We start from the raw sequence: 56,425 nt of genomic DNA, 5'->3' as shown, positions 1-56,425 counted from the left end.
CTCCGGACGGCGGGCCCGGTCATCGCGTGGCCGGAGCCCAACAGCCGCCGCAGCCGGGCGTGTTCGGCGGCGAAGAGGCTCTCGGGGGCCTCGGCGGCTACCGCGTCCGCGTCGGCCGGCTCGTCCACGTCCCGCAGTTGCGGCAGGTCGCATACGCGCAGCCCGGCGTCGAGGAGCCGGGCACGCTGCACCGCGCCGGTGGTGGCGGTGGACATGGGGACTCCGCGCAGCAGTGCGGGATCGGGTGCGGCCAGGCCCAGCGCCCAGAAGCCGCCGTCGGCGGCGGGGCCGAAGCAGGCGTCGTGGTGCTGCCAGGCGTCCGGCCGGGTCGCGGGCGCGAGTAACGCGGGAGTGAGTTGCGGGGTGTCCATGCCGACGAGCAGCGCGGGCCCTTCGCACAGTGCGAACGCCGCGGCCAGCCGCTCGTCCAGACCGCCGTCCGCCTGCGGCACGATCTCGAAGCGGTCGCCGCCCTCTTCGGGAGCGGGGAGCCAGGGCCCGGGGCTGCCGTCCAGCACCAGGATGCGGCGGCGCGCGGGCGTTGCCAGCACGGCGCGCAGGGTGTCGGTGAGCGCGGCAGCGGCGAGCGCGGCGGCCCCGTGCGGGGTGAAGGCGGGCGCGAGGCGGGTCTTGGCGCGGCCCGCGCGGGGCTCCTTGGCTATGACGAGCAGCGTGGTGGGCTCCGGCACCGGCATCACGCGTCCTCGGTCGTGGGGTGGGGGGCGGTCACGGTGAAGTGGTGGGCTGTCACGTCAGAAGCTCTCGGGCAGCCAGGGCGTGGGGCCCGCGGCGAGCGCGTCCAGCAGGGCGAGATCGCGTCCGTCGCCCTCTGCCATGCCCAGCCGCGCTGCCTGGCGCAGCGGCAGACCGCCCGCGTACCAGGCGGCCAGCGTCGCGGAGGGCAGCCGCACGGTGCGGGCCGAGGGGTGGCTGCCGCGCTGGGCGTGCATCAGGCCCTCCTCGAAGGTGAGCGCGTACGGGGCGCTCTTGCCCTCCGGGGAGACGACTTCGAGCCCGACGCCTCCGCGCGGCTGCGGGTCCCAGCCGCGGGCCTCCAGGGCGCGGCGTACGTCGAGCAGCCGCAGCACCCATGGGTACCAGCCGTCCTCGCGCACCGCGTACTGGTCCAGCGCCCACTGGAGGGCGCTGGGCCGGGGCAGTACGGAGCGGCGGAAACGGATCTCCCGCACCTGGGGCGAGCGGGCGCTGACGGCCGCCAGCAGCGCGGGCAGCGCGTCCAGCCCGTCGTGCCAGAAGTCGTGGACGACGGCGGCCACGCCCCAGGGCTGGTGCGGCTCGACGGTGACGGTCGCATATCCGGCCAGGTCTCCCCGGTCTGCCCCGTCCGGGGCCCCGTCGCGGCGGACGCCGAGGGTCAAAGCGCCCTGCGTTACCCGCTGTTTCCAGCCGTGCCACCAGGCGGGTCTGCGCAAGGGCCCGTTCCAGCCGGGAGCGAGCCGCCGCCGCAGCTGGGTGCAGGCCGCCTCGTCCGGCAGGACCGTCTCGAAGTCGGGGGCGGCGGGCGCGGGGAGTTCGGCGGGAGTGAGGGCATAACTGGAGGCGACCGCTGCGGCCTCCCAGCCCCATCGCCGGTACATTCCGGGCGCCGGGGTCCAGGCGCAGGCCACCGCCGCACCGTGCTCGTGACGCAGCCGGTCGGTGCCCTCCTCGGTGAGGCGGCGGGCGAGTCCGGCGCCGCGTTCCCAGGGTGCGACGGCGAGCCAGGCCACGCCGCCGGAGGGCACCGCGCGCCCGCCGAAGTGCTGGGCGAACGGCAGGAAGAGTCCGCCGCCCAGCACTTCGGCTCCGCGGACGGCCACCGCCGTGACGCCGTGGGCGCGCAGGGTGGCGTGGTCGTAGGGCACCTTGCCGAAGGCGTGCCGGGTCTGGGCGAGGTAGCCCTCGAACTCGGCGTCGTCGGCGGCCGTGCGGACGCGGGTCTCCATCAGCCGGCCGTCCCTCTCGTCCGGGGTCCCGCTGTCTGACTCATCTGCTGCCGCCCTCAGCTCGCCCGACCGGCGAAGTAGCCGGTGACCGCGTCGCACACATGGCTGATCTCCTGGGCTTCGAGGTCGGGCCGGATGGGCAGGCAGAGGGTCTGCCGGGACAGCTCCTCCGCGACCGGGCAGGCGTGGCGCTGTGCGGCGGGTCCGGCGAGCGCCGGCTGGTGCGGCAGCGGCACGGGATAGCGGACGACGGCGTCGATGCCGGAGGCGATCAGATGCTCCAGCAGCCCGTCGCGGGCCTGTTCGGTCTCGGTGCGGACCTGGAAGAGGTGGTAGACGTGCTCGCCGTCCTCGCCGGGCTGCTGGAAGCGCAGCGGGAGCCCGGCCAGCCGCTCGCGGTAGGTGGCGGCCACCTCGGCGCGGCGGGCGTTCCAGGAGTCGAGCCGGTCGAGCTTGTGCAGCAGGACGAGGGCCTGGAGTGTGTCGAGGCGGGAGTTGTAGCCGAGGATCTCGTGCCGGTTCTGCTGCAGTTGCCCGAAGTGCCGCAGCAGCCGCAGCCGTTCGGCCAGCTCGTCGTCCTGGACGCTGATCGCTCCGGCGTCCCCGGCAGCGGCCAGGTTCTTCGACGGCGCGAAGCTCCAGCAGCCGGCGGCGGAGGCGGTTCCGACGCGTACGCCGTGGCTGCGCGCGCCGATCGCCTGGGCGCAGTCCTCGATGAGGGGGACTCCGGCGTCGGCTGCGAGGCGCCGGGCGCGGGGCACGTCCGCCGCCTTGCCGAACATATGGACGAGGATGACGGCGCGGGTGCGCTCGGTGAACGCGGCCGGAAGCTGGTCGAGGTCCATCAGGAAGTCGTCGTCGCGGCAGTCCACGTACACCGGGGTGGCGCCGCGCCGGGCGACGGCCTGCGCGGTGGCGTGGAAGGAGTTGGCGACGGTGACGACCTCGTCGCCCGGGCCGATCCCGAGCGCGTCGAGGGCGAGGATCAGCGCGTCCGTACCGGAGTTGACGCCGACGGTGTGCGCGGCGCCCAGGTAGCCGGCCAGCCGCTCCTCGAACTCGGCGACCTCCTGGCCCAGCACATAGCCGCCGCGCAGCAGCAGCCCCTCGATCCGGGCCAGCAGTTCCCGCTCGCCGCCCTCGAACTGGGCGGGGTAGCGGTACTTGGGAACGGTGAAGCCGCCCATCAGCGCTCGCCGCGGTCGTCGTGCTCGTCGTGCTCGTCGGCGATTCGGCCGTCACCGCGCCCGTAGTCGTCCTCCAGCCGGACGTTGTCCGAGCCGTCGTCGTAGGTGGAGACCTCGACCAGCACGATGTCGGTGACGCCCTCCACCCGGTGCACGGCACCGGGGTCCACATGCGCCAGCGTCCCGGCGGGCATCGGCAGCTGCAGCGTCTCCCCGTCGCGGGTCTCGCGGTAGTGCATCACCGCCTCGCCCTCCAGGATGAAGTAGCTCTCCCGCTTGTGCTCGTGGTACTGGAGGGAGGTGCGGTGGCCCGCCTTGATGCGGATGAACTTGAAGCCGTACGGGCCGTCCGGCTCCTCCTCGTGCAGCCAGCGCTCCTGGCCCCACAGTTTGACGACCTTCTTGGTGTCGGCGAACTCGATGACCCGTACGCCGGGGGCCACTTCGCGCGCCGCGCGTGCCTCGTGGGCGCCGGTGTCGCCCTCGGGCTCGCTGATGGCGGTGAAGCCGGCTTCGGTCGCGGGGCTGCCCATGTGCGGTCCTTCCATGAGGGTGGTGGTACGTCGGGGTGGCAGGAGGGGGTTCGGGGCTAGCGCGCCGAGATGTGCACGGGCGCCTGGACGCCGCGGTCGCGGACGACGGGGAAGAACACCTCGGGCGGCCAGGTGAGCAGGTGCCAGACGCTGCCGGCGACCGAGCGGTTGTACGGCCAGTCGGCGGGGTCTGTCATGCCCCAGCGCGAGAACGCGGTCAGCAGTACCGGGTCGGCCGGCACCCAGTCGCCGTCCAGCTCGAACTCCACCCAGTGGTGCAGCGTGGTGAACGGCGGAGCGACCAGCAGCCCGGCCCCGTGCCGGGCGCGGATGCCGCGCCGCTCGGCCTCCCGCAGCAGCAGCCGCGTGGGGATGAGGCAGTTGGCCAGCCGGGTCTCACGGGAGAAGCCCTCGTCCTCGATGACCCCGTCGGGCAGTACGTACAGCTCCCAGTCTGCGACGAGGGACAGCAGATCGGAGCGGTCCTCGTCGAACACCAGGCTGTTGGACGGCAGCTGGGCCCGTACGGTGAACACCCCTGGCGTGGTCTCCCGCAGGCTGCCGGGCTCGCTGTAGCGGCTCAGCCCGGGGATGGTGGTGAACGCGCACTCCCCGGTGTGGCCCGGCTCGGCGCAGTCGGCACGCAGCTCCAGCTCGTGGATGTGCTGCTCGCCCTTACGGGCCACCTCGTCCATGGACTGGGCCTTGCGGGTGAGGGCCTTGAAGTAGGGCGAGGGCAGGTTCAGGTAGGTGCTGATGTTGTGCAGGTCGGTGCGCTCGAAGCGCCGCCGGTCCCCGTCGCCCCGGTGCGGCAATCCGTGGTCGAGGAGGGCTTCGAGCAGCGCCGGACCGATGGCCCAGGTCTGCTCGGCGAAGGCGGAGTCCTTGGCGAACGTGCGGTGCTCGTCGGGGACCCGCAGGATGCGGTCGACGGCTTCCTGGAGCGTGCCGGGTGCGTAGACGTCGGGCACGGGGGCGCTCACCGTACCGCCTCGTCGGTCCGCCCGGCGGCCCGCGCGTCGGCCGGCTCCGCTGCCTGACCCGCAGCCTGCGTCACGGCCCGCAGCGCGGACTCGATACGTTCGGCCACGGCGTCCCGCAGCACCGCGTCAAGCGGTGGCCTGCCGCGTGCGGAGAGGGCGAGCGCGGCCTCCTCGCGGATGCGCAGTCCCTCGTCGCTGCGGAAGACATAGTGGCCGGCGATGACGGCGCGCTCGACGTCGGTCGCGGTGGTCGGGTCCAGCATCCATTTGCGCCACTTGCCGCTGTCGTAGGCGAGCCGCAGGAAGTCCTCCTTGGCGCGGGTCAGCGCCATCTCGTCCAGGACGCGCAGCAGGGCGCGGGTCTCGGCGACGCCGTACTCCGGTGCGACGTTGAACGCGTCCACGCCGGCCCGCAGCAGCAGTGCCGTCTCCTCGGTGGTGAGGTAGTCGCAGTTGTGCGCCTTGAGCTGTACGCCTTCCTGGTGACAGGTGGCGGCCAGGGTGGAGACCTGGCGCAGCGTCTCGTCACGGGCCTGCGGCTCGTGGAAGCGGCCGACGTTGCGCAGTTCGGCGACCTTGGTGCCGGTCTGTGCGACGACGTAGCGCGGCCGCGGCGCGCCGGCCGCCTCGATGCCTTCGAGTACGAGCCGGAGGGCGGCCTTGAACTCGTCGGGGTCGTTGGTGGAGACGTCCTGCGGTTCGAAGCCGATCTCGTACGCGACCTCGGCGCCGCGCGCGGTGGCCTCCGCGTGGCAGCGCGCGTACAGCTCCACCAGCCGTGCCGCGGCGGTCTGCGCGGGGACGGGCCCGGTGCCGGGACGGCCTTCGGAGGTGTCGATGTGCAGAAGTCCGAACCCGGCGTCGAGGTCGGCGGTGAAGGAGCGGACGCACGAGTCCATCGCGTCGGTGGGCTCGGTGATGTCGGCCTCCGCGGTGTGCATCCAGGGGCCGCCGTGGTCCCGGCACAGGAGCAGCAGCCCGTCCGGGTCGCGCTCCTTGACGTAGTCGGCAAACTCCTGGGTGGTCCAGCCCAGATAGCCGCCGCCGAACTCGGCGGCGTCCACCTGGCGGCGGCTGGGGATGAGCATGAGCGGGGTGCGGGTGCGCCGCGCGACGACGAGGGCCGCGTCGACGGTACAGCGTGAGACCGGGCCGATGCCGACCACAGGTTCCATGGGTGTCTTCCCCTGTTTCTCGAGGGTTTGCGCGCTCAACGCGGCTGCTGGGGCTGCTGGGAACGGCTCTGCGTGAACTTGGTCAGGTCGCCGATCTCGGAGTCCGGCGGCCAGGTGCACCAGGGGAACGTCTCGTAGGCTCCGGCCCCCGCGCCCTCGGCGTCGTACCAGTCGGTGGCGCGTGCATGGTGCAGGTGGACCATGCGGTCGCGGTACCGGTCGAGGCCGCCGTGCAGATCGGCCCGCCAGGTGAAGTCGTTGTCGGCACCGCCCCAGCCCGCGGTGAACCGCTCGTCGTAGCCGCCGATCCGGGTGAAGAGGTTCTCGCGCAGCCAGACGCAGGCCCCGGGGGTACGGCGCAGGAAGACCCCACGCAGCGCGTCCCTGTCCAGGGCCGAGCGCCCTTCCAGGCAGCGTTCGGTGACGGCCTGGTGGCTGGAGGCGGCGTCGAGATACAGCATGTCCTCGAACGGCCAGTGCGCCTGGGTGCCCGGCACCCGGAACCGCTCGACGGCGCGCTCCACGAAGCCGCGGTCGACGAGGATGTCGGCTTCCAGTACGCAGATCAGCTCGGCGGGACGGGCGCCGTGCACCACGCCCGCGTTGATGGTCCACGAGTAGTTGAACGGGCCGTCGTTCTCGGCGAACAGGTAGGTGTCGCACCAGGGCGCGTACATGCTCTCCCAGCGCGGCCGGGAGTCGGCCTCCACCACGACGACGCGGTAGCGGTCCCGTGGATGGCTCTGGTCGTTGAGCGCCTGCAGCACTGCGGCCAGATTGCGGGTGCGGTCCCCTTCCTCACCACGCTCCCGGAACGGGATCACCAGTGCCGCGTCAACCGGCCCGGTCGGCTTTGCCGGAGGCTGCGAGGTACGCAGGATCTCCCCCGCGTCCGGCGTGCCGAGCCCGGCCGGCCGCTGGGTGCCGGTCTGCATCCGCAGCCGGGAGCGGGTCTCCGCGTCCCAGGCGAGGGCCGCGAGGCGCTCGGTCTCCGGCTCGTCGGCAGCGTGTGTGAGCCGGTCGTCCAGCAGCGCCGTCAGCCGACGGCAGGCCGTGATGTCGGCGGGGTCCTTGCCTACGGTCTCGGCCAGGGTACGGATGCCTGCGTCGGGCAGGGCGAGCACCGCGTCGGTGACGGCCCGATGGGCTTCGCGGGACCAGACCCAGAAGCCGGGAGCCGCCGACTGCGCGAACGGGTCGGCGACGAGGGCCACGCTGCTGACGGCGGCATCCGCGAGGGTTGCGGGGTCCTGGTGCCTCCAGCTCATCTGGGCGGTCCTCTCAGCAGGTGCGGAAGCCGTGTCCGGCGACCGGGCCGAACGTTTCGTTGCGGCGCACTTCCCTCCGCCGCAACAACGACGAGCCCGGCGGCGGGAGTTCGGCGGGCCTTCGACGGCCGTCGCCAAGACGCTGCGCTGATCCTGCTCTCCGCTTCATACCGCCGACAGCCCCGTACGACCGCCCACACTGAGCTGGACGAACGGGGCTGACCGATCGGGTAGCCCTGGTGGTCAGGGCATCGCATACCGACTGGTCGGCCAGGGCCGACCGATGCCCTGCCCGACCAGGGCATTCCGGTTCCGCTCCGCTGCCACCGCCCGTGGCGGGCGGTTCAGTCGATGAGGCCCAGCTTGATCGCGGTGACCACGGCCGCGGTGCGGTTGGCAGCACCCAGCTTCAGCAGCACGCTGCTCACCAGCCGTTTGACGCCGTGCTCGGAGATCCGCAGATGGCGGGCGATCTGCTTGTTGCTGAGCCCGGCCACCAGATGGGCGAGCACTTCGTGCTCGCGCGCCGTCAGCCGCACCGTGCGGGCCGGCAGCAGATGCGCGGACTCGCCTGCCTGGCTGAGGAGTTGGCGGCCCAGGCGCAGCGGCATCGGCATCTCGTCCGCGGCGAGCTGCCGCAGCGCCCGGTCCAGGGCCGCCGCGGTCAGCTCCTCCCGCAGCAGATAGCCGTCGGCCGGCAGCCGGGCGAGTGCCGAGTCGGACTCCGCGTCGGCGGGATCGAGGAGGACGAGGGTTCGGAGCCCCGGCTGGGTGTGGCGCAACCGGTTGACGGAACCGGGGGCGCTGTTGGAGCTGGAGAGGATGAGCACGTGGAACCTGTTGTCGGCCAACGCCCGCTCGAGTACCGCGGGGTGTGAGAACTGTTCGGCGCGCTCGACGGTCGCCAGGCCGGGCAGCATTGCCTGGAGCCCGAGGCGGAGGAGTTCGGCCTCGACGTAGACGGCGACGGCCAGCCGGGCCTCGGTGCGATCGCTGGTATCCGGCTTTTCCTGGATCTCGGTCATGCGGTTCACCCAATCCCCGTGTAAGGCCACTTCGCGCACGCACTGTAGTGGTCTAGTCCTGACTGCCGCGAGCGATGATCCCGCAGAGTCAGGCCCCATGGAAGCGAGTTGACCGAGTGACCGCAGGTGTTCGGCTCCGCCATTGTGACTCCTGTGGCCCACCCGCGCCACGCCGACCCCCGCCCCGGCCCTCTTCCGGACTCGCTCTTTCCCGGCCGAGCCGCACGGTCGGCGTCCTGCCCCAACGCCTCGCCACACGTGCTCCGTTGACGTAGACCGGGCGTAGATGGCGCGTAGTTCACCGTCCCGCCTCTGGCCTGCCGCCCGCTGCCGCGCTGTGCTGGAGGGACACCGTACTCACCGGACACAGCCGCAACCGGAGTGCGAAGCCAGACCGGCAGCCCCGGCAGCGGCAGATCGGGGCGTGACATGACGGCACCGGAACCCCCCTCCGCACCCGAACCCCCCTCCGCACCGACCCCCGGCGCAGCACCGCGGCCCGCCACCGGCCGGGCCGGTCCGGGGGCGCCCTACACCGACCCCACCCTGGGCATCCCCGTCGCCACCTCCTGGCGCGGCGAGCCCCGCAACCGGCTGGTGACCATCGGCGACTCCCTCACCCAGGGCTTCCAGAGCTGCGCGGCCTTCCAGACCCAGCTGTCGTATCCGGCGATCATCGCGCACGAGCTGGGCTGGGCCGAGCACTTCCGGTACCCCTCCTTCGACGGCTGCGGCGGGCTCCCGCTCAACCTGGAGATGCTGCTGCGCGACATCGAGGACCACTGCGGTCCGACGCTCGACTGGTGGGACACCCCCTCGGCGCTCTTCCGGGCCCGCCGCTTCATGGACAAGGTGGAGGACTACTGGGAGCGCGGCGGCGGCTGCACCCCGGTGACCAACACGGCCATCAACCACAACCTGGCCGTATTCGGCTGGGACCTGCGGGACGCGCTGGACAAGTCGGCGGACGTGTGCGGCAAGATGATCGACAGCCCGAGCGACAACCTGGTGCGGCAAGTGGTGGACAGCCCGGGTGAGCGCGCCGCGCTGCGCACCCTCCCCACCCGGCCCCCGGCCTCCGGCGCGCTGAGCCAGGTAGGTGCGGCAGCGGCACTGGGCGAGCAGACCGGCGGCGCCCGGCACGGCGAGGCCACCGAGGACGGCGAGCAGGAGGCGGACCCGGACCACGGCATCGAGACGCTGATCGTCTTCCTGGGCGCCAACAACGCACTGTCCTCCGTCATCGAACTCAAGGTCGTTTGGAGCGAGGAGGGCTACGACGATCTGCACGAGAAGGCGCGGTTCACGGTGTGGCGGCCCGAGCACTTCGCGGCCGAACTGCGGCAACTGGCCCACGCGGTCGGGCAGATCAGGGCCCGGCACGTGATCTGGTGCACCGTCCCGCACGTCACCATCGCCCCGATCGCCCGGGGAGTGCGCGGCAAGCAGGAACCCGGGTCGCGCTACTTCCCGTACTACACCCGCCCCTGGATCGGCGACAGCGCCTTCGACGTGGAGCGCGATCCGCATCTGACCGGCGAGCAGGCGCGCGCGATAGACGCGGCAATCGACCAGTACAACGACGCCATGGCCGAGGCCGTGCGCACGGCGCGGCGCGCCGGGCGGGACTGGTATCTGCTGGACACCGCCGGGCTGCTGGACCGGCTGGCCTGCCGCCGCTACTTCGAGGACGAGCGAGCGCGGCCCGACTGGTGGACGCCGTATCCGCTCCCCCGTGAGCTGGCCGCGCTCGACCCGGTGCCCAACTCGCGGTTCCTGCTGAGCGACGGCGACCGGCGCAGCGACGGCGGACTCTTCTCGCTGGACGGCGTCCATCCCACGACGGTCGCCTACGGCATCCTCGCCCAGGAGCTGATCGACGTGATGCGGCGGGCCGGGGTGGAGTTCCGTACGCCGTACGGGGGCCGGCCGCGCAGCGAGGCGGTGCGGGTCGACTTCACCCGGCTGGTGCGCCGCGACACCCTCATCAACCGCCCGCCGAACAACGTCACCTCGGGCCTGCACTCCATCGGCTGGGCCGACGAGGCACTGGACGTACTGGCCCGGGCGCTACGGTTCGGCCGCCGCCGGGGAAAGTAGGACGGCAGGGAGGTCCGCCGGTACACGACAAGGACATAGGAAGGTACAGCGGTACGGCCGACGGGAGATGTGCCCGAGTGGGCATCGCCCGGGCTCAGCTCCCGTTCCCGTACCGCACCAGCGCCCAGGCCAGACACCCGAATGCGGCCGTGTTGCAGACGGTGCGGAGCAGGTTCCACCGGTTCCACGCGCCCTCGAAACGCTCGCGCAGCTCGGCCAGCCGCTCCGCGCTGTCCGGCAGGCCACCGGCGTCGAGCGCGTCGTTGAGCGGGACGTTGAACCCCATGGTGATCACGAGGACGGCGACGTACAGCACGGCCGCCGCCACGATCCACGGCACCGCACCCCTGCTGCCACCGCCCCACAGATGCAGCGAACCAGCGACGGCGATCAGCAGCAGCGAGCCGGCGAACAGCAGCAGGAACCAGCCGTTCAGGATGGCCGTGTTGATGCGCTGCATGCCCTCCACGAACGTCCTGTCCCCGGAGCGCCGCAGTCCTGGCATCACCGCGGAGGCGAAGCCGTAGTAGAGGCCCGCGCTCAACCCGGTCAGCAGTACGGCGCCCATCAGCGACACCCCTTGCAGCACTCGCACACCCGTCCCCTCTCTGCCGTGCCCGCTCCACTCGGACGGCGGGCCGTACGTCCAGTCAACCGGGGACGGGCGCGGCGCCCCATGGTCGAGGCGCTCATCGGGATGTGCCGGCGTCGCACCCGCCACGCGTGGGATCAGTCGGTGAAAACCAGAAGATAACCGGCGCGCCGCTCAGGTTCGACAGTCGGATTTTGTCAAGGTCACTCTGCTTCATCTCGGGAGGCGGAGTCGTCCATGCCTGAATTGCCGGCACAGCGCACTGCACGATGCGGAAGCGAGCCTCAGGGGCTGATGACCGTCCTGCACCTCGCCCAGCCCGTCGAGGGCGGTGTGGCGCGCGTTGTCGCCGATCTCGCGAAGTCCCAGGTCGACGCGGGGCTGCACGTCGTCGTGGCGTGCCCCGGGGGCGGCCGGCTGACACAAGCCGCGACGGCAGCGGGTGCCCGCACCGTGCGCTGGTCCGCCGTCCGCGAGCCGGGGGCGTATCTCGCGGCCGAGGTGTACGGCGTACAGCGCCTGCTCCGTGCCGTACGCCCCGACCTGGTGCACGCGCACAGCGCCAAGGCCGGGCTCGCCGCACGGCTGGCGCTGCGCGGCAGGCTGCCCACCGTCCACCAGCCGCACGCCTGGTCCTTCGAGGCCGCCACGGGAGGCACCGCGCGGCTGGCCCGCGCCTGGGAGCGGTACGCGGCCCGGTGGGCGGACCGGGTGCTGTGTGTGAGCGAGGCCGAGCGGGAGACCGGCGCGGCGGCCGGGGTGCGCGCCCGGTGGGCCGTGGTGCACAACGGTGTCGACACGGCGCGCTTCACCGCTCCCGACACGCGGCAGGCGGACGGCCCCACGGCGCGGCACGCGGCGCTGCGGGAGCTGCTTCCCTCGGCACTGGCCGAGCTGCCGCCGTCGGCGGTGCTGGTGGTGTGCGTCGGGCGGCTGTGCGAACAGAAGGGACAGCGCACTCTGTTGGCCGCCTGGCCGCGGGTGGCGGCCAGGGTCCCGGACGCGCGGCTGGTGCTGGTCGGCGACGGCCCCGACCGGGAGGAGTTGCGCCGCGCTGCCCCGCCCGGGGTGGTCTTCGCGGGCGCGGCCGACGCGGTGTGCGACTGGTACGCCGCCGCTGACCTGGTGGTGCTGCCGTCGCGGTGGGAGGGCATGGCGCTGACCCCGCTGGAGGCGATGGCCTGCGGTCGCCCCGTGGTCGTCAGCGACGTGGCCGGGTCCCGTGAGCTGCTGCCCCCCGGGCAGGAGACCAGCTGTCTGGTGCCGCCCGCCGACCCGGACGCGCTCGCGGACGCCGTGGTACGGCTCGCGCTCGACCCCGGGCTGCGAGCCGAGTTGGCGCAGCGGGCCGGCGAGCACGTACGGGCCCGGTTCGACGTGCGCACCACGGCAGCCGCCGTGCTGGAGCTGTACCGGGAGGTGCTACGGCAACGGGGCGCGACGGCGGCTGTCCCGGTCGCGGAGTGGGCGGGTACGCGATGACCGCGGAAAGCACCGACAGCGGCCAGGGCCCGCGGGGCGCGGCGACCGGCCCGGGGGACGATGCTGCCGGGCGGCCGGCCCGCAGCGCGCCCGTCCTGCCCCGCCCGGTCTCCGGCGCGGATAGCGAAGTATGTGAGCCGGCCGCGTACGGCAGGCGGTCGCCGACCCCTTCGGTACCGTCGGCGCGCGGACCTGTTGCGGCGCCGCCGCGCCGCGCCGCCACCCCACGCCGCCGCGGTGCGGCCCTGCCGCTGGCCGCCGCCGACGTGGCGGCGACCGCCTTCGCCGTGCTGAGCTGCGCGGGCCCGGACGTGGCAGCGCAGCTGCTGGCCCCCACCTGTGCGAGCCTGGCCGCGCTGTGCGCGCGAGCGGGCCTCTACCGGCCGGGGCTCGATCCGCAGGCGCTTGCCGAACTCCCCGCGCTCAGCAGGCGCGTCGTTATCGCCTGGTGCGTCGGAGTCACGGTGCTGGCGGCGTGCGGAGGCACCGGGGCACTGAGCCTCACCACCCTGCTGGCGGGTATCGCCGCGAACGCGGTACTGGTGTGCGCGGCCCGCGCCCTGGTGCACGGGGTGTGCCGCCACCGGAACCGCCGCAGACCGCGCGCCGCGCTGGTCGTGGGACGGGGAGAGACGGCACGAGCGGTGACTGCCGCGCTCGCCGAACGGCCTCGGTACGGGCTGCGGCCCGTGGCGCTGGTGGACCCGCGCGGGTCCGGTACGGAAAGCGAAGGGGCAACGGGCGACACCGTCGGCCGGCCCCCGCTGCCCGTCGTCGCCACCCCGGAGGAGGTGGCGCGGGAGGTCGCTCGCGGCGCCGTGCGGGACGCCGTCTTCGTACGGTTGCCCTGGGACGACCCGCACACCGCGGCGCTGGCGGGGCTGCTGGGCGAGCGCGGAGTGACCGGCTGGCTGGTACGGCCCGGCTGCGCCCTGGAGGCACACGGCGGGCACGCCCTGCCGGGCAGCAGGCGGCCCGCCGAGCACCATCTGTGGGGGTTCTCCTGCCACCAGCTGGCCCTGGGCTGCCCCCGGCCGCGCACGGGCCTGCGCAAACGACTGCTTGACCTCGCACTGAGCGTCCCGGCGCTGCTGCTGGCGGCGCCGGTGATGGCCGGCTGCGCTCTGGCGGTACGCGTACTCGATGGCCCGGACGTGCTCTTCCGGCAGGAGCGCATCGGTCGGGACGGGCGCCCGTTCACCCTGCTGAAGTTCCGTACCGTACGGCCCGCCGACGAGCACGAGGCGGCGACCAGGTGGACCGTCGTGGGCGACGTGAGCACCAGCCGCGTCGGCCGGCTGCTGCGCCGTACCTCGCTGGACGAGCTGCCGCAGCTGTGGAACGTCCTCCGGGGCGATATGAGCCTGGTGGGGCCACGGCCGGAACGCCCCTATTTCGTCCAGCAGTTCAGCCGGCTCCACCCCGGCTACGCGCAGCGGCACCGCATCCCGGTCGGCCTCACCGGACTGGCGCAGATCCACGGGCTGCGCGGCGACACCTCCATCGCGGACCGGGCACGGTTCGACAACCACTACATCGAGACCTGGTCGCTGTGGCAGGACATCCGCATCATCTGCCACACGGCGACCTCCTTCTTCCGCCTGGAGGGCCGGTGAGCGCGGCGGCCGGCAGTGCGGCACTGCCGTCGCGGACCGGCGGGGGGACGCCGGTCGGCCGGTTGGCGCGGATCGGGCCGAGCGGACCGGCGGTGCCGGTCGTGGTGACGGTGCTGCTGCTGTGCGCCCCGGCGGACCGTACGAGTCCGGGCGGGCACAGCGGTATGACCCTCGCGGACGTCTGCTCGGGCGTGCTGGTGGTCTGGTGCGCGCTGGGGCTGCTGCGGGAGCGGGCCGCCCGGCGTACGGCAGGCCGCCCTTCGCCCCGCGCGCTGACGCCGCTCGCCGCGCTGGTGCTGGGCGCGCCCGCCGCGGCGTTCGCCGTGACGACCATCGCCTCGGCCGACCCCGCGGCGAGCCTGCCGGGCTTCGTGCGCTACCTCCAGCTCTTCGTCCTGGTGCCGGGCGCGGTGCTGCTGTCGCTGCGGAATGCGCGGGACGCCCGGCTGGTGTGCGCGGCGGTGGTGCTGCTGGCGCTGATCGAGGGCGCGGTCGGCGTGGTGCAGGCCCTCACCGGTACCGGTGCCTCCTACCAGGGCGAGAACGTCCGCGCGGTGGGCACCTTCGGCGCGCTGGACGTGATGGGCATGGCCACGGCCGTCTCGTACGGACTTGTGACGGCGCTGGCGTGCGGCCTCCACCCGCCGGCGGGCGCCCCCCGGTGGCTGCGCCCTTGCGCGCTGGGCTGCGCCGCCGTGCTCGTCGTCCCGCTCGCCCTCTCCTACAGCCGGGGCGCGTGGATCGCCACGATTCTTGCGGCCCTGCTGCTGCTCGTGCTGCGCGGGGCTCGTACGACGGTGTGTGTGCTGGCCGTGGTGGTGGCCGCTGGTGTGGTGCTGGTGGGCGGCTTCGGGGTCGCCACCCAGGAGTTGACCCAACGAGCCCGGAGCATCACCGAGGTGTCCGACTCGCCGGACCGCTCGGTGACGGACCGGTACACCCTGTGGGGAGCTGCCGTGGACATCTGGCGGCAGGCACCCGCCACCGGAGTCGGCCCCAAGGGCTTTCCCGAACACCGCGACGCACACGCCGCGTTGGAGCTCTCCTCCGGCGGTGACGCAGCAGGTGCCGGAACGCCCTTCCAGCGCGAGCCGCTGCTGTCACCGCACAACATGTATCTGCTGGTGCTCAGCGAACAGGGCCTGGTGGGCACGGTGGCGCTCCTGGGCTCCTGGGGCGCACTGCTGGTGTGCTCCCTGCGGCGGCTGCGCAGCACCCGGCGCGGCCCTCGGGCCTCCCCCGCTGCCGACTGCGGCGCGGTTGCGGCCGGACTGCTGGTCTGGCAGGGCGCGGAATTCCTGTACGGGGACATCGGCGGCCCCTCCACCGTGCTCACCGCCCTGGTACTGGGGCTGGCCACCTGGTGGGCGCTGTCGCCGGTGGTGGAGCCGGACACGGACGAGAGCCCGTCGCCAGCGGTGGAGCCGGACCCGGACGGGAGCCCGTCGCCGGTAGTGAAGCCGGCCCCAGACGGGAGCCCATCGCCGGTAGTGAAGCCGGACACGGACGAGAGCCCGTCGCCGGTAGTGAAGCCGGCCCCAGACGGGAGCCCATCGCCGGTAGTGAAGCTGGCCCCAGACGGGAGCCCATCGCCGGTGGTGGAGCCCGACACGGACGGGAGCCCCGCACGATGACCGGCCCCCACCCTGCTCCCCCCACGGAGGCCCGCTCTCCGGTCGCCGGGCCCGCGGCAGCCGGCGGCGAGGAGTCGCCGCGGCTCGGGCGGTTCCTGGCCCGGGCAGCGGCCGTGACCGCGGGACTCACCGCAGCCGGGTCGCTGTGCGGGCTGCTGCGGGACCAAGCCATCGCCCAGCTCTTCGGCGCGGATGCCGGCACCGACGCGTTCCTCGTCGCCTGGACCGTGCCCGAACTGGCCGCCACCCTGCTGATCGAGGACGCCATGGCGCTCGTTCTCGTGCCCGCCTTCAGCCTCGCCCTCTCCCGCAGGGCGGCCCGGGAGGCGGAGGCGCGGGGCAGCACGGCGGAGGAGACCGACCCCGTACGGGCGCTGGTGGCAGCCACCCTGACCCGACTCGCGCTGCTGCTGGTCTGCGCCGCCGGGCTGCTGATGCTGGCCGCGCCGTATGCCGTACGGCTGCTCGCGCCGGGCCTGCCCGACACCGGCACTGCGGTGGACTGTCTGCGGCTGACGGCACTGACGGTGCTCACCTTCGGCCTTGCGGGGTACTTCAGCGCGGCGCTGCGGGCGCACCGGCACTTCGCGGCGCCTGCCGCGATCTACCTGGTCTACAACGCGGGCGTCATCGCGGTGATGTTCGCCGGGCACGGCCTGTGGGGCGTGCGGGCCGCGGCGCTGGGTGTCGCCGTCGGCGGAGCGCTGATGGTGCTCGTCCAGCTGCCCGCGTTCCTGAGCCGCCTGCCGGCGCGGGGGACGGACGCCACCCGCGGAAAGGCCACCGCCCGGGCGGGCGCCGCTCGGGACCGGGCCGGGCGAGCGGCGCGCGTGGTGCGGGAGCACTCCCGTACCGGCGCGCTCGTCGGCACCCGTACCGGCGCGCTCGTCGGCATCGGGGTGCTGGCGCCGGTCGTCACGTTCACGGTGAGCCGGCAGGCGCAGGTGCTCTTCGAGCGCTTCATGGCCTCCTCACTGCCCGCGGGCGCCATCTCGCACCTGAACTACGCGCAGAAGGTGGCCCAACTGCCGATGGTGCTCTCGCTGATGGTGTGCACCGTCACCTTCCCCGTCGTGGCGCGTGCCATGGCCGACGGCGACGCGGCCGCGGCCCGACGGCGGGTGGAGCGGGACCTGACACTGGCGGGGATCGTGGTGCTGCTGGGCGCCGCGTATGTGATGGCCTGCGCGCCGCAGATCGTCGGACTGCTCTTCGAGCGCGGTGCCTTCGACGCGAGGGACACCGCAGCGACCGCCGCGGTGATGCGGGTGTACAGCTGCGGGCTGCTGGGGCACAGCATGGTCGGCGCCCTGGTGCGCCCGTTCTTCTCCGGCAACCGTCCGCCCTGGTACCCGGCCGCCGCGATGGCTGCCGGGCTCGCCGTGACAGTGGGCACCGGGGTTGCGGCAGCGGGCAGTTGGGGGGTCCTGGGCATCGCGGCGGCCAACGCGCTGGGCATCACCGTCACCGCGGCGCTGCTGCTGCACGGGCTCGGCGCCCGGGTGGTGGCCGTCGACGTGCCCCGGGTGGCGGCCGGGCTGCTGCGGCTGCTGGTGGCCACCGGCACGGCCGCCACCGCGGGCTGGGCCGCCGCCGCGCTCTTCTCCGCCCCTCTGGCCGCAGCCGCCGTGGGCGGGGCCGTCGTGCTGGCCGCCTTCCTGGCCGTCGGGCTGCTGGTGGGAGCGCCGGAGCTGCCGCATCTGCTCGCCGCCGTCAACCGAACGATCATCGCCGTCGAACGGAGGGTCACGCATGGCCGCTGACACACGTGTCCGAACCCCCTGGCTGCTGATGTACCACTCGGTCGCCGAGTGCGCCGACGACCCGTACCGCATCACCGTCTCGCCTGCGCGGCTGGAGCGGCAGCTGCGCTGGCTGCGGGACCGGGGGCTGAGGGGGGTTGGGGTGGGGCAGTTGCTGCGGGCCCGCGCGGCGGGGCGGGGCGGCGGGCTGGTGGGGCTCACCTTCGACGACGGATACGCCGACTTCCTGACCACTGCCCTGCCGCTGCTGCGCAGGTACGAGTGCACTGCGACCGCGTTCGTGCTGCCGGGGCGGCTCGGTGGCGACAACGCCTGGGACGAACTGGGCCCGCGCAAGCCGCTGCTGGACGCCGACGGCATCCGGGCGGTGGCCGCAGCGGGTATCGAGGTCGGCTCGCACGGGCTGGCCCACACCGACCTGACCACGGCCGACGACACCACCGTCGAGCGCGAGACGGCGCACAGCCGCAGCCTGCTGGTGGAGCTGACCGGGACGGCACCGGCCGGGTTCTGCTATCCGTACGGGACGCTGGACAGCCGCGCCGTCGAGGCGGTGCGCACTGCCGGTTACCACTACGCGTGCGCCATCGATCCCGGCCCGCTCACCGGGATGTACGCGCTGCCGCGTGCCCACATCGACGCCCGGGACACCTCCGTACGGATGTATCTGAAGAAGGTGCTGCACCCGCTGCGCCGCAGGCCGCTGCCCGCCGCACCGGCGCCCGCCGCAACGGTCCCCCGGGACGGTGTACGCCGATGAGGGTGCTGCACATCATCACCGGGCTGGGCGTCGGCGGCGCGGAGGAGCAACTGCGCCTTCTGCTGCGCCACTTGCCCACGCACTCCGTGCACAGCGAGGTCGTCACCCTCACCACGCCGGGCACCGTCGCGGAGGGCATCCGCGCCGACGGCACCCGAGTGACCCACCTGGGGATGACGGGCAACCGCGATCTGTCGGCGCTGCCCCGACTGGTGCGGCTGGTGCGCTCGGGCGGCTACGACCTGGTGCACACCCATCTGTACCGGGCCTGCGTGTACGGCCGGTTCGCGGCGCGGCTGGCCGGGGTGCGCACCGTGGTGGCCACCGAGCACTCGCTGGGCGACAGCATGCTGGAGGGCCGCCCCCTCACCCCCGCGGTCCGCGCCCTCTACCTGGCCACCGAACGGCTCGGCACCACCACCGTCGCCGTCTCCGGCACCGTCGCCGGACGGCTGTGCCGCTGGGGAGTACCCGCGGCACGGCTGTGCACGGTGCCCAACGGCGTCGACGCGGCCCGCTTCCGCTTCGACGCCTCCGTACGCGCTGCCGTGCGGCGGCAACTGGGCCTGCCCCCCGGCGCTTTCGTGGTGGCCGGGGTCGGCCGGCTGGTGCCGGGCAAGCGGTTCGGCGCTCTGGTGGACGCCGTGGCCGAGGTGCCCGGCGCGCGGCTGCTGCTGGCCGGTGACGGCCCGGAACGCCCGACCTTGCGCGCCCGCGCCGAGGCACTGGGCATCGCGGACCGCGTACTGCTGCTGGGCGAGTGCGCGGGAGGACTCGGTGCTCGGCCGGCGCCTGGCGGCCCGGCGCCCGACGTGCCGGGGGTGCTGGCGGCCGCGGACGTGTTCGTGTCGCCGTCCGCGGAGGAGTCCTTCGGGCTGGCGGTGGTCGAAGCGCTCGCCGCCGGGCTGCCCGTGCTGTACGCCGCGTGTCCGGCGGTCGCGGACCTGCCCGACGAACTGGCCCCGGGTGCCCGCGAGTTCCCGGCCTCGCAGGAAGGTCTGGCCGTCGCGCTGCGGGCGGCACGGGCCGCCGGACCGGTGCGGCTGCCGGTGCCCCCGGCGGTCCGCCACTACGACATCGCGCACTGCGCGGAGCGCCTGGTGCGGGTCTACCGCACCGCCCTCGGCACCAGCCCGCGCGGCGAGGCCGTACCCACCAACGGACGGCGCGCTCCCTCCCGGGTGCCGTCGCCCCTCCCCCACCACAGCCCCCTGACAACGAGGTGAGTCCCATGTCCAAGGCCGCACCGGGAAAGGCGGCACCGGCCTTCGAGAGCGAGCCGGAAGAGGCCGTCGTCGGCACAGCGAGAGCTCCTGCGGAAACGCCGACGGCGGAGCGGCGGAGCGGACCACGCCGGGTGCCCGGATGGTGGCCGCTGCCGGCGTGCGTGGCGCTGGGCGCGCTGGGCGGGACGGTGTACGCGGCCGTCGCGGAACCGCGCTACGAGGCCACCAGCTATGTGCTCGTCTCCCCCGGCGCGCACGCGGAGGCGGCGTCGGCCCTTGGCTATGCGCAGGCGTACGGGAAGATCGCCACGGACGCCGTCGTGCTGGGCGCCGCGGAGGCCGACTCCGGGCTGCCACGCGGCACGCTGCGGTCCCATGTGCGTGCCGGGGCCTCGCCGGACGCACCGATGGTGCGGATCACCGGCAGCGCGGCTCGGCCGGGCAGGGCGGCCGACTACGCCGACGCCGTGGCCCGCTCCCTCACCGGCACGGCGCAGAAGTCGGCCGACAGGACCGGTGTCCGGCTGACCGCCGTCTCGCACGCGGCGCCGGCCACGGGGCCGGTCTCCCCGTCGATGCCGATCGCCGTCTCAGTGGGGGCGAGCGCGGGCGGACTGCTCGGCGGACTGGCGCTGCTGGCCCGCCCGCAGCGGCGCGGACCGGCCGCCACCGCCACGGTGCCGGGGCCCGCCGCCGGCGATGTCGCCGCGGGAGCGGACGAGACCGGCGCACCGGCCCGGCCGGCAACGGAGCTGGAGGGCGCCCGATGACGTCCCCGCTACGGCCGCCCACCCGCCGCAGGATGGCCGGTCCCGTGCTCTCGCCGTGGCGCGGCGGGCGGGGGGACGCCTCCGGGCAGCCGCCGGTCCGGCTGACGGCGACGCTGTGCCGGGCCGAGGAGCAGTTCGCCGCGCTGGCCGCCGACTGGGACGGGCTGCGCGCCCGCAACCGGTCGGCGACCCCGTTCCAGAGCCACGCCTGGCTGTGGTCGTGGTGGCGGTCGTACGGGCGCCGCGGCAGGCTGCGCGTCGTCCTGGTCCGGGAGAACGGCCGGCTGGTCGCCGCCGCTCCGCTGATGCTCGTGCACCGGCCGCTGCCGGCACTGGTCACCCTCGGCGGTACCATCTCCGACTACCAGGACGTGCTGCTGGACGACAGCTGTCCGCGAGCGGCCGGGGCGCTCGCGCGCGCCCTCTATGTGGCCACCCGCAGCGCCGTACTCGATCTGCGCGAGGTGCGCCCCGGTGGGGCCGCCGAGCGGCTGTACGCGGCCTGGCCGGGGGTCAGCAGGTGTCTGGCCGACTCGGCCTGTCTGGAGCTGCCCGGCATCCCGATGATGGAGATGCTGCGTCGGCTGCCACCGGCCGGCGCCAAACGCACCCGCCGCAAGCTGCGCCGTATCGAGAAACTCGGGATCGAGGCGCACGCCGTGACGGGAGAGCGGGTGCCCGACGCGGTGCGCACCATGCTGCGGCTGCACGAGCGGCAGTGGCGCGGCAGAGGCGTCACGCCCGAGCATCTGCGGTCCCGTTTCGGGGCGCATCTGGTGCGCTCCCTCGAGGCGTTGGTGGCCGGCGGGGACGCCGCGGTGACCGAGTACCGGATCGGCGGCCTGGTCGCCGCCTGCGATGTCGCCTTCACCTCGCCGGACCTGGTGTGCGGCTATCTGTACGGCGCCGATCCGCGGCTGCGCGAGCAGCGGGTGGACATCGCGACCATGCTGCTGCGGCACGATGCCCAGTACGCGGCCACCACCGGCCGGGGCACGCTGAGCCTGCTGCGCGGCACCGAGCCGTACAAGCTGCGGTGGCGCCCGGTGACCGTGGTCAACCGCCGCTATCTGCTGGCCCGTCGGGAGCTGGCGCCCGCGCTGCAGCTGCTCGCCGCGCAGGTGGCGGCCCGCGAACTGGCGGCCGGTGCGCTGCGGAAGCGGCCGGGCACCGCCGCGGTCCGTGCGCTGCTGGACCGTGTCACCCGCCCCCGGACCCCGCGGTGATCCCATGACCGGCCCGGTGACGACACAGCTAGGGGACCGGGCCGGGCTGCGACTAACCGGCCAGGTCGCCCAGCCAGTCGAGCCGTACGCAGTACTCGCCGAAGCCCCAGCAGCGCTCCCACCACGGCTGCCCCTCGGCGGACAGCGCCATCCGGTACATCGCCGAGGAGACCGGGTTCAGGTGGCAGCCCCATACGCCGTGCGGGCAGTAGTCGCTGATCGTGTGGTAGAGCGGCCGGTACCGGTCCATCCAGGCCAGCATCCGGCGGACGTACTCGGCGTTGTCCCCGTTGCGGAAGAGTCCCCACTCCGGGTACGAGACGGGCTTTCCGTGCCGCGCCGCGAAATCGACGTGCGCCTGGAGTCCGTACGGTTCGCGCACCTGCTCCTCGAAGGGCATGCCCTCGGGCTGGTCGTAGGCGTCCATGCCGAGTACGTCGACCACGTCGTCGCCCGGGTAGCAGCGGGTCCAGGGAATCGCGTCCCGGCCGCGACTGGGGGCGAAGTCGAACCGGAACCGCTGGCCCGGCACGGACCGCATGGTGGCGACGATCCGGCGCCAGTACGCCTTCCAGGCCGCCGGGTCGGGACCGCAGCGGTGCGTGTAGGTGGTGCCGTTCATCTCCCAGCCCAGCACGAGGACGGTGTCCGCGAGCCGCTGCCGTACCAGCCGCTCGGCCAGCGTGCGGTAGTGGGCGTCGAAGCGTCCGGCCGCGCCCTCGCGCAGCAGTGTGCGCACCCGGTCGTCGGACAATCCGGCCTCGTTGTGGTCCGCCATGGGCACGTTCAGCACCAGCAGCCGGCCGGGTTCCTCGTGCCGCCAGCGTGCCCACGGTGCCAGGAGGCGGGGCCGGCCCTCGATCTCGGACCACAGGCGGCCGGGCAGGTAGGTGTGCCCGGCGCGCAGCCGGGTGCCGCCCAGCCAGCGCTCCATGTCCCGGACCCGGCGTACCCCCTCGGGGCCGGAGCCGAGGAACGCGCCCACCAGCGGATCGGCGGAGGACACCGGAGCGGAGGGGGAGCCGGAGGGCTCGGCCCGAGGCGTGGAGGCCGACGACGACGGGGTGCGGGCAGGGCGCTCGCCCGGTACGGAGCCGGATCCCGGCCGGCCGCTCGAAGGCACGGTGCAGGAAGCCAGCAGCCCGGCGATGACGGCTCCACCGCACAGGACCGCCCTGATCCGCTCGCGTCTGTGGGTGCGCATGGCTCCTCCTGGTCGCCCTCGGGCCGTTGTCGGCGCCGGGCCGATGTCCACGCCCCGGGCCGTTGTCCGGTCGTCCGCCGGTCCGCATTCCTGGTGGCCCGTCAGCGGAATTCTCGCCCCGCCCGCCCGTCCCACGCCTGAAGGACATGCCCCATGCCGTCGTTCGCCACGGACGTTCCCGCGCTGCTGCTGCGCCTCGATCCGAACCCGTACCACCACGGCACCCTGGGCGCCGCCCGGTCGCTGGGGCGTGCGGGGCTGGAGGTGCACGCCCTGCTCGGCTCGGCGAGCGGCCCCGTGGGCAGCAGCCGTTTCCTGCACCGGGTGCACACTCTGCCGAGTGCCGCGGCCCGCACGGGCGGCTCGGGGGCGGACGGTGCGCTGTCCGACGCGAAGCTGGAACGCGCGCTGCTCGACGTCTCCGACGCGGTCGGCAGGACCGCCGTACTTCTGCCGCTGGACGACCACGGGGCGATCGCCGCTGCCCGGCTGGCGCCCCGGCTCGGCGGACGCTATCTGCTGCCCGCCGTCGAGCCCGGACTGCCCGCCCGGCTCGCGGACAAGGCCGAGTTGGCCGCCGTCTGCGCGCACGCCGGGATCGCCCACCCCACCACCGTGCTGCCCGGCAGCGCCCACGAGGCGGGCCGCGCGGCGGCAGCGCTCGGCCTGCCGGTGGTGGCCAAGTGGAGCCGCCCCTGGCTGCTGCCGACCGGTCTGCGCAGCACCGCGCTCGTCCGGACTGCGCCGGAAGCGGCGCGGCTGTTCGAACGGTCCGAAGAGGCAGGCAGCACACTGCTGTTGCAGCGCCGGCTGCCGGACGTGCCGGGTGCCGACTGGTTCTTCCACGGTTACGCGGCGGAGGGCGGCCGGTTCCTGGTCGCCGGTGCGGGCCGCAAGGAGCGCTCGTGGCCGCCGTACACGGGCCTGACGGCCGTCGGCAGCCGGCTGCCCAACCCGCCCGTCGAACAGGCGGCGGCCCGGCTGTCCGCAGCGCTGGACTACCGCGGCATCCTCGACCTCGACTTCCGGCTCGATCCAGCGGCCGGCGTCCACCACCTGGTGGACTTCAACCCGCGCCCCGGCGCCCAGTTCCGCCTCTTCACCGACGACGCGGAGCTGGACGTGGTCCGGGCCCAGCATCTGCATCTGACCGGGCGGTCCGTACCGAGGGCAGCTGCCGACCGGAGGCCGGGGGAGCCGCGCGGCCCTGCCCGGGTGTTCGTCGTGGAGAACTACGCGCTGCTCGCCGCGCTGCTGGGCCCGCGCCCGCCCGGCCCGGCAACTGCGCACCTGCCGCGCGGGCCGGTGGAGCGTGCCTGGTTCGCCGCCGACGATCCACTGCCCTTCGCCGCGATGGCCGCGGGCTCGCTGAGGCGCGGCCTCGGCAAAGCCCTGCGCGCCGCGACGGCCGCCCGGAGACGGACGGTGACCGTCCCGCACCCCGCCGCCGCACACACCGCGCACCCCGTGCGTCCCACGCCCCCTTCACCCCTCTCGCACTCCCCATCCAGCCCAGAAAGCCCACCCGAACGACACCTCAAGCCCACACCGCACACAGAGAGAAGGAACCCATGTACGACCTCGTAGTGGTGGGAGCCGGACCCTACGGACTGTCCATCGCCTCGCACGCCGCGGCGGCGGGGCTGCGCCTGCGGGTGCTCGGCAGGCCGATGGCCTCCTGGCGGGACCACATGCCACGCGGCATGCTCCTCAAGTCCGAGCCGAGCGCCTCCGCCCTCTCCGACCCGGAGGGCATCCACACCCTCACCGCCTACTGTGCCGACCGGGGCATCGAGGTGGGGCACGGCCGTCCGCTGCCGCTGGACACCTTCGCCGAGTACGGCACGTGGTTCGGCCGGCACGCGGCGCCGCCCGCCGAGGAGATGACCGTCACGCACCTCGCCCCGCACCCCTCCGGTTTCCGGATCCGTACGGAGGAGGGCGAACAGCTGACGACGCGGGCCGTCGCGCTGGCCATCGGCGTCCTGCCGTTCGCCTACCGGCCCACCGTGCTGCGCGGTCTCCCCGCCGGTCTGGTCACGCACAGCACCCATCACCGCGAGCTGACCCGGTTCCGGGGCAAGGACGTCACGGTGGTCGGGGCGGGGCAGGCGGCGCTGGAGACCGCGGTGCTGCTGGCGGAGGCGGGCGCCGAGCCCCGGGTGGTGGCCCGCGCGTCCCGCATCAAGTGGAACGCGCCGCCACGGCCGCTGGGCGGCCGGCTCCCCGAGCTGTACGACCCGCACAGCGCGCTGGGCACCGGCTGGCCGACCTGGGTGTGGTCGCGGCGGCCCGATGCGGTACGGCGGCTGCCCGCACCCGTACGGCTGCACATCGCCCGGCGCGCCCTCGGACCGGCGGGTGCCTGGTGGTTGCGGGAGCGGTTCGAGCCGACCGTGCCGGTGCTGCTGAAGCACACCGTCACGGCCGCGGACCGTACGACCGGCATCCGCCGCGTGGGCGCCGGGCCGGGCGAGCGGGTCCGGCTATGGCTGAAGGCGGCGGACGGGACGGCACGGACGCTGGAGACCTCGCACGTGGTGGCCGCCACCGGTTTCGTCCCGGACCTGTTCCGGCTGGGACTGCTGGACTCCACGCTGCAGGAGACGCTGCGCCGGGTCGGCAACAGCGGCGCCCCCTGGGTGAGTCAGGACTTCGAGTCCTCGCACCCGGGGCTGTTCTTCGCGGGGCTGCTGACAGCGCCGACGTTCGGCCCGGCGATGCGCTTCGTGCACGGCGCGTCCTTCACGGCACCCCGCCTGGTCGCCGGGGTGTGCCGCCATGTGGGGGCACACCCCGGCGACCAGGTGTCCGATACGGCGACCCGTACCCCGCGGGTGGCGGTGCCGCGGTCCGCTGCGCGGGGCGATGTCGCCGAGCCGCAGGTTGCGGGGCGCGATGTGAAAGCCACGCGGTGATGCCCCCGGGTGGCTCTGGCGAGGGGGTGCCCCTGCCTGGCGTCCGCAGGCTGCGGGTTCGTTGTGGCTGGTCGCGCAGTTCCCCGCGCCCCTTACGGGGCGCAGGGTGGGCAAGCGCAGCCCCCGTGCCGGGCAGGCATCAGGTGAGCAGCGCCGTGAGTGTGGCCGTGCCGTCGGGAGCCGTCAGCAACGTGCCCTCATCGGTGTGCCGGACCGTCACACCGGCTCCCTCCGGGGCTTCCGCGTGGGCGCCGACGAGGAGCAGGTGCCACGGTCCGGGCGCGCCGGTGGCCTCGACGGTGACGCTCCGCCCGCGCCGCCGGGTGCGGAAGACGGCGTCGGCGGAGGCACCAGGGCGTGGCACCCGGGTGGTCACCGTGGCGCCGTCGCCGAGGCGGTAGGCGCGCAGAGTGACCCCGTGCGCCCAGTCGTCGTCGGCGCGCTCGTCCCGCTCGCCGTACGGAAGCACCGCGCCGAGACGTACCAGCAGCGGCAGGCTGTCGAAGCCGTACTGCTCGCGCCGCCAGCCGGGGCCCGGTATCCGCTCGCCGGACAGCAGATGGGTCCACTCGCCGTCCGGTACGTAGTACTCGACGGTGCCGTCCGCGGTGAAGACCGGGGCCACCAGCAGGTCGTCGCCGAGCATATACTGCCGGTCGAGGGTGTGGCAGGCCGGGTCGTCGGGGAACTCCAGCAGCATGGCCCGCATTACCGGTGTGCCGTGTGCGGCGGCCTGCTGGGCTGCGCGGTAGAGGTAGGGCATCAGCCGGTGCTTGAGCCGGGTGAAGTCGCGGGTGACGGTGACGGCTTCCTCGTCGAAGTCCCAGGGCACCCGGTAGGACGCGCTGCCGTGCAGCCTGCTGTGCGAGGAGAGCAGTCCGAACTGGACCCACCGTTTGAACAGCGCCGGACCGGGGTTGCCCTCGAACCCGCCGATGTCGTGGCTCCAGAAGCCGAACCCGGACAGACCGAGGGAGAGCCCGCCGCGCAGCGACTCGGCCATCGCACCGAAGGTGGACTCGCAGTCGCCGCCCCAGTGGACGGGGTACTGCTGGCCACCGGCGGTCGCGGAGCGTGCGAAGAGGACGGCTTCGCCCTGTCCGCGCTCCTCGGTGAGGGTCTCGAAGACGGTGCGGTTGTACAGCTGGGTGTAGTAGTTGTGCATCCCCTCGGGGTCGGAGCCATCGTGCCAGACGACGTCGGTGGGCACCCGCTCGCCGAAGTCGGTCTTGAAGCAGTCGACGCCCTGGCCGAGCAGCCCGCGCAGCTTGTCCGCATACCATGCGCGGGCCTCGGGGTGGGTGAAGTCGACCAGGCCCATGCCCGCCTGCCACAGGTCCCACTGCCATACGCTGCCGTCCGGCCGCCGTACGAGATAGCCGAGCCGGGCCGCCTCGTCGAACAGCGGGGACTTCTGGGCGATGTAAGGGTTGATCCAGACGCAGATCTTCAGGTCGTGTTCCCCGTTGTCCTCCTTGAGCCGCCGCAGCATGCCCTCCGGGTCGGGGAAGACCTCCGGGTCCCAGGTGAAGTCGCACCACTGGTAGGCGCGCATCCAGAAGCAGTCGAAGTGGAAGACGCCCAGCGGGATGTCACGCTCGGCCATGCCACGGACGAAGCGGCGGACGGTCTCCTCGTCGTAGGAAGTGGTGAAGGAGGTGGACAGCCACAGCCCGAACGACCAGGCCGGGGGCAGCGGCGGGCGGCCGGTGAGCGCGGTGTAGCGGTCGAGGATCTGCTTGGGGGTGGGGCCGTGGATGACGTAGTACTCCAGCGACTGGCCCTCGACGCTGAACTGCACCTGGCCGACGGCCTCGGAGCCGACCTCGTAGGACACCTTGCCGGGCTGGTTGACGAAGACGCCGTAGCCGCGGTTGGTGAGGTGGAACGGGACGTTCTTGTACGCCTGTTCGCTGGCGGTGCCGCCGTCCGCCTGCCAGATGTCGACGCTCTGCCCGTTGCGGACGAACGGGGTGAAGCGCTCGCCGAGCCCGTAGACCAGCTCGCCGACGCCGAGCGCGAGCTGGGCGAGGGAGTGGTGGGCACCCGAGGCCGTCGTGGCGTAGCCGGTGCCGCGTGCCTCCACGGAGGTGAGGGTGCGCCCGTCGGCGGTGAACTCCAGCCGGTACGGCGCCGCCGTGTCGACCCGCAACGTCAGCTCGCCGCTGGCCAGTTCGAGCAGCGAGCCGTCGCGGGTGACCTTGCCCGGCGCGGCGTCGTCATCCTGGCCGGGGCGCAGCGTGAAGTGCGGGCCGCGGTCGACCGTACCGGCGTGGTGGGTGGCGCGGACGCCGATCACGCCCTCGGCGGGTGAGAAACACTCGACGGTCAGCAGCGGGCCGTTGAGGGTGTCGCCCCGGTGCCGGACGTGCTGTACGGGGGCGTAGAGGGTGAAGCGGTCGTCGGTGACGCGGGTGTCGGCGATCTCGGTGGCGTACGACGCCTGGACGCCGTCGCGCATCAGCCAGTAGCCGTCGGTGAACTTCATCGGGCGGCCTGCTCTCCGGTGTGCTGTGCGGTGGGTGTTCGTTGCTGGGTGTGGTGCCGGTGGTGGGCGGCGATCAGGTCGCGGTACCAGTGGTAGCTGTCCTTGGGGAGGCGCTGCTGGGTCGGGTAGTCGACGTGGACGAGGCCGAAGCGCTGCCCGTAGCCACGCGCCCATTCGAAGTTGTCCAGCAGCGACCACACGTAGTAGCCGCGTACGTCGACGCCGGCGCGGATCGCGTCGGCCACCGCCGCCAGGTGGTCGCGCAGATAGGCGATACGGTCGGCGTCATGCACCCGCCCGTCGGGGGTGACGGTGTCGGCCTCGGCGGAACCGTTCTCGGTGATCAGCAGCGGCGGCAGCGCCGGGTAGCGCGCCGTCAGGTCCGTCAGCAGGTCGGTGAAGGTGTGCGGGTCGACGGGCCAGCCCATGGTGGTGTGCCGTACGTCGTCGCGGGAGCACTCGGCGACGCGGATGTCGGTGGCCGTACGGGTCGCCGGGTCCGGGTCACGGTAGGGCGCGTCGGCGACGGTGATCGGGCGGTAGTAGTTGATGCCGACGAAGTCCAACGGGGTGCCGATCAGCGCCAGGTCGCCGTCCCGGTGCCAGGAGCCGTCGGCCTGGGGCCCCCAGGTCTCCACCTCACCGCGCGGATAGCGCCCGGCGAACAGCGGGTCGAGCCAGGTCTCGTTGTGCAGCGTCTCGGCTCGCCGCAGGGCAGCGTGGTCGGCCGCCGAGTCGGTGGCGGGCAGCAGCCGGTCGGGGTTGAGGGTGATGCCGGCCTCGGCCACTCCTGCCGCGCGCAGGGCACGCACGGCCAGCCCGTGCCCGACCAGCAGATGGTGCGCGGCGGCGAGTGCCCCGCGCCCCTCCCGCGCGCCCGGCGCGTGCCGACCGGTGGCGTAGCCGAGGAAGGCGCTGCAGAACGGCTCGTTGAGGGTGATCCAGCGGGGTATCCGGTCGCCGAGCCGGGCGACGACCAGCGCCGCGTACTCGGCGAAGCGCTGCGCCGTCTCCCGCACCCGCCAGCCGCCCCGGTCCTCCAGCGGCTGCGGCAGATCCCAGTGGTAGAGGGTGGCGGCCGGGCTGATGCCCGCGGCGAGCAGTTCGTCGGTGAGCCGGTCGTAGAAGTCCAGGCCACGCTGGTTGGCGGGCCCGGTGCCGGTGGGCTGGACACGCGGCCAGGCGACGGAGAAGCGGTAGCTTCCCACGCCCAGCTCCCGCAGCAGCGCGACGTCCTCGCGGTAGCGGTGGTAGTGGTCACAGGCCACGTCACCGCTGGCAGCTCCCTCGATCCGGCCGGGCTCGCGGCAGTAGGTGTCCCAGATGGACGGCCCGCGCCCGTCCTCGTCATGGGCCCCCTCGATCTGGTAAGCGGCGGTGGCGGCCCCGAAGACGAAGTCTTCCGGAAGCCCTGGAACGGGCGGAACGGGCGCAGGGCGCCCCGGGAAAGCGGAACTCATCAGTTTGAACGCCTCACTTGCTCTTGCTCGGGGACCTCTTCCGGCTGCGGGGCGGACCTCATCCCGCCGCAACGGCCGAAACCACGACGGCGTGTGTGGGGGGTACCGCCCGGCCGGAGGCTGGGGAGGCGATCCGACGGCCGCAACCGCGACACCGTCGAACCGTCTCCCCGGCTGAAGCCGACAGCGACTCGCGGCAACAGCCGCGCACCCAGGGAATTACTTGACGGACCCACCCGTGATCCCGGCGGCGATATACCGCTGCGCGACGACCAGCAGCACTGCCGCGGGCACCGCGGACAGCACGGCGGTGGCCATGACGGCGCCCCAGTCGCTGACGTGGGCGCCGACGAACTGGTAGATGCCGAGCGTCACCGGCTTGACGTCGTCGGTGGTGTTGAGGGTCAGCGCGAACATGAAGTCCGACCAGGCGAAGAGGAAGGTGAACAGCCCTGCCGTGATGAGAGCGTTGCGGCTCATCGGCAGGACGACGCGGACGAACGCGGTGAACCGGTTGGCACCGTCCACCAGGGCCGCCTCCACCACTTCGCCGGGTATGGAGACCATGAAGGCGCGCAGCAGCACGATGGAGAACGGCAGCCCGAGTGAGGCGTCGGCCAGGATCAGTCCGAGGTAGGAGTTGACCAGCCGCAGCTCCGCGTAGGCGCTGTAGAGGGCGTTGGCGATGACGATGCCCGGCACCATCTGGGTGATGAGCGTGGTGAAGACGACGGCCTGTCCGCCGCGCAGCGAGAACTGCGCCAGCCCGTAGGCCGCGGGCGCCGCCAGAGCCAGGCACACCGCCACGGCACCCAGCGCGACGCCGAGGCTGGTGAGCAGGGACCGGCCCTGGCTGTCCAGCGCGGCGCGGAAGCTGTCGAGCCCCGGCGAAGTGGGGAACCAGTCCACTTCGATGCCCGAGGACGGCTGCAGCGCGGTGACCAGCATCCAGTAGACGGGGAAGAGCAGCACGGCGAGGATCAGCAGCGCCGCTGCGGTGTTCCAGGCTCCGCGCACCCGGCGGGCGGTACCGGGGCCGGTGGTGCGGGCGGTTCCCGCAACGGTCGTGCGGGCGGTGGTCGGGGGCATGGTGCTCACTTCCCGGAGCCGAAGTCGGCGCGGTTGGCACGCAGATAGAACACAGCGAAGACCGCGCTGATCAGGATGAGGACATTGCCGACGACGGCGCCCTGGCCGAAGTCGAGGCGCAGGAACGACATCTGGTAGGTGACGGTGCCCAGGGTCTGGGTGGCGTCGGCGGGGCCGCCCGAGGTGAGGGCGAGGATCAGGTCGAGGATCTTCACCGTCGACATGAAGCCCAGCACGAGGACGACGGTGATCACGGGCCGGAGCAGCGGCAGTGTGACGGAGCGGAACACCCGCCACGGCCCCGCGCCGTCCAGCGAGGCCGCCTCGTACAGCTCGCGGGGGATCTCCTGGAGTCCGCCGTAGAGGATGACCATGTTGAACGGGATGCCGATCCAGATGTTGACCAGCACGGCCGACAGCAGTGCCACATCGGGGCTGCTCAGCCAGGGCACGCCGCCGTCGGTCAGGCCCAGTGTCTGCAGGGCCGCGTTGAGGACGCCGTGCTCCTGGTCGAGGATGCGCCGCCACACCACGGCGGCCACCACCATCGGCACCAGCCACGGCAGCAGCAGCACCGCCCGTACGAAGCGGGAGAGGCGGAAGCGGCGGGAGAAGAAGACGGCCAGCGCCAGCCCGAGGGTGAACTGTCCCAGCAGCGAACCCGCCGTGAACAGCGCCGTGTGCCACAGCGCGTCGGTGAACAGCGGGTCGGAGAAGACGGCCCGCCAGTTGTCGAGGCCGTTGAACGGTGCCTCGCCGGTGAAGTAGGTGGTGGGCGTGTAGTGCTGGAAGCTCATCAGCACGTTGCGCACCAGCGGGTAGCCGAAGAAGGCGGCCATGTAGAGCAGCGCGGGCGCGATGAAGAGCCAGCGCAGCAGTGTGGTGCGACGGCCGCCGGCCCGGCCGCGGGCGACCGCTGAGGAGTCGCCTGCGGCCGGTGCGGAGACGGACGGGGCTGTGACGGTACTCATGCTGGGCTCCTCACTCCCCCGCCGTCGCCTGCCGCTGGGCACGGCGCAGGGCCGCCTCCGGGCTGCTGCCGCCGGTGAGTACGGACTGGAAGGCGCCGGCCAGCGCGTCGCTCACCGCCGGCCAGCGGGTGCCGACCTTCGCGGTGCGGGAGCGCGCCGTGGTCACCAGGTCGGCGAACGGGGCGAGCTTGGGGTTCTGTCGGGCGTACGTACGCGCGGCGGCGGCGCGGGTGGGGACGTTGTTGACGGCCTCGCCCCAGTCGAGTTGGTTTCCCGGTGTGTTGAGGCAGTTGAGAATCTTGGTGGCGTTCTTCTCGCGCTGGCTGTCGTCGCTCTTGGGGACGGTCATCACGGTGCCGCCGACCGGTGGGACGGCCGTGCCGCCCGCCTCGGGGACGGGGAACCTGGCGACGGCCCAGTCCACCTTGCGCTGTGCTTCCAGCACCGGCACCTGCCAGGGCCCGTTGACCATCATCGCGGTGCGGCCCGCGACGAACTGGTCGTTGACATCCTGCTGGTTCCAGTTGACGACGGCCTTGGAGACGGACTTGTCCGCCACCATGTCCTTCCACAGCCGCAGCGCCGCCTCGCCCTTGCCGCTGTCCAGCCGCGCCTCGTCGCCGCCCGCCGACCAGAAGAACGGCAGGAACTGGTAGACCCCGTCGGCGTTCGGGCTGGCGCTGAAGGCGAGCCCGTAGGTGCCGTTGCCGGACAGCTTCTTCGCCGCCAACCGCAGCTCCTCCCAGGTCCGGGGCACCTCGACGCCTGCCTTCTTCAGCAGGCGCGGGTTGTAGTACAGCGCTAGGGAGTTGACGGAGCGGGCGATGCCGTAGCGGGTCCCCTCGAAGGAACCGAGGGAGACACCGCTGCGGGACAGCCCGGAGGTGCGCACCCCGAGATCCCGCAGGCTGCGCAGCCCACCGGTCTCCGCGAACTGCGGCAGCTCGGACCCGTCGAGTTCGAGAATGTCGGGCAGCGAGTGCGAGGAAGCCATCCGCAGCGCCTTGGAGGACACCTGGTCCGCGGGCACGCTGTTCTGCTCCACACGCAGCCCGAACTTCTTCGCGCAGCGGTCGAAGAACTTCTGGTTCTTGGTGTGCTCGGCCGTGTCCGTGGCCGAGTTGAGCACGGTGACGGTGCCGGGCTCCGGGACGGCAGCACACCCGGTGAGCCCGAGAGCGACCACCGTGCTCGCCGTGAGCACGGAAAGTGCGGGACGGAATTGCATAGAGGACAAATCTCCATTTCGGTACGAGGCGCTCCCCTCAGGGGCGCGAGGAACTGCGCGACCAGCCACAACGCACCTGCGGCCGCCAAACAACAGCTCCACCCGAGCTCTCAACGCAGCGAAAAGGTGCTCAACCGCATCGCATCCGAGAAGACCAGGTACACGTCGTGCCGACCGTGCGCACCCCGCAACCGCGCGGTGACGCTCTCGTACGCGTACCGATCACCGGTACTCGGCACCGAAGCCGTACCGACCACACGCCCGCGTGGCGAGCCGAGCCGCACGGTGAGGCTCCCGCCGCCCCGCCCCTCCCTGGCGACCCGCGCGGTGAACTTCCGCGCACCGGACCCCAGGTCGACATCGCGGAACAGCACCCATGCGCCGTCCTCAGCGGCCCCGACCGCATCGCCCCGCACCTTGCTCTCGTCGACGAGCCGTACACCCCGGTAGTCGTCGAAATCAGCGGCCCGAGTGGTCCGCGACAGATCCCGCGGCGGGATCTCCTCACCGCGCACCCGCAATGTCGTACGCCCCCGGATATCGCCGCAGGAAGCGCCCACCCGCAGCTCGATCTCCCCGCTCTCCACGACCTCGCGACCACGGGTGACGTCCCAGTGGGCGAGGTCGGCGGCGCGCAGCTTGAACCGCACGGTGGTGGAGCGGCCGGCCTTCACCCGGACACGTTCGAAGCCGCGCAGCTGCTGCAACGGCTGCTTGTCGCGGGAGCCGCGTCGGCGGACGTAGAGCTGGACGACCTCGTCGCCGTCACGGCGGCCGGTGTTGGTGACGCGCACCGAGACGGTCACGGTGCCGTCAGGCCCCAGCGTGCGGGAGGAGAGCTGCGGTTCGCCGTACCGGAACGTGGTGTAGGAGAGCCCGTGCCCGAAGGGGTAGAGCACATCGCCGCGGAAGTAGAGGTAGGTGCGGTCGGCCTTGATGACGTCGTATTCGAGGAGGTCCGGCAGGTCGTCCTCGGAGCGGTACCAGGTCTGGGTGAGCCGTCCGGCCGGGTTGTGGTCGCCGAACAGCACGTCGGCGAGGGCGTTCCCGGTCTCCTGGCCCGCGTGGGTGGTCCAGACGAGGGCCGGTATGTGCGCCTGCTCCCAGGTGATCGTCTCGGGGTAGCTGGTCTCCAGCACGACGACCGTACGCGGGTTGGCCCGGTGGACGGCCTTGACCAGCGCGGCCTGCCCCTCGGCGAGCGCCATGTCCGTACGGTCGTGGTCCTCGCGGCCGTTGATGGCGGGCATGGTGCCGACCACGACGACGGCCACGTCCGCATCGCGTGCGGCCTCGACCGCCTCGGCCACGCCGTCGCGTACGGTCTCCACCTCGTACCGGGTGGCGTCTGCCTCGGCGACCAGTGTGACGGTCCCGTCGTCGCCCGCCTTGAGGTACTTCTTGGGGCCGAACCAGTCCGTGAGGGTGTCGTATCCGGCGTAGCGCACAAGCCATGTGCCCTCACCTCGCTTCTCCAGCGCGAACTGCTGCTGGACGTACCAGCCGCCGGGCTGGTCCTGGTCGTTGCGGAAGACCTTGCCGTCGTAGCCGACGTACTTGGCGTTGGCGGCGCTGCGCAGAGTGACGATGTCCTGGCCCCAGTCGAAGACGTCGAACTGCGCGGTGGCGCCCGCACCGGTGCCGCTCTCGGTGAGGACGGCGCCGTCCGCGCCGCTGCCGGCGGTGAGATACGCGCCCGTTGCGGCGTTCTTCACCGCGATCCGGTCGACACCCTCTCCCCCGGTGACCTTTCCGGCCGAGCCGAGCCGCTCCTTGATGCCCTCGCGTGGGGTGACTTCGTACGGCAGGGAGCCCGAATACCAGTCGACGTAGAGCGTGTCGGCGAGCGGGCCGACGACCGCGACCTTCTTCAGTCTCTTGCCGTCCAGCGGAAGCAGCGGGCGGTCGCCCTCCAGCGGGGCGTTCTTCAGCAGCACGACCGCCTCCCGCGCCGTCTCGCGGGCGAGGGCGCGGTGCTCGGGGCTGTCGACGACGGACTTGGAAATCTTTCCGTACGGCCCGCCGTCGGGGTCGAACTCGCCGAGCCGGCAGCGGATGCCGAGGATGTGCCGTACGGCGGTGTCGATGTCGGACTCGCTGATCAGCCCCTTTTCCAGTGCTGTGGTGAGGGCCTTGACGGTCTTGCCGGGCTCCTTGCTGTCGGAGGTGAAGCTGTCGATGCCCGCCTTGAGCGCCGCGGCGTCCGCCTCAGCGAGGGTGGGGTAGTAGTCCTGCCCTCCGGTGAGGTTGTTGGGCGCGTCCGCGTCTGTGACGTTGAGCAGGTCCTTGTCCGCCCACTTCCGTACGACGGCGTCGAGGTCCGGGTTGACGGTGGCCGGGCGCCCGTTGACGAGGTTGTAGGAGGTCATGACGCCGGTGACGGCGTCGGCGGTCAACGCGGGCCTGAACGCGGCCTCGTAGTACTCGTGACGGACCCGCGGGGGCAGCACCGAGTCGGAGGTGGTGCGGTTCCGCTCGGTGTTGTTGGCGAGGTAGTGCTTGATGGTGGGAGCCGTCTTCAGATAGCGCGGATGCTCGCCCTGGAGGCCGGTGCCGTAGGCGACGGAGATGGCACCGGTCAGATACGGGTCCTCGGAGTAGCCCTCCTCGTTGCGCCCCCAGCGCGGGTCACGCAGCAGATTCACCACCGGCGCCCACAGGTTGAGGCCCCAGCCTTCGGGCCGCTCCTGCTGGAAGCCGCGCGCCTCGTCGCCGACGGCCGCCCCCACGCGCTTGATCAGCGCGGGGTTCCAGGTGCTGGCCAGGCCGAGCGCCTGCGGGAAGACGGTGGCCTTGCCGAGCCAGGCAAGCCCGTGCAGGGCCTCGGTGCCGGTGCGGAAGGAGCGGACGCCGAGCCGGGGGACGGCGGGCTGTTGCTGGTGGAGCAGGGAGATCTTCTCGTCCCGGGTCAGCCTGCCCAGCAGGTCCTCCACCCGGTCCTCGAAGGGCAGTTGGGGGTCCTGGAAAGGGTGGCCGGTACGGGCGCCGACGCGGGTGACCCGGCGGGTCCGCGCGGTGGCGGGCGCGGCTGCCACCAGACCCGTACCGGCCGCCGCCAGCGGGGCGGTGAGACCGAGGGCGATGAGGTGGCGTCTGGGGGTGCCCTGTTCCTGCACGGGGCTCTCCTTCGGGTGGGACAAGTCGAAGCGTTTCGACGAATGGCGGGGAAGTGAACGAGTGAGTGGGCGTAACTGATGGTGCGTCAGTTAGGTGGGGGAACGGCGGGAGGGGGCGGGTACGGCAGGGAGGAGCCGACAGACGGTTGACTAAGTGGCCGGAGGGCGAGGGTCAGGATGGCGCTGTACGGGCGAGGGTCATGAGGCGGCCCCGCGCGGTGCGGTGCTGGCACGCCGGGTCAGCCGAGGGGACAGCAGCGTGGCGTCCGGTACGGACCGGCCGTCCAACTTGGCCATCAGCAGTTCCACGGCCCGCTCCCCCACCTCGTCGGCGGGGATGGCGACGGAGGTGACCGGCACCGCTGCGTTCTCCGCCAGCTCGTCCGGGCACACGGCGACCACCGAGAGGTCCTGCGGAATGCGCATCCCCGCCTGCTGGAACGCCTCCAGCAGCAGGGGCAGCACGGGCTCGTTGTGCACGACGACCCCGGTCAGTCCGGGGTGGTCGCGCAGCAGCCGCTCGACGGTCTCCCGTACGGCGGGCCTGGTGGGCTCGCACGGGAGCACGGTCGAGGTGATGCCGAAGCGGTGCGCCGCCGCCGTGAAGCCCGCCGCCGTGCGCTGCGCGAAGCCGGTGCCGCGCACGTACACCTCGGGCGGGGAGCCCAGCAGTGCCACACACCGGTGCCCGAGCTGGGCGAGGTGGCCGACACAACTCTCACCGGTCGCGGTGAAGTCCAGGTCGATACAGGTCAGCCCGTCGGCCTCGGCGGGGAAGCCGATGAGGACCGAGGGGAGCGGGAGCGAGCGGAGCAGCGGGGTACGTGCGTCGCGCAGCTGGACGTCCATCACGATCAGCGCGTCCACGAGGGCGCTGTCCGTCACCCGCCGCAGCCCGTCCTCGCCCTCCTCCTGGGTGAGCAGCAGGACGTCGTGGTCGTGGCTGCGTGCGGTCGTCACCACAGCCCCGGCGAACTGCATCTGTACCGGCACATGGACGCCGCTGCGCAACGGCATCACCAGGGCCAGCACGTTGGAGCGGCTGCTCGCCAGCGCCCGGGCCCCGGCATGCGGGCGATAGCCGAGTTCGCGGATGCTCGCCTCGACGCGGCGCTGGGTCGCGGCCGAGATCGAGCGCTTGCCGCTCAGTACGTAGGAGACGGTGCTGGGCGAGACACCGGCACGCCGGGCCACGTCCGTGATCTTGACCAACGCCCCCTCCTCCTCACCGTTTCCGCGGGATTGTCGAATCGTTTCGACTGCCTACGTCGAAGCGATTCGGCGCGGAACAGTAAGGAGGGGGCCGGAGCCTGTCAACGGTTGTGACGGAAAGATCTCCGGGCCCTGCAACTCCGTCGCGAGGCGTTGGGCAGTCACCAGATCGTGCGGCGCCGCTCGCCGAAGGGGACGCGCCCCGTCAGGGGCGCGGGGAACTGCGCGACCAGCCACAACCCACCCGCAGGCCGTGGCGGCCGGGCAGGGGAACTCCCTCACGCCGCCTGGAGCAGCTCATTGCGCGCCGGCAGTGCCGGCCGTGCCGGTGCTGCCGGAGAAGAGGATCGAGGCGAGCTCGTCGTCCAGGGACTCCCTGATGTGCTCGGTCAGCGCGCCCTGAGTCGCCTCCTCCAGGAGCTCGACCACGGTCCGGGCCTCGTGGACGGCCTTCGGGGGATCGGCTCCGGCACGCTGCGCCACGCGGTCGAAGAATTCCTTGCGGGTCATCCGGACCCCGGTCCGCGGAACGTCCGGCGCGTACTCGACGCGGCGCAGATGTTCGCCCAGCTCGGTCGGCAGCTGCGCGGCCAGGTGGTCGGCCAGCGGGGCCGGGATGCGTTCGGCCAGCGTCTCCAGCGTGGCGCGCGTTCCGCGCTCGGCCGCGCCCCGGCTGGGGAGGTGGGCCCGCGCCTGCATCTGGCCGATGAACTCGTCGTGTTGCATGGTGCTTCTCCTCACTAGAGCAGTGACAACACGGGACCCCTTCCAGCATGCGCGCCGCTCGTGCGGGTCGCACATTCGGGCGAGCCGCGCTTGCCGGTCGAGCCTGCCCGATGGCCCGGCGTACCCCTCAGCTCCCTGTTTACGCACCCGCCTCAGGGGTCACCCGCAGCGCAGTCGCTCAGCGGTACGCAGTCGCTCAGCGGTACGCAGTCGCTCAGCGGTACGCAGTCGCTCAGCGGTACGCAGTCGCTCAGCGGTACAGGGAGGTCCGTGTGTCCACTGGGAGCGGCGCGAGCCGGGTCGCGGTCATCACCGGCTCGGACTCGGGCATCGGACGGTCGGCGGCCGTACGGCTGGCCGAGAACGGCCTGGACATCGGTATCACCTGGCACACCGACCGGGACGGGGCCGAGGAGACCGCCGCGCTGGTACGGGAGGCCGGGCGGCGGGCGGCGGTCCGGCATCTGGATCTCACCCGGCTGCCGGAGGCGGCCGATGTGGTGGACCAGCTCGCCGACGAGCTGGGGCGTATCGACGTACTCGTCAACAACGCCGGTACCGGTACCCGCACCCCCTTTCTCGACCTGGACTTTCCCACCGTCCGGGACGTGCTCGACATCGATCTGCTGGGCCCGTTCCTGTGCTCCCAGCGCGCCGCGCGCCGGATGATCGAGCAGGGTGACGGCGGAACCGTCGTCAACATCACCAGCGTGCACGAGCACCAGCCACGGGTCGGCGCCGCGCCCTACTGCGCGGCCAAAGGCGGCCTCGGGCTGCTCACCCAGGTCATGGCGCTGGAGCTGGCCGAGCACGGTATCCGCGTCAACGCCGTGGCACCCGGCGAGATCGCCACCCCCATGACGGGCCAGGAGGACGAGGACGTACGCACCGCGCCCCGACCCGGCGTGCCGCTGCGGCGGCCCGGGGACGCCCGCGAGGTCGCCTCCGTCATCGCCTTCCTGGCCGGCGACGATTCCACGTACGTCACCGGCGCCTCCTGGGCGGTCGACGGCGGCATGCTGCGGATGGGGCCGCAGGCGGGGTCGCACCTGCCGGACGACTCCTGGCGCCGGGTGTAAGGCGCGTCCGGCAGACTTTGCGCCGTCCCTCCGTTGTTTCGGGAGCCCTCCGTTGTTCCGGTGAGAAGGTGCCCCTGTCCGACGCGGGCGGACTGCGGGTCAGCTGTGGCTGATGGGGGCACCTCCCGGCCGGAGGCTGGGGGAGCAGTTCCCCGCGCCCCTGACGGGGCGCGTCTCCGCTGCTGTGCTTGAGCAACCGGTGCAGGGGCTTACAGCTCGCGCACTACGCGGGCCGGGTTGCCCACGGCAAGGACGCCTGCCGGGAGGTCCTTGGTGACGACCGTTCCGGCTCCGACGACCGTGTCGGGACCGATGGTGACGCCCGGGCAGACGATCACGCCGCCGCCGAGCCATACATTGTCGCCGATGGTGATGGGCACGCCCTTCTCCCAGCCCGCGCGCCGCCGTTCGGCATCCATCTCGTGCGTGGGGGTCAGCAGCTGCACGTTGGGGCCGATCTGTACGTCGCGGCCGATGGTGATGGGCGCCGCGTCCAGGAAGACGGCGCCGAAGTTGATGAACGTACCGGCACCGATCGAAATGTAAGTGCCGTAGTCGCAGCGGAACGGCGGGCGGATGTTGACGTGCTCCCCCAGGTCGCCGATCAGTTGCTCAAGTATCTTGCGCCGTTCGCCGGGAGCTGCGGGGTCGGCCGCGTTGTAGGCCGCGCACAGCTCGGCTCTGCGCACGGTGTCCGCCAACAGTTCGTCGTCATCAGGGAGATACCACTCCCCCGCCAGCATGCGCTGCTTGTTCTCGCCCATGGGGACACTCTCGCAGGCCGGCGAGCAGCGGATGCACCGAAGGGTGTCCGATCTGCGGCGACGGCCGGCCGTCCCGGGCGGCGTTGAAGAGCACAACCGGAGCGCGGAGGCGCCCGGCCGGGTCCGGCCGGGCGCCTCCGGTGGCCCCTCCCTCAGCTCTCGGAGCCGGGACGCTCTCCCTTGGGGCCCCGGCCGCGTTCCGTCCGCGGCCCGGAGGGGCGCCAGTTCGGGTCGCGTTCCATCTCGCGCTTGGCCTCTTCGTCGGCCTCCTGCGCGTCGGCCGCGCCGCTCTCCTCCAGGTCCTTACGACGCCGCGCACGGTGCTTGTCGTAGCTCTTGCTGCCGGGCTCCGGCACTGCGCTCACCTCACTCGCATCACTCGCATCGACGCCCGCCGGTGCGGGCCCGTCTGTGATCGCTCGCGCCCCGGGGTTCCCGGCGGGCCCTGGGGAAAACGCGGCCCGGGTCCGACTGCTTCGGCGCACCGCTCCGCCGACGGGCCTCCGGGGCGGGGATCCGGGGACGGACGGGGCGCGCGGGGCTCGTGGGTCCGGCGCTCAGGCCGCGTAGACGCCCGCTATATGCGCCCTGGCCGCCCGTAGTGCGTCACGGATGTCCCGCGTGCCCGTGGATACGCAGAGCGTGTACGAGACGTCCTCCAGCTCCTGCCGCCGCTCCGGCCGGGCACGGAGTGCCTCGTAGCGGGTGAGCAGCTCTCGCAGGGTGTCGGGGTGGGCCATCATGGCGACTCCTCGGTGGCGCGCGGCGGCGCTCGACGGTTGCGGGGACACTGCCGACAGGCCCGTGGCGGGGGCCACGGAATCGGCGCATCCCGCCCGGTACCCCTCGCCAAAACGGGCAAAACAGTAGAAGCCGAGCACTTTCCCCGCACGTCACCTCTCGTTTCGTCTCCGCAGGCAGTGGGCACCCCGGCACGCAGGGACGGAGAAAAGAACCGAGCGAACAAGCGCGAAAGGAACACGCAGGAGGCTTGAGGTGACGTGATGGATTCCGTACCCGGGGTGCCATGCTGGGTCAGTCTCACTGTCCGCGACCGGCGGGCCACCGAGGAGTTCTACAGCGCCGTACTGGGCTGGTCCTTCACCGACAGCTCTCTCGGCCCCGGATTCCGCACGGCCACCAGGGAAGGCGAACCGGTGGCGGGCTTCAACGAAGCAGCGGTCACCTGGCAGCTGCCCGTCCGCTGGACCGTTTTCTTCGCCGTCGAGAGCGCCGACCTCGCGTGTGAACGCGTCCGCGAAAGAGGTGCCACGGTCGCCGTGGGCCCACTCCGCGTGGGTGACGGCCGCGCCGCCATGGCCGCCGACCCCTACGGGGCGGCGTTCGGTATGTGGCAGGGAGAACTGCCACGGGGCTGGGCGGTCGGCGCGGGGCACGCGCCGGCCTGGCTGGAGCTGCGCACCGGCGACGCCTTCGCGGCGGCGCTGTTCTACGGCGAAGTGCTCGACTGGACGAAGAACCCCAGCCATGGGGTCAGCTACGAGGAGCAGAACGACGAGGTGCACATCCTGGTGGACGGCGAGACCGTCGCCGGACTGCGCGGCGGCGGCGTCGAGGCCGCTCCCGACCCCCAGGTGCGCACCCGCTGGGACGTGCACTTCCGCGCGACCGATATCGACGCGGCACTCGCCGCCGCCGAGAAGACGGGCGGCACGGTGGTCTCGCCCGTCCAGCACGCCTCGCACGGCCGGGTCGCCACGGTCCGCGATCCGGACGGCGGTCTCTTCTGCCTGCTGGGCCCCTGACGCGGATCTTGTGCCTCCCCTTCCTGGCAAGGGGGTGCCCCTGTCCGACGTCCGCAGGCTGCGGGTCCGTGGTGGCTGCTCGCGCAGTTCCCCGCGCCCCTTCGGGGCGCGTCCCCAGTGCGGCCCGCCGGACAAGTGATCGACGGCAAAGCAAACGCGGAGGTGTGGCGATGAGGCGGCAGCAGTCCAGGCGCGCGGGAGCAGAAGGTCAGGTCGTCGTGATCACCGGCGCCAGCGGCGGGGTGGGCCGCGCGACAGCGCGCGCCTTCGGGGCACGGGGTGCCGTCGTCGCACTGATCGCACGCGGCGAGGAGGGCCTGGCCCGCGCCGCGGACGACGTACGGGACGCGGGCGGCACGGCGCTGCCGCTGAACGTCGACGTCAGCGACCACACGGCAGTGGACGCGGCCGCCGACCGCATCGAGCGGGAGCTGGGCCCGGTCTCGGTATGGGTGAACACCGCGTTCTCCAGCGTCTTCGCGCCGGTCACCGAGGTGAGCGCCGAAGAGTTCCGCAGGGCGACCGAGGTCACCTATCTCGGCTATGTCCACGGGACCCTGGCCGCGCTGCGCCACATGAAGCCGCGCGACGCGGGGACCGTCGTGCAGGTCGGCTCGGCGCTCGCCTACCGGGGCATCCCGCTCCAGGCGGCGTACTGCGCGGCCAAGCACGCCATCCAGGGCTTCCACGAGTCGCTGCGCTGCGAGCTGCTGCACGACAAGAGCGGTGTGCGGGTCACGATGGTGCAGCTGCCCGGCCTGAACACCCCGCAGTTCACCTGGGTCAAGTCACGGCTGCCGCGCAACCCGCGCCCGGTCGCGCCGGTCTACCAGCCCGAGGTTGCCGCTCGCGGCATCCTGTACGCGGCCGACCACCCGGAGCGCAGGGAGCACTGGGTCGGCGGCTCGACGGCCGCCACCCTGCTCGGCGACAAGTTCGTGCCCGGCCTCCTCGACCGCTATCTGGCCAGGAGCGGCTTCAAGAGCCAGCAGACCGACCATGAGCGCTCACCCGCGCAACCGGACAACCTGTGGAAGCCCGCGGACGCACGCCACGACTACGGCGCACACGGCGAGTTCGACGACGAAGCGTCCACGCGCAGCTACCAGCTGTGGGCCTCGCACCACCACGGCCTGCTCGCAGCCCTGGGCACGGCGGCAGCGGCAGCCGCGGGTGCCACGGCGGTGCGCCGGGCGCTGTCCTAGAGCTGGACGGAGCACCTGCAGCCCGCGGGAGCCGGACCGGGGCACCCCGGCACTCAGGAGGCCCTGCCCTCCTGGAGCGACTGGTGACAGACGACGCAGATCATCCGCCGCGCCTCACGCGAGGACCAGACCTGCCCGGTGCTCGTCGAGCGTCGTACCGGCTCGGGTTCGCTGAGCAGATGGCGCGGGCACACACCGGCGCCGCAGTTGACGCAGACCGCGACGGCGGGGGTCTCGGCGCCCTCCTTGGAGCAGTCGAAGCAGTGCACGACGTCCCCTCTCTCGGTACCGGAAGGGCGGGCTGTGCCCGAGTTCCCCTCCGCGCACCCCGGTACGCCTACCGGCGCCCGTTCGGGCGCGCCCGTTCCCTGACCGCACAAGGAGCCGCTTCCTGACTACGGCGTGTGGAAGGTGACTTCCGGGTTCTTCGGCGAAGGGCCGTTCAGCACGGGGCGAGCGAGGCCGCGCAAGTGACGGTCGAAGAAGGCGGCCACGTACTGGGTGGTGATCTCACCCGAGCGTTTGCCGGACAGCGGCGCCGACGGGTCGGTCACCCCGAGCTGACCGGCGAGAATTGGCAGGTCGATGAAGGTGAGGTGGCCGGAATCGGCCACCGTGAGCCAGCGCTTCCAGCCATGGAGGCGCTGCCAATCACGCGGCCACGTCCTGTCTTCCGCGCGCGGATTGTGCCCTTTCCGGGTTCCGAGCATGAGAACGGGACGGCTGGTACCCGCGCGAGGTACGGGCGCGAAGAACGTGCCGTCCAGGTTGGCGGCGGCACGGACCCGGCGGTCCGTGCCGGCGGCCACCGCTGCCGCGTTGCCGCCCAGCGAGTGACCCGCCGCACCGATGCGGCGGGTGTCGATGAGCGCCGCGTAGTCGTGGTCCCGCTTCGGTCCGTGCTCCGGATCCGGCCCCGCCCCCCGGCGGCCGGTCAACTGGTCGACGACGAAAGAGATGTCAGCCGCCCGGTTCCGCGCGGCCTTGGCCATCAGCTTCTTCGACTCCTTCTCATTCGGTGCCTTCTCCACCGTCTCGCAGGCGACGCAGGTGAGGGTCTGTGACCTGCCGCCGTCGGTGAAGGTGGTACCGAAGGACTCGTAGGCGTGGTCCAGCAGCGCGACGACGTAGCCGTGCGACGTCAGTTCCTCCGCGAGCGTGGTGAGGGTGGCGCGATTCAGGCTGAAGCCCGGCGACAGTACGACGAGCGGGTGCTTGCCCTGGGCCGGCCGGGCCCCGGTGCGGGCGTTCGTACGGACCGATGTGAGCTGGTCGGCCTTGTAGTGCTTGTCCAGCTTCTGTCCCTTCAGGAGCAGCTCCGCTTCCTTGGTCGACATGTACGCGGCACGGTCGTGGCCGCCGCTGCCGCCGCCGCGCCGGGCGGGGTAGAAGACGGAGACCATCAGCCGGCGGGCGCCCGCGGACGGCACCCATGGGTCGCGGCGCTCCTCGTCCACCAGACGCAAGGTGTCCCGCCCTATCGCATGGCGGCCACTGGGCCGGGGGATGGCCAGCCGGGTGTCCCGCTTCTGGGAGGAAGCGTGGGAGGCAGAGGCAGAGGCAGAGGCGGAGCCGGAGCCGGTCGTCGACGAGTCACCGTCGACAGCGCAGGCGGCGGCTGCCGGGGTGAGCAGGGAGACGGCCAGGAACGCGGCTGTCAGGCGGGGCATGCCGGTACGGCGGTTACGGATCATGCGCGGAAGAGTAGGAACCGGCACGGAGCGCCGGGCACCCACGAAAGTCATGGTGTCTCCATGCCTTTCGTGGGTCCCCTGCCTGTGTCGTTGGTGCGACACAGTGTTGGTGCGACACAGTGTTGGTGCGACACGGTGTTGGTGCGACACGGTGTTGGTGCAACACCGAGCAAGGTCACCAATCGAGCCGGCCTCAGTACCCCATTGCCGACCGGACGGTGAGTGCGGGGAGTTCGCCCGCGCGGAGGGACTGCCAGGCGGTGCCGAAATCGGCGGTGATGTCGGTGGCAGTCGTCGGTCCGGCCGAGTGGGAGGTGAGGGTGGTGCGGGGGAGGTCCCAGGCCGGGGAGCTCGGCGGTGCGGGCTCCTCCGGCAGAACGTCCAGAACCGCCCGCGCCACCTGACCCCGCTCCAGCGCCTGGGCGAGCGCGTCGGTGCGGACGGTCGCGCCGCGGCCGACGTTGAAGAAGGTCGTGCCGGACATCGCCCCGAACAGCCCGGGGCCGAACAGCCCGGCCGTCTCAGGGGTGAGCGGCAGCGCGTCGACGACCCAGTGCGCTGCGGCCAGAGCTGAGGCGAGTTCGCCGGACGGGCCGCCCGCACCGTCCGGGTTGCCGAGCGCGACGACCTCGTCGAAGCCGGGAGCCGGGCGCGGGGTACGGGCCACACCGACCGTACGGACGCCGCAGCGCTGGAGCGCGGCGCCGATCCCCGCACCGATGCTGCCGGTGCCGAAGACGACGGCGAGGGTGCCGTCGGCCAGCTCGCTGGGCAGCCGGTTCCAGGTGCGGGACGCCTGCTGGTGCAGGAAGCCGGGGATGTTCTGGAGCTCGGCCAGTGCCCAGGCCAGCACATACTGGCCGATCCGCTCGCCCATCCGGCCGACCGTACGGGTCAGCAGCGTCCCGCGCGGCCACGGCACATGCGCCTTGAGCAGCGCGTCGACCCCGGCGTTGGTGCTGTGCATCCACAACATCCGTTCGTCGACGGCGAGTTCCGGCATGGTGGGGCCCACATGCACCCGCGGCCCGGCGCCGGTGCCCACCGGCCGGCCGGTGATCTCCTCGACGCCCTCGCGCACCGCCGAGGGCAGGTCCGGGTCGACGGTGACGACAGCACCGTCGAGTTCCTGACCGATCCGGTGGGGGTCCACGCCCACGGTCGCCATCAGTTCTCCTCTCCGCTTCCCGGTCCGTGCCGCGTCACGACGACGCGGTGATACGCCAGTTGCCGACCTCGCGGTACTGCGAGTCGTAGACGACCGAACCGTCGCCCGGCTCCAGCGCGTAGTGGCGCAGGTTGCCGCCCCAGTACCGCAGCACCCGGCCCAGCTCGGCCGCGGCCTCGCCCTCGCCGCGCATGTCGCTGGTGTCGACCTCGAGCACGAACTTCACGTCTCGTCTCCTTCTTCCGGTGCCGGACGGGGCACACGCCCCGGGGGGCCGTGCCCCTGGCACCTTCCATCTTTTCATTGAACTCCTTTTGGGGACTTGTGGCCGAAGCCCTGCTGTTCCAGGGCCTGATGAGGCAGCCGAACCCTCAAATCCCTTCGCACCCCGCGGGCCTGCCGTCGGCCTGCACCACCGGGGCCTTCCCTCAGGGACAATCCCCAGCTGTGACCAGGAATGACGTAGGGCCCCACCGCCGAGGCGGAGGGGCCCTACGTTCGGTCCGGCGAGGACGGGCAACGGTCACGGCCGAGCTCTTGCGGGATCGTGCCCGGTCTTGGGAGAAGGGACCGGCGTGTCAGGGCCGGGCCAGACCGCCGAGGCGTCGTCGCGGTGCGGGTCGGGCAGGCGGACGGGCCGGACGGGGACGGTGCGTGCGCGGCCTTCCGTGACCGCGGTCCACCGGGCGGGATGGCCGGAGTAGGACAGGGTGGTGAGGGCGAAGACGTCGTCGGCGTAGACCTCGACGTACTCGCCGATGGTGAGGATGCGCAAGGTGGCGGCGGGTGCGGTCAGGACCGTTTCCTCGAGCGGGGTGCCGTCGGGTCCGGTGACCCGGAGGTTCTTGCCGTCGCAGTCCACGGTGAGGGCGGGTCGGTCGCTGCCGGGGGCGGCGGTGCGCAGGGTGATCTCGACGGGTCCGGATATCTCGACGTCGCCGACCGCGTGCAGCGCCGGCTTGTCGGTCTCCTCGCCGAGCCAGGCGTTCAGGACGGGCCACCATTCCAGCCGGGGCGGCGCGTCCGGAGGTGTGACGAGGAGTTTGGGCTGGGCGATCATGCCACGGCAGTGTGCGCCGGTGTCGGTGAGACCGACGCGTCGGGGAGTGGTGTGCACGACGACGCGGGAGCCGTCCGGTGCCCCGATGACCCGGGGAGCGTACGAGCCGATCGGCCCGAGAGGCCCGCGCCGGGTCCAAGGACCGCGCAGGCGGGGCGCTGTCCACGCCTCGAAGTTACGCGTGGCGCCGATGGAGCCGAGGAGCAGCCAACTGCCGTCGTCGAGGCGTTCCAGGACCGGGCACTCCAGTTCGTCGACGTCGCCGGGCGAGATGAGCGGCGGGTGGACGGTCCAGTGCTCCAGGTCGTCGGAGGTGGCCCAGGCGACGCAGCCGCTGACCTCGACGGGGAGGGAGGCGTCGGCGGCGCAGACGGCCATCACCCAGCCGTCGCCCTCGTCGTCGCGGACGACGAAGGGGTCACGCCACCCCATGCGCGGGCCGGTGCGGTACCAGCGCGGGTCCGCTTCGACGACCGGGGCGGTGCCGTGGCGGCGCCAGCCGGTGCCGTCGGTGCGGTCGGAGTACGCCAGGCCGACCGACTGGAGAGGCCAGCCGCCGTCGGTGAGGCCGCGGACGCCGGTATAGAACATCGCCATTCCATCGCCGTGCCGAATCGGGTGCATCGTCCAGACAGCCTGCTCGTCGAAGCGGCCGGGCAGGCCGGTGCCGAAAGCGGTGCCCGCAGGCCGCCAGTGCACCAGGTCCGTGGAGGTGGCCCGGCCGTAGGAGGTCTCCATCCGCAGATGGTCGAACTCCGGCGTCCAGGGCCCCTGCAGGTGCAGCACCGCATACGTGCCGTCCTCGTCGCGCAGGAGGGCGAAGTCGTTCACCACGAGGCCGGGCGGGGCGTATCGCATGCGCAGTTCCTGTCGGCTCAGAGCGCCCAAACGCGTGCGCTGACCATTGACCATGAAGGTATCGCTTGAGAATCGGCCCAAGTAAATATGAACACAAACGCTTGCGCAACAACCTGGCCGGGTCTACGGTCTCGTCACCCACAGATCACACCGACGTGAACCAACGGGAGGATGTGCGCCGTGACGGTCAGCATCACCGATGTCGCCCGTGCCGCCGGAGTCTCGGCGTCCACCGTGTCCCGCGCGCTGCGCGGCAGGCCGGGCGTGTCGGACGAGGTGCGGGAGCAGATCGCGGCCGTCGCCGCCTCGCTCGGCTACACCGCTTCACGTTCGGCGTCCAGCCTGGCCAGCGGGCGCACCTTCACCATCGGGGTGGTCGTCCCGTACGTGGGCCGCTGGTTCTTCAGCACCGTCCTGGACGCCGCGGAACAGGTGTTCAGCAAGGCCGGATACGACGTGCTGCTCTACAACCTGGGCTCGCCGGAGGCACGCAAGCGCTTCTTCACCAAGCTGCCGCTGCGCAAGCGTGTGGACGCGGTGCTGTCGCTGCTGATCCCCGAAGAAGAGGAGATCGCCGCACTGCGCTCACTCGGGGTGCCGCTGGCCTCCACCGTCGGTGGGCCGCTGCCCGGCTTCACGGTGGTCGGCATCGACGACAGGGACGGTGCGGAGAGCGCCGTACGGCATCTGGCCAATCTCGGCCATCGCAGGATCGGCATGATCTCCGGGAGCAGCGGGCCGCTGCACTGGACCACCCCTGTCGATCGGAGGCAGGCATATCTGGATGTCCTCGCCGACGCCGGGATAGAGCACGACCCCGCCTTGGAAGTGGACGGGGACTACACCGTCAAGGGCGGCGAGCGGGCCATGACCCGGCTGCTGGCCGCGTCCCGTCCGCCGACCGCCGTGTTCGCGCAGTCCGACGAGATGGCGATGGGCGCGCTGCGCGCCCTGCGACGGCACCGGCTGAAGGCGCCGGACGACGTGTCCGTCATCGGCTTCGACGACCACGAACTGGCTGATGTGATCGGGCTGACCACGATCGCCCAGCCCGTCGCGGGCCAGGGCGCCGAAGCTGCCGGGTTGTTGCTGCAACAGCTCGACGAGCCGGCTTCCGAACCGCCCGGACACGTGCAGATGCCCATTCATCTCGTACTTCGCGACACCACCGCCCCGCCGAACCCGCGCCGACCTCAGTAGCGCCCTGGAAGTCCCGGGCCTGCGCTTCCGCTCCTACGCCAGAGAGCACCCGAGCAGTTCGAACGTCACCTCGCACCCACGCACGGAGGCACCAACCATGTTCGCCAGAACCAGAAGACACCGGCACGCGGTCTGTACGGGCCTGGCCCTCACCCTGCCTTTGGCGGCGCTGGCCGCCTGCGGTGGAGGCGGCACCACCGACGCCTCTGCAGAGGCCGGCAGCGGAAAGGGCACGATCAGTGTCTGGGCCCATCAGGGGCAGAAGAGCGAGGCCACCGCGATGCAGAACGCGGTGAAGTCCTTCAACTCCTCGCAGAACAAGATCAAGGCCAAGCTGAAGCTGATACCCGACAAGGACTACACCAAGACCATCACCACCACCGAAGCGTCCAAGCTGCCGGACGTCATGGAGTTCGACGGCCCGACCATGGCGAACTTCGTCTACAACAAGAAGCTTGCCCCCCTCGACACATACGTCTCCTCCAAGACGATGAGCAACGCCACCAAGGCGAGCAAGGCCCAGGGCGAGATCAAGGGCAAGCACTACGGGCTGGGCATGTACGACTCCGGGCTCGGCATCTACGGCAACAAGAAGCTGCTGGACGCGGCCGGGGTGAAGTACCCCAAGGGGAAGTCCGACAGCTGGACGGCGAAGGAGTTCACCGCCGCACTCAAGGCACTGAAGGCCAAGGACTCCGACGGCAAGACCCTCGACCTGCAGGAGAGCGTCGGCTACGGCAGCGAGTGGGGCACCTACGGCTTCTCGCCGATCGTCTGGTCGGCCGGCGGTTCGCTGCTGAAGGACGGCAAGGCAGCCGGCGCCCTCGACACTCCCGCCGTGGTCGACGCCATGAAAACCTTCCAGTCCTGGAAGACATACGTCGACGCCAACACCGACAGCAAGGCCTTCACCAAGGGCCGCGTCGCGCTGAGCTGGGTCGGCCACTGGATGTACCCCGACTACAGCAAGGCCCTCGGCGACGATCTGGTCGTGCTGCCGCTGCCCGACTTCGGCAACGGGCCCAAGACCGGCCAGGGCTCGTGGGCCTGGGGCATCGGCGCCGACACCAAGAACGCCAAGGCGTCCGGCGCCTTCCTCGACTACCTGATGAACGACACCACCGTCTCCGCGATGACGAAGGCCAACGGAGCGGTGCCGGCCACCAGGACCGCACTCGCCAAGAGCCCGCTGTACAAGACCGGCGGCCCGCTCCAGCTCTTCGCCGACCAGCTCGCGAAGCCGTGCGGTGACACCCGGATCACCAAGTCCTGCGTCGCCGTCACCCGCCCGGTGACCGCCGGGTACCCCGTGATCACGTCGAAGTTCAGCGGGGCTCTGAACTCCATCTACGGCGGTGCCGACCCCAAGAGCGCGCTGGCCAAGGCCGCCCGCGCCATCGACCGGGACTTCTCGGACAACGCCGGCTACAAGATCCCGTAGACCGCAGGACGCATCGGCCGGGACGGGCACAGGCGAAGCGTGCCCGTCCCGGCCGGGAAAAGGACCCACCCCCCGTGAAATCCGTGGAATCCGCGCAGTCCGCGCCCCCAGACCCGGAGCAGGCCCCACCCATGACCTCCGAGAAGCCCACGCGCCCCGGGCGCTCGGCGCGCCCTACGCGGAAGAACCGCGACTGGGTGCACGGCCTGGCGATGTCGGCCCCAGCTGTCGTCGGACTCATCGCCTTCGTCGGTGTGCCGTTCGGCTACGCCGTGGTGCTCTCCTTCTACAACGTGCGGCTCGGCTCGCCGCTGGCGCCGTCGTTCTTCGGTCTGGAGCAGTACCGGCGGCTGTTCACCGATCCCGACCTGTCGGGCCCGTTCCTGCGGGCGCTGCTCAACAACCTGACCTTCGCCGGGATCGTCGTACCGCTGCAGACCGCCCTCGCCCTGGCGCTGGCGATCCTGCTGAACCGCAAGCTCAAGGCCATCGGCCTCTTCCGGTCCTTCTTCTTCATGCCGGTGGTCTTCCCCATGGCGCTGGTTGCCGTGATCTGGCGGCTGATCCTCGCCCGCAGCGACCAGGGCATGCTCAACTCCGTCCTGGACCTGGTGAGTTTCGGCAACTGGGGGGCGTTCAACTGGCTCGGCGACGCCGCCACGGCCATGGCCTCGATCATCGTGCTCTCCGTCTGGCAAGGCGTCGGCTTCCAGATGGTCATTCTTCTCGCCGGGCTCCAGCAGATCCCCACCGAGCTCTACGAAGCCGCCCGGCTCGACCGCGCCTCCCGCTGGCAGCAGTTCCGCCACGTCACCCTGCCCGGCATCCGCGGCACCCTCGTCTTCGTCGCCATGCTCACCTCGGTCCTGTCCTTCCGGGTCTTCGACCAGGTGTACATCCTCATCCGCGGCGGCGGCCTGGACGAGGAATCCACCCGCACCGTGATGTACGAGGCCGTCACCACCGCCTTCGACCAGAACAACGTCGGCCAGGCGTCGGCGATCACCGTCGTCTTCTTCGTGATCGTCGTCGTCCTGACGCTCATCCAGCGCCGCGTCGTCCGGCCCGGAAAGGAGGACTGACCCATGGGCACGAACCGCACGCATCTGCGCCGCTTCATGGATTACGCCGTACTCAGCGTGCTGGCGTTCGTCTTCACGCTGCCCGTGCTCTACCTGTTCATGGGCAGCCTCAAGCCGTCGGGCGAGGTACTCGACGGCCTGTCCGGCTTCCTGCCCACCCACCTGTCCTTCGATAATTACTTGGCAGTCCTCGACACTCTCGACTCAGACAGCACGGGCTATTTCTGGCGTTTCATGGGCGTCTCGCTGCTGCTGGCTTTCGTGGTGGTGACGGGTGGCCTGTTCGTCAACTCGATGGCGGCGTACGGGCTGTCGCGGCTGAAGTGGCGTGGCCGGGAAGCAGTCATGACCCTCATCCTGCTGCTGATGCTGATCCCGTTCGAATCGGTGGCCGTGCCGCTGTTCTACATGTTCAACGACCAACGCAATACGCTCCTCATCCAGGCGCTTCCGTTCATCGCCAACGCCTTCTCGGTCTACCAGTTCCACACGTTCTTCCGCTCGATTCCGCCGAGCATCGAGGAAGCGGCCCGCATCGACGGCGCCGGCCCCTGGCGCACCTTCTTCGCCATCATCGTCCCGATGAGCAAGCCCGCGTTCGCGTCGGTCGCCATCCTCACCTTCCTCATCCAGTGGGGCTCCTTCCTGTGGCCGGTCCTGATGGTGTCCGACCCCTCGGTACGCCCCCTCCCCCTGGAAATGAGCGTCTTCCAGGGTCAAGAACCCCTTGACTGGGGTCAGACTCTCGCCTTCGGCGTCCTCCTGGTCCTTCCCGTCCTCGTGGTCTTCGCCTTCTTCCAGCGGTGGTTCGTCCAGGGCGTCGCCAGCTCCGCCGTCAAGGGCTGAACCAGCGGCACGGAACGTATGGAAGGAGCCACGGATTCCGGGGGAACATAGGCGCCATGCAAAGTGATCTCTTCGCTACGAAGAACATGGCGCAGCCCAGCCCCACGCCTGGGATGGAGCTGCAGAACGAGAAGTGCGTGAAGTACACGGTGAACGGCGAGTGCTACGCGCGGCAGGGGTCGATGGTGGCCTTCCGGGGGAACCTCCGGTTCGAGAAGAAGGGCCAGGGGGTCGGCAACTTCCTCAAGCGTCAGGTCACCGGGGAGGGGCTGGCGCTGATGTCGGTCAGCGGCCAGGGCGAGGCGTGGTTCGCGCACGAGGCGGAGAACTGCTTCATCATCGACATAGCGCCCGGCGACTCGCTCACCGTCAACGGCCGCAACGTGCTGGTCTTCGACGCCGGGCTGCACTACGAGATCGGCATCGTCAAGGGCGCGGGAATGGCCGGTGGCGGCCTGTTCAACAGCGTCTTCTCGGGCCAGGGCAGGCTCGGTGTCATCTGTGAGGGCACGCCGATCGTCATCCCCGTGTCGCAGCAGGCGCCGGTGTTCGTGGACACCGACGCGGTGGTGGGCTGGAGCGCCCAGCTGCAGACCTCACTGCACCGCTCGCAGAGCTTCGGTTCCATGATCCGCGGCGGTTCGGGCGAGGCGGTGCAGCTCAGACTGGACGGGGAGGGCTTCGTCATCGTCCGCCCCAGCGAGAAGCAGCCGGCTACCGCCGGGAATTGACGCCGGACGTTGTGGTTGCGGCTGCCCTTTTGCCGCTGGGCCATGGGGCGGGGCCCTCGGCCCTTCGGCCCCCGGCGAGGAGGGGGTTCAGGGGGCGGAGCCCGCTGAACCCCTTTCCGCCGCGACGGCGAGCAACCACGGCGGCCAGGGTCCGGCGGATACAGGATGGCCGCAACCACAGCGCCCGCCGCCCGGCGACAGCCCGCGGGATCAGACCGCCGCCATCCCGGCGCGAGCCAGCTCGCGCCGGGCCCGCATGAAGGGGCGGGGCCGGTTGGCCGCGAGGACTGCCGTGGTGGTGCCGTCCCGCTCGTAGACGGCGAGGAAGCTGCGGTCCTCCGGCGAGCCCTCCACCACCCGCACGGTGTCGTCCGGGCCACGGCTGCCCGCGAGCTGGAGCCGGATGCCGTACTGGTCGGACCAGAAGTACGGCAGCGCCGTGTACGTCTCCACCGTCGTACCGGCCAGCAGATTGCGCGCGGCGACGGCCGGGGCTTCCATGGCGCTGGTCCAGTGCTCGGCCCGGTGCCCGGCGCTGCGGGCCACGTCACCCACGGCCACCACGCCCGGCACCGGGGTGACGCCGCCCGCGTCGCAGACGACGCCGTCGTCCAGCGGCAGCCCGGAGCCCTCCAGCCAGCCGGTGGCGGGGCGTACGCCGATTCCGACGACGACCACGTCGGCAGGCAGGAACCGTCCGTCGGCCAGCTCCACCCAGCCGACCCGGCGCTGTCCGCCACCGGCCGCGGCGGGCCGGCCGCCGTCCGGGTGCAGTGCGCGCACTCCGGTGCCGGTGAGCAGGGTGACCCCGTGGTCGGTGTGCAGGTCGGCGCAGAACTCGGCCATATGGGCGCCGAGTTGGGGCAGCAGCGGCTGTGCGGCGGCCTCGACGACGGTGACGCTGTGGCCGAGGGTGGCACAGGACGAGGCGACCTCGGCACCGATGAAGCCGGCGCCGATCACGACGACCCGCACCTGTCCCCGGCTGAGCTCCTCGCGGAGCGCGGCGGCGTCGTCCAGGGTGCGCAGGGTGTGCACTCCCGCCAGCGGCTCACCGGGCAGGGTGCGGGGGACCGCGCCGGTGGCCAGGACGACGCCGTCGGTGGACAGCCTGCGGCCGTCCGTGAGCGTGACCGTACGGGAGGGCGGATCGAGGCCCTCGGCCCGGGTGCCCAGCAGCCAGTCGGCGTCCAGTTCCCCGATCTCCTCGGCGTCGGCGAGGGCCAGCCGTTCGGCCGTCAGCGCGCCGGTCAGGAATTCCTTGGAGAGAGGAGGGCGGTCGTAGGGTCGATGATGCTCTTCCCCTACGATCACCAGCCTGCCGTCGTAGCCCTCGGCGCGCAGCGCGAGTGCGGCATGGATTCCTGCCAGGGAGGCGCCGATCACGGTGATGGTGTTCATGCGGCGCTCCCTTGTCCGGCTGCGGCGGTGTGCGGTGCTTGTGCGGTCCGGTCGGACTCGACATGTACCCATACGGTGCCGTCCAGCACGCTCACCGGGTGGGTGCGGACCGCCTTGCGAGCGGGGAGGCAGGTGGGACGGCCGGTGCGCAGGTCGAATGAAGCGGCGTGCAGCGGGCATTCGACCAGACAGCCCTCGAGCCAGCCTTCCGACAGGGACGCGTCCTGGTGGGTGCAGGTGTCGTCGATTGCGTAGAGCTCGCCGTCGGCGTTGAAGACGGCGATGGGAGGTTCGAGGTCGAGACGGACGGACTCACCCGCGGGCAGGTCCTCAATGCGGCAGACGGGTATCACTGTGATTCACCTCGCGAGCACGTTCGAGTGAGCATGGTCAGCCGGCCCCGGTGCCGGTTGGCCGGGAAGGTGCGGGGGAGACACTTCGCTACTATCCGAGTTCCGTATCGCGCACGATAGAGCGTGATGCGCAACAGAATCCAAGCGGGGAGGCTTCACGTCAAGCACCCGCCGACGACCTCCGCAGATGGTGGAGAGGAACGGCAGCCTCCGGGGAACGGCGCGCGGCCGCGCACCAGAACCGGGAACCACAACCAGGCCAGCAGGCGGTGACGTTGAGCAGATGAGTGAAAAGACGGAGGACACAGCGACAGGCAAGCAGCCCAGAGGCGCGGCTGCCTCGGTGCAGTCGGTCGACCGCGCGGTGAGCGTGCTGGAGATTCTGGGTCGGCACGGCGACGCGGGTGTGACCGAGATCGCCGAGGAACTGGGCGTCCACAAATCGACGGCGTTCCGGCTGCTGGGCGTCCTGGAGGCCAGAGGGCTGGTCTCCCAGGAGCAGGACCGCGGCAAGTACTACCTGGGCCCGGGCGTGCTGAGGCTGGCCGGAGCCGCGGCGTCCCGGCTGGACATCTCGCAGGAGGGCGCGCCCGTCTGCCGTGAGCTGGCCGAGGACGCCGGGGAGACGGCGAACATCGCCGTTCTGGACGACGACGCCGCGGTCAACATCATGCAGGCCCGCGGCGCGTCCTCGGTCACCGCACAGAACTGGCTGGGCAGACGGACTCCGCTGCACGCCACCTCCAGCGGCAAGGCGCTGCTGGCGCACCAGCCGAAATCGGTGCAGGAGAGCGTGCTGTCGCGGAAGCTGCCACGGCTGACGGAGTCGACCGTGGTCTCGCCGGCGGAGCTGCGCGCGGAGCTGAAGTCGGTGGTCAAGACCGGTTTCGCCATGGCGCGGGACGAGCTGGAGCTCGGGCTGCACGCGGTGGCGGCTCCGGTGCGGGCCCACGACGGGAAGGTCATCGGCGCGATCAGCGTCTCCGGGCCCTCCTACCGGCTGGAGGAGGAACGGCTCCAGGAGGTGGCCAAGCGCACGATGGCGGCGGCACAGGACCTCTCGCGCCGGATGGGTTACGCCTACTGAGTCCACCGAAGCCGGCGGCGCCCGGCCGACGGCCGCTGTGAAACCGGCTCGAAACCGCCGCGGAACAGCCGTCGAAAAGTACAAATTTCTGACGGGGCGTCAGCGCTAGCACCGCTCCGACCTCCCATAACTGCGGGTCCGGCATCGGCCGGGCCCGCAGTGTCTTTTTCTGATGCCCTGTCATGAACCACTGATCCACAACTCTTGACGGGCGAGGTTCGGCGTTCTCAATATGTCTCCCATAGCGCAACCAGTCGTGCACTACGCAACAGCTGCGAGGTCTGGGAATGCCATACGAGGTCCGCGCCGTCGTCGCGATGAAGAAGGACGCTCCGGCCGAGGTGCAGACGGTCCTGGTACCGGACCCCGGTCCGGGCGAAGTCCTCGTCTCCATCCAGGCATGTGGTGTCTGCCACACCGATCTGCACTACCGGGAAGGCGCCGTCGGCGACGACTTCCCGTACCTCCTCGGCCACGAGGCCGCGGGCGTCGTCGAACAGACGGGCCCCGGTGTCACCGATCTGCGCCCCGGCGACTTCGTCGTGCTCGCCTGGCGCGCACCGTGCGGAAGCTGCCGCTCCTGCCGCAAGGGGCGGCCCTGGTACTGCTTCGACTCGCGCAACGCCCGGCAGCCGATGACGCTGCTGGACGGCACCCCGCTCAGCACGGCGCTCGGCATCGGTGCGTTCGCCGAAAAGACGCTGGTCGACGCGGGGCAGGCCGTCAAGGTCGACCCGGCAGCGCGGCCCGAGGCAGCCGGACTCATCGGCTGCGGAGTGATGGCCGGCTGGGGCGCCGCCGTGCACACCGGGGGCGTCTCCTACGGGGACACCGTTGCCGTCATCGGCTGCGGCGGTGTCGGCAACGCGGCCATCGCGGCGGCCTCGCTGGCCGGGGCCCGCCGGATCATCGCCGTCGACATCGACGACAACAAGCTGGATGTGGCCACCCAGTTCGGTGCCACGCACAGCGTCAACTCGCGCGGCACCGAC

49 protein-coding genes (2 of these 49 only partly in view) are annotated in these 56,425 nt (G+C 72.0%); 21 read left to right on the top strand and 28 right to left on the bottom strand.

What is annotated here, in order from left to right; genetic code table 11:
- From ACTWQF_RS07740 to ACTWQF_RS07705, 8 genes are all read right to left on the bottom strand, one after another.
- Positions 1-695 carry the 5' portion of a TIGR04282 family arsenosugar biosynthesis glycosyltransferase gene (locus tag ACTWQF_RS07740; RefSeq protein WP_443278378.1) on the bottom strand. The gene continues 25 nt to the left of window position 1, outside the view, so the window shows 695 of its 720 coding nt (coding positions 1-695); it begins with the start codon at positions 693-695; the stop codon falls past the left edge of the window.
- A gap of 57 nt (positions 696-752) precedes the next feature.
- Positions 753-1,946 carry a GNAT family N-acetyltransferase gene (locus ACTWQF_RS07735; protein WP_443278376.1) on the bottom strand — a complete coding sequence of 398 codons (1,194 nt, stop codon included), beginning with the start codon at positions 1,944-1,946 and terminating at the stop codon, positions 753-755.
- A 56-nt stretch (positions 1,947-2,002) separates the two neighbouring features.
- Complete coding sequence (locus tag ACTWQF_RS07730; RefSeq protein WP_443278374.1) at positions 2,003-3,133, bottom strand: DegT/DnrJ/EryC1/StrS family aminotransferase; 1,131 nt, start codon at positions 3,131-3,133, stop codon at positions 2,003-2,005.
- The gene (locus ACTWQF_RS07725) at positions 3,133-3,666 is read right to left on the bottom strand and encodes a cupin domain-containing protein (protein ID WP_443278372.1); all 534 of its coding nucleotides are present in this window, start codon (positions 3,664-3,666) and stop codon (positions 3,133-3,135) included. Before ACTWQF_RS07725 ends, ACTWQF_RS07730 begins: the two co-directional genes overlap by 1 nt.
- 56 nt (positions 3,667-3,722) lie before the next feature.
- Entirely contained in the window at positions 3,723-4,649 is a 927-nt protein-coding gene (locus ACTWQF_RS07720) for a hypothetical protein (RefSeq protein WP_443278370.1), read from the bottom strand.
- The gene (locus ACTWQF_RS07715) at positions 4,646-5,824 is read right to left on the bottom strand and encodes a class II D-tagatose-bisphosphate aldolase non-catalytic subunit (RefSeq protein WP_443278368.1); all 1,179 of its coding nucleotides are present in this window, start codon (positions 5,822-5,824) and stop codon (positions 4,646-4,648) included. Before ACTWQF_RS07715 ends, ACTWQF_RS07720 begins: the two co-directional genes overlap by 4 nt.
- A 35-nt stretch (positions 5,825-5,859) precedes the next feature.
- Positions 5,860-7,092, bottom strand: coding sequence for a glycosyltransferase family 2 protein (locus ACTWQF_RS07710; RefSeq protein WP_443278367.1), 1,233 nt, complete (start codon positions 7,090-7,092; stop codon positions 5,860-5,862).
- A gap of 344 nt (positions 7,093-7,436) precedes the next feature.
- Positions 7,437-8,117 (bottom strand): LuxR C-terminal-related transcriptional regulator, encoded by a 681-nt coding sequence (locus ACTWQF_RS07705; RefSeq protein WP_443278365.1) that lies wholly within the window; start codon positions 8,115-8,117, stop codon positions 7,437-7,439.
- A 429-nt stretch (positions 8,118-8,546) separates the two neighbouring features.
- On the opposite strand from ACTWQF_RS07705, the gene ACTWQF_RS07700 reads away from it, so the two are divergent.
- Positions 8,547-10,217: a hypothetical protein gene (locus ACTWQF_RS07700; protein WP_443278363.1), complete on the top strand. Its 1,671-nt coding sequence runs from the start codon at positions 8,547-8,549 to the stop codon at positions 10,215-10,217.
- A 94-nt stretch (positions 10,218-10,311) separates the two neighbouring features.
- Here the strand turns inward: ACTWQF_RS07700 and ACTWQF_RS07695 are convergent, their stop codons facing one another.
- The gene (locus ACTWQF_RS07695; protein WP_443278362.1) at positions 10,312-10,812 is read right to left on the bottom strand and encodes an anthrone oxygenase family protein; all 501 of its coding nucleotides are present in this window, start codon (positions 10,810-10,812) and stop codon (positions 10,312-10,314) included.
- Positions 10,813-11,046: 234 nt separating this feature from the next.
- On the opposite strand from ACTWQF_RS07695, the gene ACTWQF_RS07690 reads away from it, so the two are divergent.
- The 8 genes from ACTWQF_RS07690 to ACTWQF_RS07655 all read left to right on the top strand — a co-directional run bounded on the left by ACTWQF_RS07690 (position 11,047) and on the right by ACTWQF_RS07655 (position 21,286).
- Positions 11,047-12,291 (top strand): glycosyltransferase, encoded by a 1,245-nt coding sequence (locus ACTWQF_RS07690; RefSeq protein ID WP_443278360.1) that lies wholly within the window; start codon positions 11,047-11,049, stop codon positions 12,289-12,291.
- The gene (locus tag ACTWQF_RS07685; protein WP_443278358.1) at positions 12,288-13,907 is read left to right on the top strand and encodes a sugar transferase; all 1,620 of its coding nucleotides are present in this window, start codon (positions 12,288-12,290) and stop codon (positions 13,905-13,907) included. The genes ACTWQF_RS07690 and ACTWQF_RS07685 overlap by 4 nt, the downstream gene beginning before the upstream one ends.
- Positions 13,908-13,969: 62 nt before the next feature.
- Entirely contained in the window at positions 13,970-15,541 is a 1,572-nt protein-coding gene (locus ACTWQF_RS07680) for an O-antigen ligase family protein (protein ID WP_443278491.1), read from the top strand.
- The gene (gene murJ / locus ACTWQF_RS07675) at positions 15,538-17,304 is read left to right on the top strand and encodes a murein biosynthesis integral membrane protein MurJ (protein ID WP_443278356.1); all 1,767 of its coding nucleotides are present in this window, start codon (positions 15,538-15,540) and stop codon (positions 17,302-17,304) included. The genes ACTWQF_RS07680 and murJ overlap by 4 nt, the downstream gene beginning before the upstream one ends.
- Entirely contained in the window at positions 17,294-18,064 is a 771-nt protein-coding gene (locus ACTWQF_RS07670) for a polysaccharide deacetylase family protein (RefSeq protein WP_443278354.1), read from the top strand. The genes murJ and ACTWQF_RS07670 overlap by 11 nt, the downstream gene beginning before the upstream one ends.
- Positions 18,061-19,290: a glycosyltransferase gene (locus ACTWQF_RS07665; protein WP_443278352.1), complete on the top strand. Its 1,230-nt coding sequence runs from the start codon at positions 18,061-18,063 to the stop codon at positions 19,288-19,290. Before ACTWQF_RS07670 ends, ACTWQF_RS07665 begins: the two co-directional genes overlap by 4 nt.
- A gap of 5 nt (positions 19,291-19,295) precedes the next feature.
- Positions 19,296-20,060 carry a hypothetical protein gene (locus ACTWQF_RS07660; RefSeq protein ID WP_443278350.1) on the top strand — a complete coding sequence of 255 codons (765 nt, stop codon included), beginning with the start codon at positions 19,296-19,298 and terminating at the stop codon, positions 20,058-20,060.
- Positions 20,057-21,286: a GNAT family N-acetyltransferase gene (locus tag ACTWQF_RS07655; protein ID WP_443278348.1), complete on the top strand. Its 1,230-nt coding sequence runs from the start codon at positions 20,057-20,059 to the stop codon at positions 21,284-21,286. The genes ACTWQF_RS07660 and ACTWQF_RS07655 overlap by 4 nt, the downstream gene beginning before the upstream one ends.
- 52 nt (positions 21,287-21,338) lie before the next feature.
- Here ACTWQF_RS07655 and ACTWQF_RS07650 read toward each other — a convergent pair whose 3' ends face one another.
- Positions 21,339-22,490, bottom strand: a complete 1,152-nt coding sequence (locus ACTWQF_RS07650) for a glycoside hydrolase family 26 protein (RefSeq protein WP_443278346.1) — start codon at positions 22,488-22,490, stop codon at positions 21,339-21,341.
- 153 nt (positions 22,491-22,643) lie between these two features.
- On the opposite strand from ACTWQF_RS07650, the gene ACTWQF_RS07645 reads away from it, so the two are divergent.
- Both ACTWQF_RS07645 and ACTWQF_RS07640 read left to right on the top strand, forming a co-directional pair.
- Positions 22,644-24,077: a carboxylate--amine ligase gene (locus ACTWQF_RS07645; protein ID WP_443278344.1), complete on the top strand. Its 1,434-nt coding sequence runs from the start codon at positions 22,644-22,646 to the stop codon at positions 24,075-24,077.
- Positions 24,062-25,408, top strand: a complete 1,347-nt coding sequence (locus ACTWQF_RS07640; RefSeq protein ID WP_443278342.1) for an NAD(P)-binding domain-containing protein — start codon at positions 24,062-24,064, stop codon at positions 25,406-25,408. Before ACTWQF_RS07645 ends, ACTWQF_RS07640 begins: the two co-directional genes overlap by 16 nt.
- A 139-nt stretch (positions 25,409-25,547) precedes the next feature.
- Here the strand turns inward: ACTWQF_RS07640 and yicI are convergent, their stop codons facing one another.
- The 8 genes from yicI to ACTWQF_RS07600 all read right to left on the bottom strand — a co-directional run bounded on the left by yicI (position 25,548) and on the right by ACTWQF_RS07600 (position 37,698).
- Positions 25,548-27,896, bottom strand: a complete 2,349-nt coding sequence (gene yicI / locus ACTWQF_RS07635; RefSeq protein WP_443278341.1) for an alpha-xylosidase — start codon at positions 27,894-27,896, stop codon at positions 25,548-25,550.
- Positions 27,893-29,356, bottom strand: a complete 1,464-nt coding sequence (locus tag ACTWQF_RS07630) for a GH1 family beta-glucosidase (RefSeq protein WP_443278339.1) — start codon at positions 29,354-29,356, stop codon at positions 27,893-27,895. Before ACTWQF_RS07630 ends, yicI begins: the two co-directional genes overlap by 4 nt.
- Before the next feature lie 219 nt (positions 29,357-29,575).
- A complete protein-coding gene (locus tag ACTWQF_RS07625) occupies positions 29,576-30,445 on the bottom strand; it encodes a carbohydrate ABC transporter permease (protein WP_443278337.1) in 870 nt (289 codons plus the stop codon).
- 5 nt (positions 30,446-30,450) lie between these two features.
- On the bottom strand, positions 30,451-31,416 hold the full coding sequence (locus tag ACTWQF_RS07620; RefSeq protein ID WP_443278335.1) for a carbohydrate ABC transporter permease: 966 nt from the start codon (positions 31,414-31,416) through the stop codon (positions 30,451-30,453).
- Positions 31,417-31,426: 10 nt separating this feature from the next.
- Positions 31,427-32,644, bottom strand: coding sequence for a sugar ABC transporter substrate-binding protein (locus ACTWQF_RS07615; protein WP_443278333.1), 1,218 nt, complete (start codon positions 32,642-32,644; stop codon positions 31,427-31,429).
- Between the two features lie 110 nt (positions 32,645-32,754).
- Positions 32,755-35,760: a glycoside hydrolase family 3 C-terminal domain-containing protein gene (locus ACTWQF_RS07610; protein ID WP_443278331.1), complete on the bottom strand. Its 3,006-nt coding sequence runs from the start codon at positions 35,758-35,760 to the stop codon at positions 32,755-32,757.
- A 198-nt stretch (positions 35,761-35,958) separates the two neighbouring features.
- On the bottom strand, positions 35,959-36,972 hold the full coding sequence (locus ACTWQF_RS07605) for a LacI family DNA-binding transcriptional regulator (protein ID WP_443278329.1): 1,014 nt from the start codon (positions 36,970-36,972) through the stop codon (positions 35,959-35,961).
- Positions 36,973-37,269: 297 nt separating this feature from the next.
- Positions 37,270-37,698 (bottom strand): DUF2267 domain-containing protein, encoded by a 429-nt coding sequence (locus ACTWQF_RS07600; protein WP_443278327.1) that lies wholly within the window; start codon positions 37,696-37,698, stop codon positions 37,270-37,272.
- 272 nt (positions 37,699-37,970) lie between these two features.
- On the opposite strand from ACTWQF_RS07600, the gene ACTWQF_RS07595 reads away from it, so the two are divergent.
- On the top strand, positions 37,971-38,777 hold the full coding sequence (locus ACTWQF_RS07595; protein WP_443278325.1) for an SDR family oxidoreductase: 807 nt from the start codon (positions 37,971-37,973) through the stop codon (positions 38,775-38,777).
- Positions 38,778-38,986: 209 nt separating this feature from the next.
- On the opposite strand, the gene ACTWQF_RS07590 is transcribed toward ACTWQF_RS07595, so the two are convergent.
- The 3 genes from ACTWQF_RS07590 to ACTWQF_RS07580 all read right to left on the bottom strand — a co-directional run bounded on the left by ACTWQF_RS07590 (position 38,987) and on the right by ACTWQF_RS07580 (position 40,284).
- Positions 38,987-39,541 carry a sugar O-acetyltransferase gene (locus ACTWQF_RS07590; RefSeq protein WP_443278323.1) on the bottom strand — a complete coding sequence of 185 codons (555 nt, stop codon included), beginning with the start codon at positions 39,539-39,541 and terminating at the stop codon, positions 38,987-38,989.
- 152 nt (positions 39,542-39,693) lie between these two features.
- Positions 39,694-39,906, bottom strand: coding sequence for a hypothetical protein (locus ACTWQF_RS07585; RefSeq protein WP_443278321.1), 213 nt, complete (start codon positions 39,904-39,906; stop codon positions 39,694-39,696).
- Between the two features lie 192 nt (positions 39,907-40,098).
- Positions 40,099-40,284, bottom strand: a complete 186-nt coding sequence (locus ACTWQF_RS07580) for a DUF5133 domain-containing protein (protein WP_443278318.1) — start codon at positions 40,282-40,284, stop codon at positions 40,099-40,101.
- Positions 40,285-40,545: 261 nt separating this feature from the next.
- On the opposite strand from ACTWQF_RS07580, the gene ACTWQF_RS07575 reads away from it, so the two are divergent.
- Positions 40,546-41,307, top strand: coding sequence for a VOC family protein (locus tag ACTWQF_RS07575; protein WP_443278317.1), 762 nt, complete (start codon positions 40,546-40,548; stop codon positions 41,305-41,307).
- A gap of 170 nt (positions 41,308-41,477) precedes the next feature.
- Complete coding sequence (locus tag ACTWQF_RS07570; protein WP_443278315.1) at positions 41,478-42,512, top strand: SDR family oxidoreductase; 1,035 nt, start codon at positions 41,478-41,480, stop codon at positions 42,510-42,512.
- 53 nt (positions 42,513-42,565) lie between these two features.
- Here ACTWQF_RS07570 and ACTWQF_RS07565 read toward each other — a convergent pair whose 3' ends face one another.
- The 5 genes from ACTWQF_RS07565 to ACTWQF_RS07545 form a co-directional block, all read right to left on the bottom strand.
- On the bottom strand, positions 42,566-42,781 hold the full coding sequence (locus ACTWQF_RS07565) for a DUF2180 family protein (protein ID WP_443278313.1): 216 nt from the start codon (positions 42,779-42,781) through the stop codon (positions 42,566-42,568).
- 126 nt (positions 42,782-42,907) lie between these two features.
- Positions 42,908-44,206, bottom strand: a complete 1,299-nt coding sequence (locus ACTWQF_RS07560) for an alpha/beta hydrolase family protein (RefSeq protein ID WP_443278311.1) — start codon at positions 44,204-44,206, stop codon at positions 42,908-42,910.
- A 193-nt stretch (positions 44,207-44,399) separates the two neighbouring features.
- Positions 44,400-45,374 (bottom strand): NAD(P)-dependent oxidoreductase, encoded by a 975-nt coding sequence (locus tag ACTWQF_RS07555; RefSeq protein WP_443278310.1) that lies wholly within the window; start codon positions 45,372-45,374, stop codon positions 44,400-44,402.
- A gap of 34 nt (positions 45,375-45,408) precedes the next feature.
- On the bottom strand, positions 45,409-45,600 hold the full coding sequence (locus tag ACTWQF_RS07550; protein ID WP_443278308.1) for a hypothetical protein: 192 nt from the start codon (positions 45,598-45,600) through the stop codon (positions 45,409-45,411).
- 297 nt (positions 45,601-45,897) lie between these two features.
- Positions 45,898-47,292, bottom strand: a complete 1,395-nt coding sequence (locus tag ACTWQF_RS07545) for a mucin-1 (protein ID WP_443278306.1) — start codon at positions 47,290-47,292, stop codon at positions 45,898-45,900.
- Between the two features lie 180 nt (positions 47,293-47,472).
- Here ACTWQF_RS07545 and ACTWQF_RS07540 point away from each other — a divergent pair, with 180 nt between their 5' ends.
- The 5 genes from ACTWQF_RS07540 (at position 47,473) to ACTWQF_RS07520 (ending at position 52,592) form a co-directional block, all read left to right on the top strand.
- Positions 47,473-48,492, top strand: a complete 1,020-nt coding sequence (locus ACTWQF_RS07540; protein WP_443278304.1) for a LacI family DNA-binding transcriptional regulator — start codon at positions 47,473-47,475, stop codon at positions 48,490-48,492.
- 97 nt (positions 48,493-48,589) lie between these two features.
- Positions 48,590-49,933: an ABC transporter substrate-binding protein gene (locus ACTWQF_RS07535; RefSeq protein ID WP_443278302.1), complete on the top strand. Its 1,344-nt coding sequence runs from the start codon at positions 48,590-48,592 to the stop codon at positions 49,931-49,933.
- 131 nt (positions 49,934-50,064) lie between these two features.
- The gene (locus tag ACTWQF_RS07530) at positions 50,065-51,015 is read left to right on the top strand and encodes a carbohydrate ABC transporter permease (RefSeq protein ID WP_443278300.1); all 951 of its coding nucleotides are present in this window, start codon (positions 50,065-50,067) and stop codon (positions 51,013-51,015) included.
- Positions 51,016-51,018: 3 nt separating this feature from the next.
- Entirely contained in the window at positions 51,019-51,861 is an 843-nt protein-coding gene (locus ACTWQF_RS07525; RefSeq protein ID WP_443278298.1) for a carbohydrate ABC transporter permease, read from the top strand.
- A gap of 56 nt (positions 51,862-51,917) precedes the next feature.
- Entirely contained in the window at positions 51,918-52,592 is a 675-nt protein-coding gene (locus ACTWQF_RS07520) for an AIM24 family protein (protein ID WP_443278296.1), read from the top strand.
- Positions 52,593-52,802: 210 nt separating this feature from the next.
- Here the strand turns inward: ACTWQF_RS07520 and ACTWQF_RS07515 are convergent, their stop codons facing one another.
- Together ACTWQF_RS07515 and ACTWQF_RS07510 are read right to left on the bottom strand one after the other, a co-directional pair.
- Positions 52,803-53,993, bottom strand: coding sequence for an NAD(P)/FAD-dependent oxidoreductase (locus ACTWQF_RS07515; RefSeq protein ID WP_443278295.1), 1,191 nt, complete (start codon positions 53,991-53,993; stop codon positions 52,803-52,805).
- The gene (locus ACTWQF_RS07510; RefSeq protein WP_443278293.1) at positions 53,990-54,346 is read right to left on the bottom strand and encodes a bifunctional 3-phenylpropionate/cinnamic acid dioxygenase ferredoxin subunit; all 357 of its coding nucleotides are present in this window, start codon (positions 54,344-54,346) and stop codon (positions 53,990-53,992) included. Before ACTWQF_RS07510 ends, ACTWQF_RS07515 begins: the two co-directional genes overlap by 4 nt.
- 283 nt (positions 54,347-54,629) lie before the next feature.
- Here ACTWQF_RS07510 and ACTWQF_RS07505 point away from each other — a divergent pair, with 283 nt between their 5' ends.
- Positions 54,630-55,433 carry an IclR family transcriptional regulator gene (locus tag ACTWQF_RS07505; RefSeq protein WP_443278291.1) on the top strand — a complete coding sequence of 268 codons (804 nt, stop codon included), beginning with the start codon at positions 54,630-54,632 and terminating at the stop codon, positions 55,431-55,433.
- A 287-nt stretch (positions 55,434-55,720) separates the two neighbouring features.
- Positions 55,721-56,425, top strand: partial view of an S-(hydroxymethyl)mycothiol dehydrogenase gene (locus ACTWQF_RS07500; RefSeq protein WP_443278290.1) — the 5' portion only. It continues 381 nt past the right edge of the window; the window shows 705 of its 1,086 coding nt (coding positions 1-705); it begins with the start codon at positions 55,721-55,723; the stop codon falls past the right edge of the window.

The sequence above is a fragment of the Streptomyces sp. 8N114 genome (assembly GCF_052245835.1).
Taxonomy (GTDB): domain Bacteria; phylum Actinomycetota; class Actinomycetes; order Streptomycetales; family Streptomycetaceae; genus Streptomyces.
This window is presented reverse-complemented; position numbering and strand designations above follow the sequence as displayed.

Bases quoted from the DNA above. Each gene is read 5' to 3' on its own strand.
- ACTWQF_RS07735 (WP_443278376.1), bottom strand. From the start codon at position 1,946: ATGGAGACCCGCGTCCGCACGGCCGCCGACGACGCCGAGTTCGAGGGC.
- ACTWQF_RS07730 (WP_443278374.1), bottom strand. From the start codon at position 3,133: ATGGGCGGCTTCACCGTTCCCAAGTACCGCTACCCCGCCCAGTTCGAG.
- ACTWQF_RS07725 (WP_443278372.1), bottom strand. From the start codon at position 3,666: ATGGGCAGCCCCGCGACCGAAGCCGGCTTCACCGCCATCAGCGAGCCC.
- ACTWQF_RS07715 (WP_443278368.1), bottom strand. From the start codon at position 5,824: ATGGAACCTGTGGTCGGCATCGGCCCGGTCTCACGCTGTACCGTCGAC.
- ACTWQF_RS07710 (WP_443278367.1), bottom strand. From the start codon at position 7,092: ATGAGCTGGAGGCACCAGGACCCCGCAACCCTCGCGGATGCCGCCGTC.
- ACTWQF_RS07705 (WP_443278365.1), bottom strand. From the start codon at position 8,117: ATGACCGAGATCCAGGAAAAGCCGGATACCAGCGATCGCACCGAGGCC.
- ACTWQF_RS07700 (WP_443278363.1), top strand. From the start codon at position 8,547: ATGACGGCACCGGAACCCCCCTCCGCACCCGAACCCCCCTCCGCACCG.
- ACTWQF_RS07690 (WP_443278360.1), top strand. From the start codon at position 11,047: ATGCCTGAATTGCCGGCACAGCGCACTGCACGATGCGGAAGCGAGCCT.
- ACTWQF_RS07685 (WP_443278358.1), top strand. From the start codon at position 12,288: ATGACCGCGGAAAGCACCGACAGCGGCCAGGGCCCGCGGGGCGCGGCG.
- murJ (WP_443278356.1), top strand. From the start codon at position 15,538: ATGACCGGCCCCCACCCTGCTCCCCCCACGGAGGCCCGCTCTCCGGTC.
- ACTWQF_RS07670 (WP_443278354.1), top strand. From the start codon at position 17,294: ATGGCCGCTGACACACGTGTCCGAACCCCCTGGCTGCTGATGTACCAC.
- ACTWQF_RS07665 (WP_443278352.1), top strand. From the start codon at position 18,061: ATGAGGGTGCTGCACATCATCACCGGGCTGGGCGTCGGCGGCGCGGAG.
- ACTWQF_RS07660 (WP_443278350.1), top strand. From the start codon at position 19,296: ATGTCCAAGGCCGCACCGGGAAAGGCGGCACCGGCCTTCGAGAGCGAG.
- ACTWQF_RS07655 (WP_443278348.1), top strand. From the start codon at position 20,057: ATGACGTCCCCGCTACGGCCGCCCACCCGCCGCAGGATGGCCGGTCCC.
- ACTWQF_RS07650 (WP_443278346.1), bottom strand. From the start codon at position 22,490: ATGCGCACCCACAGACGCGAGCGGATCAGGGCGGTCCTGTGCGGTGGA.
- ACTWQF_RS07645 (WP_443278344.1), top strand. From the start codon at position 22,644: ATGCCGTCGTTCGCCACGGACGTTCCCGCGCTGCTGCTGCGCCTCGAT.
- ACTWQF_RS07640 (WP_443278342.1), top strand. From the start codon at position 24,062: ATGTACGACCTCGTAGTGGTGGGAGCCGGACCCTACGGACTGTCCATC.
- yicI (WP_443278341.1), bottom strand. From the start codon at position 27,896: ATGAAGTTCACCGACGGCTACTGGCTGATGCGCGACGGCGTCCAGGCG.
- ACTWQF_RS07630 (WP_443278339.1), bottom strand. From the start codon at position 29,356: ATGAGTTCCGCTTTCCCGGGGCGCCCTGCGCCCGTTCCGCCCGTTCCA.
- ACTWQF_RS07625 (WP_443278337.1), bottom strand. From the start codon at position 30,445: ATGCCCCCGACCACCGCCCGCACGACCGTTGCGGGAACCGCCCGCACC.
- ACTWQF_RS07620 (WP_443278335.1), bottom strand. From the start codon at position 31,416: ATGAGTACCGTCACAGCCCCGTCCGTCTCCGCACCGGCCGCAGGCGAC.
- ACTWQF_RS07615 (WP_443278333.1), bottom strand. From the start codon at position 32,644: ATGCAATTCCGTCCCGCACTTTCCGTGCTCACGGCGAGCACGGTGGTC.
- ACTWQF_RS07600 (WP_443278327.1), bottom strand. From the start codon at position 37,698: ATGCAACACGACGAGTTCATCGGCCAGATGCAGGCGCGGGCCCACCTC.
- ACTWQF_RS07590 (WP_443278323.1), bottom strand. From the start codon at position 39,541: ATGGGCGAGAACAAGCAGCGCATGCTGGCGGGGGAGTGGTATCTCCCT.
- ACTWQF_RS07580 (WP_443278318.1), bottom strand. From the start codon at position 40,284: ATGATGGCCCACCCCGACACCCTGCGAGAGCTGCTCACCCGCTACGAG.
- ACTWQF_RS07575 (WP_443278317.1), top strand. From the start codon at position 40,546: ATGGATTCCGTACCCGGGGTGCCATGCTGGGTCAGTCTCACTGTCCGC.
- ACTWQF_RS07570 (WP_443278315.1), top strand. From the start codon at position 41,478: ATGAGGCGGCAGCAGTCCAGGCGCGCGGGAGCAGAAGGTCAGGTCGTC.
- ACTWQF_RS07560 (WP_443278311.1), bottom strand. From the start codon at position 44,206: ATGATCCGTAACCGCCGTACCGGCATGCCCCGCCTGACAGCCGCGTTC.
- ACTWQF_RS07555 (WP_443278310.1), bottom strand. From the start codon at position 45,374: ATGGCGACCGTGGGCGTGGACCCCCACCGGATCGGTCAGGAACTCGAC.
- ACTWQF_RS07545 (WP_443278306.1), bottom strand. From the start codon at position 47,292: ATGCGATACGCCCCGCCCGGCCTCGTGGTGAACGACTTCGCCCTCCTG.
- ACTWQF_RS07535 (WP_443278302.1), top strand. From the start codon at position 48,590: ATGTTCGCCAGAACCAGAAGACACCGGCACGCGGTCTGTACGGGCCTG.
- ACTWQF_RS07530 (WP_443278300.1), top strand. From the start codon at position 50,065: ATGACCTCCGAGAAGCCCACGCGCCCCGGGCGCTCGGCGCGCCCTACG.
- ACTWQF_RS07525 (WP_443278298.1), top strand. From the start codon at position 51,019: ATGGGCACGAACCGCACGCATCTGCGCCGCTTCATGGATTACGCCGTA.
- ACTWQF_RS07520 (WP_443278296.1), top strand. From the start codon at position 51,918: ATGCAAAGTGATCTCTTCGCTACGAAGAACATGGCGCAGCCCAGCCCC.
- ACTWQF_RS07515 (WP_443278295.1), bottom strand. From the start codon at position 53,993: ATGAACACCATCACCGTGATCGGCGCCTCCCTGGCAGGAATCCATGCC.
- ACTWQF_RS07505 (WP_443278291.1), top strand. From the start codon at position 54,630: ATGAGTGAAAAGACGGAGGACACAGCGACAGGCAAGCAGCCCAGAGGC.